The organism is Corynebacterium tuberculostearicum, from assembly GCF_022347385.1.
Taxonomy (GTDB): domain Bacteria; phylum Actinomycetota; class Actinomycetes; order Mycobacteriales; family Mycobacteriaceae; genus Corynebacterium; species Corynebacterium tuberculostearicum_M.
In genome coordinates, this window is record NZ_JAKRDT010000002.1 from 113,702 (window position 1) to 170,386 (window position 56,685).

Genomic DNA, 56,685 nt, shown 5'->3' on the forward strand with positions numbered 1-56,685 from the left:
TCAAAAACGGGGGGCCTATTGCAATCAGTTTTGAATCGGTTTTGAATGCATCTGAGAATATAGTGTTGAAGTCGAATTTGCTGTAATAATCAGGTTGTTGGTCTTCTAGCTTTCTCGGTGGATGACGGCGGATGTCAGAATTGTGGGGAAGCACGATTGGGTTCGTCGTGAAGAGCTGTGGGGACAACAGTGACCTTTCTGTGTTCGTTCGGGGACTCTCGAAAATCCTTGAAAAGGATTATTACTAGAATACGCCCTTGGTTATATAAGATCAGCAGGGTCTAACTAGTCCATCTCGTGTAAGAAGTTACCCTAGAAACATGTCGAATTCTCTTAACTCCGTCCACACCGTCGTAGTCCCCGCAGCTGGCATGGGCACCCGTTTCCTGCCTGCCACGAAGACAGTTCCAAAGGAACTTCTTCCGGTGGTTGACACGCCTGGTATCGAGATGATTGCTGAAGAAGCTGCTGCGGCGGGCGCGTCGAGGCTGGCGATTGTGACGTCGCCGAGCAAAGACGAGGTCATGCGCCATTTTGATGAGTTCCCTGAACTTGTTGAGATTTTGCGTGAACGCGGCAAGGACGAGCAGGCGGCGAAAGTGCAGCGCGCTGCCGAGATTATTCATCCAGTCGCAGTGACCCAGGAGAAGCCTTTAGGGCTAGGACACGCTGTAGGTTTGGCCGAGTCTGTTCTGGATGATGATGAAGACTGCTTTGCGGTCATGCTCCCTGACGACGTTATTGAACCCACTGCCGCGATGAGTGAGATGATTCGGGTGCGCAAAGAGCACGGCGGGTCGGTGCTCTTGGCAGTGGAAGTGGACCCTGCGCACGTATCAAGTTATGGCGTGTTCGATATCGAGCACACCGAAGATGACCGGGTTAAGAAAGTCGTGGGTATGGTGGAGAAGCCTGCGGTCGAGGACGCGCCGTCGAATTTGGTCGCTACAGGACGCTATCTGCTGGATCGCGCCATTTTTGATGCATTGCGCAGGATTGAGCCTGGCAAGGGTGGGGAGCTGCAGCTTACTGACGCCATCGATCTCCTCATTTCGGAGGGGCATCCCGTCCACGTCGTGGTTCATGATGGCATCCGCCATGATCTAGGCAATCCTGCTGGCTTCATTCCAGCTAGTGTCGAGTTTGGCCTTCGCCACCCGAAGTACGGCCCAGCATTGTTTGAGGATTTGGAAGCATTGCTAGAGAAGTACCGACCGGAACTGGGATAATATTTTGCTGATGCCAGGTGGATTTCTGTTTGGAATTTCGCGGGCAAAACAAAGCTAGTCTCAAGATGTAATGGTGGAAGAGCGCTGAACAGCGCAGAAGGAATGACGTGCGTATGGCTCGCCGAGCGGTCAAAAACCTGGACTTTCAAGAGTTCTCGTCGGTAGATGAGTTTCGGCGACTCTGGGAGCCTAGGCCCAGCGGTGCAATATCGATTGAAGATAAGCTTCCTATTCACCTTCATTGGACAAACAAGCAGGCTGGAAACACAATAATTTGTTTTAGTGCTGCTTCCTCGAAGGTTCGAGAGGTTCCATTCTGGACCGGTCGCGGGCTGACCTCGTCCCTCGACGCAAACGTCCTTTTAGTATCGGATCCTTCCATGATTCTTGACCGAACGCTTAGTCTGGGGTGGTATGCGGGAAGTCTTGAACAACCAGACTTGATTGAGACACTGACGGAGGTTTTCCGAGTCGTATCACAAGGTACTCGCCCTATATTCTTTGGCGCTTCTGCTGGTGGCTGGGCTGCCCTTAAATACGCTGCTCGTCTCGATGAGGCAGTTGCTGTGGCGGTTAACCCCCAGGTTGATATAGCGCGGTACATGTACTTTCCTTACTACCTGCGTAAAGCTTGGCATGCTGAAGAGGGGAGCGAACGCCTTCCGTTTGAGGGCAACGTGGCGCGCGATTATGCCAAGGGCAATGATTCGTTGGTTGTCTATGTGCAGAATGAGGGAGATTCTCATCATCTCAATGAGCATTTTGCGACCTTTAAAACTATGTGCGGCAATCCGGACAAGCTAATTGAACTGCTGCCGGACTTGGGGGCAGGGCACGTGGCTCCGGCTAGAGAATCACTGGTACAGATTTTGGAAACAACGATTGCATCGAAGTCCGCTAGTGAATTGCGGACCAATCTGGCAGGTGTGGAAATTAAATCAAGCGGCGTTAACAAGGAAATCAAAGTCAATCGGTCGGCTGCTCTTCCTGCTGACGTTATCGATGAACAGTATCCGGTTCTTTTCGAGCAGACGTATCAGCTTCCTCCATTAACCAGAGCGTGCTCAGTGGAGCTTAGCTCTTCGGTTGAGCTACCTGCGAAGACATTTGCGGTAGAAATCCATTTTGATGAGGCAGAGATGGATAAGCAGCTGGCGAAGAAGCTAGGACTAAGCTGGTCTGACGGGCTTCAGAGTGCCTTCGTTTATTCACAACCAGTATCCCCAACTCGCTGGAACCAGCATCAAGACTTCCAAATCCCAGAGTCAGCTACGCGAGTTCGCATTGTTCTCCGCAAATGGAGCTGGAATGGGGCAGCAGAGCAACCTCGTGTGATGCTGCGGCTCTGTTCCAAATCAGTAGCAACTGAGGTTTCATTGTAGGTGCACTCAGACACCACGAGCGACGGTGACATCTCTCCAGGAACGACGCTTCTTTGAGGAAACGACATTTAAATGCCGCGGAAACGGGGCCTTGAGGTGCGCAATAGAGGAGGCGCCAGGCGCTTTTGCTGCCTAGTCTTGGTTAACTATTTTCCAGAAGCGGTGGCAGCCTATGGGGAAGTGGTAAACGAGTGCACTTGGCGGGGGGGGAGGAGTATGCCGAGCGGGACCTCAGCACGTTGTTTCTTGTAGAAACTGATTTGCTGGGGCATTCGGCAAACCAAAGGTCCGCCAAGCTAAGCTTACGTGCATGACTCAAAAAAGCCTTCCATTTGCCAGTGGTTTTGTATTGTCCAACAAGGATTTTGGCTCTATCGCCCATTTTGAAAAGCGAGCTTTACCTAATGGTCTTTGGTGGTGGAGTGATAGCTTCGTGGACGAAGATCAAGCCTCTACTGAAAATGGAGATTTCTTGATCATTAGGGGGCACTGGGCTTCGGGCTCGGAGGGGGGAAAGGATGACCCTTCGGCACATCGCCTTTTGCGGCTGGCACAAGAGTCGATTGAAATGTTCGAAGACGAGCTCGACTATCTGTGCGGTCGTTATCTTATTGTTTTGCACCTTCACGGAAAAACCTGGATCTACAATGACGCAATTGGAAACAGGACGGTGTACTACTCGGCTGACCAACCAGTTGCGGCTTCCCACTTGCACCTTTTGAACCAAGTTTCCCCACACGAGTTACTTTCCAATTCTCTCAAGAATGCTCGTGTTGCTGAGTACCAATGGGCTGCGGATTTAACACCGTACAAGGAAGTACGACACTTGCTCCCCAACCACAAATTGAACTGGGGCGAGAGGGAAACTGTGCGCTTCTATCCGCGTGAAGCTAATCCCTTTTATGAGTGGGATTCGGAATCCAAGTTCGCCGAAATCGAGCGCGTTTGGCGTGTGGCACAGTCGCAGTACTTTGACCGCTATCCGCAGATTGCATTTTCAATTAGCGGCGGGGTCGATAGTCGGCTTGTCCTTGCAATGGCCAAGCCTTACTGGGACCGTATCGTGGGGTATACCTATGGTCTTGCAAAACGTGAGGAAGGCCTAGCACAACGAGGCTCTTTCTTCGGCCGCACGATGGAAAATGACGAGTCGATCGTGCGCCAGATGCTGTCATCCTGCGACTTGAAGGACCATGTTTATTTCGACATGGAGTCACTCGAAAAGGTGGATGACCAACTAGAAAAACTCCTGGAAAATAATACGGTGGGCTTCCACGGGAACCGCTTGGTTGCTTCGTATCGCAAGGTTTTTGAAGGGGCATGGCTGAACATCCGTGGAAACGCTATCGAGCTTTCTCGAACAGGGAATACGAACCTGTCGTTTGGCGCCCTAGTAGAAAAGTGCCAGGGTGACTTCCCGGTAGACGTTTCTTCGAGGCTAAAGGCTTTGGGCTTTGACTCGAATCTTTATGGATACGGCCGCGGTGCTCTTACCTACTGGGAATTCAGGCATGGCAAATGGCTCGGAGAGATTCATAATGAACTCGATGCAGCGTTTGATACGTGGGCTCCGGCAGGAATTCGCCGCGTTAGGGACTTAATGGCGGCATTCGACGAACAAGAAGTTCGGGGAGGTCTGGTCGTTAGGGACTTAATTGAAAGAAATGCCCCAGAGCTCAACCGGTACCCTGTTAATTCCCAGGAGACTCTTTATTCTGCATGGCGTGACTTAAAGAGGGAACAGCTCAACAATGGCTCGGGTCGCGCGCCTTTGTCAGCAGAGGTTGTAAACACTCAGGGTGATCATCTTTGCGATGTCGAAATCAAGAAGTCATTCAGGATGCCGCCGAATACATTGCAGGCAGGAAACCGGATGCGCGTCTTCTTGCACACTGTGAGGATGGACGGAACTCTTTGTTTCCGAGTCCACCAGCCGTACACAAACCCAGGCGCGAAGAACTACATGCAATTAGCAATCGTAGTTAATGGTAATTCGATGTTCGCGATTGACGGAGCGGAATACGGTGGTCCGATCAACTTCTCCATAGATAACCTGTGTCCAGGTGACAACGTGTACCTTGAGGAGACGTTCCAGAAGAATTTGCCCGGATCGGAATCATGGTCGCGAGCTACGCGGATGGGCGTGTCTGCGGTGAAGTTCTTCAAGCAAAAGCCGGCTGGGGAGCGGACCCTGCGCCATGACCTTCCGGCACAATAATTGACTTCGGTAATTCGGGCAGGGGGACAAGCGAGTCTGAACTCTGCGGTGGAAAGTACTGGTTTCACACTAGGTGCAGAGTGGGCCTATTCCCTTGTGACGGAGACGAATTGGAGAAGCCGCGCTTTTGATGGCGGGCGCTTGGCGGCTGCGACGTCGCCAAGCGCCCGCGCCTTGTATGCCGAGCCTTAACGAGCTCCCGCAGCGCGGCCAATGCTCTACCGAGGTTATGGAGTTCCGATTCACCGGCGTTGGTTTTCTCTACGGGCCAGAATCTCTCCGGGTGCAGGGCAGCAGGCTCGTGGAAGGGCAATGCCCCGGTGCGGATGAGGGTGGTGTTGCGGGAGGCTGTGCTAAGCGACGTGCGGCAGGCAGGCCACATCGTGCACCACTGCGCAGGCGAGTGGGTCGCGGACTGCGGCTCAAAAGTACTGGGGTGTTGTGAGCGGGGGAATGGGGCGTCGGCAAGCGAGGCTGTGGCAGAGGGCTCGATGGTGGGCAGAGCGAGGGCGGGGGCGTCTGCGCGGCGCGGATGCTGCCGAAGCTGGTCGCGTTAAAGGGAAGGAGCCAGAAGGTCGCAAGGCTACAAGCATCATAATGGGCGGTCTTATTCATTGTCGTAGGTTGGGGTGCTTGTACGTATCTATAAGTTGGTTTCGTCTCGCGCCTTAGCCCAGCAAACGCTGGTAGCGTTTAATTAGATACCGTAACTAGTATCCACGGGAGGTTATATCCATGGACACGGATATTCCCTATCTGCTCGCTTGTGCCGGGTCAGTGCTTGTCATGGTGCTCTACTGGACCTACTACATCAAGTGTGAGCGGGAGGAACCCAGATCGGAAGAGTGGTACGACTCAGGCGATGTAGACGGCGGAGCAATAGATGGCCCCCTTTTCGTTTATCCTTACGGCTCGCTCTTTTTTGGTGTAATGGGTATCGCAGGGTTGGTCGACAGTTTAAACCCTCCCGAATTTGTCTACGCGGTGCTGATGTATGCGGTCATAGCAGCTCTCATCCTCTTCTTCATTGCAATTACGGGTATGTTCGGGGTTCCGCTTCCGTGGCCTTTTGTTCCGAGGTGGGTCGTCGACATCCGCAAGGCAAAGCGTGCTCGAAGGCGTGAGCGCAGGCAAGCCAAAAAGAGGGAAAGGGAAGAACAGGCCTGATCCCTGTTTGGTAGACACCTCTGCTTCCTGCCGTGTTGGGTCGGGGAGAGGCAGTTTACCTCCATGCCTAGGGAGGCTTATTCGGATCAGGTCAAGCGCGACGTGGTCGCGATGTACGAGGACCATTCACATGTTTCGCTCAAGGCCGCAGTCAAGGAGTTGGGGACTGCCCTCGGTAGCCGAGGGGTTGGCTGGGAGGGCGTCGGCAAGCAAGGCGGGGCAGAGGACTCGCTGGTAAGCAGGGCGAAGGCGGGTGCGTCCGCGTGGCGCGAACGCTGTGGAAATTAGACACGCTAAAGGGAAGGAGCCGCCTAGTCGCAGGGCTACAAGCATTATAAAAGCCAAGTCTTTTATAATTTTCCTTGGCTGGGGTGCTTGTGTGCATCCATATTTCGCTTTCGTCTCAGTACTCTCCCCAGTGAACGCTGGTAGCGTTTAAATTACATACTGCAGCCGGCAGCTATAGGGGGCCATGTTCTATGGACTTGGATACTGGTGAACTGCTCTTTTATGCTGGGTCAGTGCTCGTTATGGTGCTCTTCTGGACCTACTACATTTTGGATGTGCGCAGGGATCCCAGATCGGAAGAGTGGTATGACGAACCCGCCTGGGAAGGCATGGAGAGGGATGGCGTCCTCTTCTTCTATCCTTACGGCTCGCTATTTTTCGGCGTTGGCGGTATCGCAGGGTTGGTCGAAAGTGTAAACCCTCCTGAGTTTGTAACAGCGGTGCTGAAGTTTTCGGTCATGGCAGCTCTTGTCATTGGAGGCATTGGATTTACTGGTGCGTTCGGGATCCCGCTTCCGTGGCCTTTTGTTCCGCGTTGGGTCGTCGACATTCGCAAGGCAAAGCGTGCTCGAAGGCGTGAGCGTAGAGAAGCTAGGAAGATGGGAGAGGAAGAGTAGGGCTGGCAGCTTTTCTGGGGTCTGGGGTTCGGTGGACTCTCGGCGATTGTACTGGAGTTTGTTCGGTCTGAGAGCAAAGTAGCGGAAGATGGTTTGGGACGTTTTGGGGGACTGCTTTGGTGATGTACCTCGACGAGGAGGCGGAGCCGTGAATTTGGGCCGCTGAAGAAGTGGTCGTCGTAGACAATGGGTTTGAGAATTCAGCTGCTGGAAAGCCCAAACCTCCTTTGCATAAGGTTCCAATAGCGCACGGTGATGTAAATCTAGGCTTTGCGCGACACGGGGCCGGGGCTAAGGGATAGAAGAGGATGCGGGCGAAATCTTAGATGTTGATGAGCACTATTCCGCGGTAATACTTCCGGATAGCGCTATTGCGCCCAACGTCGTCATGAGTGAGATGATTCGGGTGGGCCAGGAGCATGGCAGTTCGGTGTTGTTGGCGGTGGAGGTGGAGCCGTCGCAGGTGGCGAATCATAGCGTCTTTGATGTGCAGGCTACCGACGATTATCGGGTGAAGAAGGTTGTGGGCATGGTGGAAAAGCCCGCGGTTGAGGATGCACCGTCGAATTTGCTGGCTGCGGGGCGCTACCTTTTGGACCGCGCGATTTTCGGCGCTCTCCGCCGTATTACTCTCGGCAAGGGTGGGAAGCCGCAGTTTACCGACGCCATCGCTCTCCTCCTCTTCGAGGGGCACCCCGTCCACGTTGTGGTCCATGATGGCATTCGCCATGATCTCGGCAATCCCGCCGGCTTTATTCCCGCCAGCGTAGAGTTCGGCCTCCGCCACCCGAAGTAGGGTCCGGCTCTGTTCACCGACCTGGAGGCCCTGCTGGAGAAGTATCGGGGCCAGGTCGGTTAGGGGTTTGGGGAAGTCCCGACTACGAGGTGAAAAGCTATTCATGCAGAAACTCATCAGAGTGGGGAAAATGTATTAGGTACCGAAAATGTGAGCTCCAAATCACATATATGTAAATAGGTGGGAGAGCCACTCGAGGCTATAGTTGAAGTGTCAATTAAATACACTCTCATTTCTTGGGGAAAATTATGGCCTCCGGTAAGAAAATCGTAGGCGGCATCGCTGCTCTTGTTGTCGTCTCTTCTCTTCTCAGTCAATGCTCCGACGCCGATGAAACGAAGAGCACTGAAACTACTACAGTGCGAGAAACTGCAACGGTAACCACTACCGCTTCTGAAACTGTACAAAGCTCGACGTTAAATCAAGCACCGGAATCTACTGCGCCAGTTGAGTTTGAGGAGCCAACGCTAGATCCGCAAGTAAGTCCTGCCGAAGCGGAAGAAGAAGTAGTAGACGCGGACGTGGATGCCGATACGGATGCTGATGGTGGTGTGCACGGATTCGTTGCTCCTGCGCCCGTGATTCAACAGCAGTCAATCAATAATAGTGGTGGCGAATCGGCTGGTGGTGATGGTGGAGCAGCCAGCTATTACCCTAATTGTGCAGCCGCTCGCGCTGCAGGTGTGGCGCCGTTGTACGCTGGCCAACCAGGATATAGCTCGAATTTGGATCGAGATAGCGACGGCGTCGCCTGTGAATAGAGAAACCTAAAGTTGAGAGGATGCTCCCTGTACAGGAGCATCCTTTTAGGACTGGATTGACGCGAACCAAGACGAGCCAAACATGCCAAGGTCTTATATGGAAAATAGGTTTTCGTCCCGAACTTTTCTAAGTCGTTCGCTATTTCTTTTGGTAGGGGTTAGGGGGGAATTCGACCACTTCAACTATAAAGTGTTCGATGCGCCAGTAGAGAGTGAAGATCAATGCAACTGGGAATGAGAAGGCGGCCGTCGCCCATACCGTTAACAAGATTCCTTGCTCTCCTAGGTTCCTTACGACAGAAGGGGCTCTCGATGTTGAATTTGAGCCGAAGATTCGTGGTGCATAGGAATTGAAAATTTCCCGTTTAGCTGATGACCCTTCTGCGGCTTAGCTGCAAGCTGCGGGTGGAATCCTGCATTCTCTTGGTCTGCTTCTGAATTCTGGTATTCGCTACCCGCTTACGCCATCAATTCTTGCAAGGTCGGCTTTGGAGAACTCAGCATTGGTGATGTATTTGAATGAGGACGCAGATCCATGGATCAGGACTGTACGTGCAGTCAATGTTGTTGTTAACGGCTACGAAAAATCGGGTGGGAGGAATAATGAGTCACCCTACAGCGAAGCAACAGCAGATCACATAAAGATGAAACAGGCATTCGCTTCTCAGGGGTATGGGAAATCGCAGAAACTCTTGAACTACACAGATTTGGTAGCGGAATATTTCGACGGCTTCCAAGGCGGAGAAATGTACAGCCGGTTCAATCGGTCCGTGCATCATAATGTGGTGAGACAAATTGAGCTCGCACTAGCTCAAGACAGAGATGGGCGTCAGAATGCAGTTGAAACCTTTGAAATTGCTATTCGGGCTGCAATTGCGGTCGGTGCAGCGGCATTTAGCCTTCAAGAGTTTAGACACTGCAGCGGTGTCGATGTCGACCCGATCCATGCTTTAAGAGATGTCTTTGAGGATTGGACCTCTTATCTCGACCACCTGGGCAAAAAGGGATTTTTTGACTAGCTCCGTCAGCGCGCATGTAACTCGTCATGATGCTCCTATAGAGCTGCTATTGACTCTAAAGGGGATGGTAGGGCATAATCCTTAGCAGGAGCAGCCCTACATCATGTACAGCTGCTCGACCCTCACCGAGGCTACCGGCAGGTGAGGGTCATTTTATTGTGAATTTCGGTTCGGCTTCGGGAATGCTTGCTTCGGAGTTACCTTTAGAATTTCGCAATGCTCTTCCAAGTATTTTTGGTAAAGAGATGTGCTTTGCCCTCCGTGGGTAAAAGTGCGCCTGTATGTAAAAGCGACGAGGTCCGGTATCCAAAGGCAAGTTTCATCGGCAGGGCTAACCCATGCCAAACTGATTCCAGAGTGCAGTGACTTTTTCTTGCGCATGCGCTTGAGGGTATTTCTGTCTTTATCGTTATCTGACTGAGAGTGGCGTGCTTCGAAAATTATGCCTTTCAGAGAAGGCTCATTCTTGGTGAGTGCAGTAATGAGCAGTTCAAGGCAATCTTGACGAGCATGCTCAATATCCTGATTTCGTTGCAGTGGTCGAAGGCAGGCTATATATTGCAAATCCTCAAAGTCATCGCATAACTTGAGCATTTCTTCGACTTTTTTCCGGCCATCACAACTGCGCATCGATTCGGTCGTATGCCAATAGTTCGACTGTGCAGTCTCCTTGAGGAGGCTCCGAGTGTTACTAAGGTGTTCGAATTTGATGGCCGTGCCGACCAGGATATAGAAAGATTCTGAAAAGTCCTCCTCCGGTGCAACGTAGCTTTCGTCGATGAAGGCAATGATGTCATCAGGTTTTGAGCGTTGGAAAATACGTAATAGGGAAGGGTGAATCCGGTCTGGCAAAGGCCTCTCCAAATGAAAGATTGAATTATATGTTCGAATACTACTTAAGCATATGTATCAGGGCCAGACAATGTTTAGAGCTAATTTGTGTAACGGTTCCGAGCTCAATTATGCGACAGCCGCGCCATTCGGTTTCCGAGCGTGATTTTAAACGTTAGATCAATCTAATTTGTGGTGGATAGCGTCGCTCGCGTGTGTGAAAGGGATTCGCTCTTGCTCAATGCGCAGTCTGCCCTCGGTGAAGAGTAGACGGTAGGCCTCCTGCTCTTCGGTGGTGAGGTGAGTAAGCGTGGCCGAACCGTCGCCTGGGTCAGGGACAGCGAGGTGCCTAAACGCAGTTACGGTAGCAGTATCCATGAGTAGAGATGTGGTGTGGGGAAAGTGGGCGCGCACGGCGTTGAGGATGCTGAAGCCCGCGGCGTCGAGATCACCCCAGTAGGTGATTTCGGATTGGTAGAGCCAGTTGAGGGCGTGGAGCTGATGCGCTGCGGTGCCGGAACCCAAGACAGCAATGGTGGGCGGAGCGGCGTCCGAAAGCACAGGTAAAGCCAGAAAAGTTTGTTTATTTTCCACGATGAGCACTCGCGGTGGCCTGGTGGGGAAAAGGGATGCGGCGTGGGAGAGTGGAATCTCGAGGTCGGACACTGCCGGGACGTGGTTGAGATAGCGCAAGCGAATACGGGCGTCGCTGCGGCGCAGTCCTAGTTCCGAGATTCCAAAAGGAGAAAGCAGGGTTAGTAGCAGGCGCCGGTGGGATCCGATCCACTTGCCGTCAACGCCCTCTACTGGGACGGCGCGCTCCCACTCACCGGAGCCGGGATGGGTGAGTAACCAGTTCAAACACGGTTCCAAGCAGTGCAGGTCGTAGGTGCTTAAGTCCTTCCACTGCTTATAAGCACGGTGAACGGTGTGGGCGAAGTCAGGGCGCTCGGGGAAGATCGAGGCGATCTTCTGGGCTTTTTGAACCGCATGTGAGTATGTTGTGGCCATGCCTGCTGCAGAAGCGATGCGTTCTGCACCATCAATTACCACGCGTACAGGCACGGAATTGGCGCCCAGCCCAGTGCGCGACCAATTGCGGGTCTCATAGACAACCTCTTCTTGGTACGGCCAGCGTTGCCAGGCGCGGATGAATTCTTGCGTCGCAGGTACATCGCGTTTGGCAGTGGCTGCCGTCGGTGGATGTAGCGGCCAGTCCAGGCGGAGGGAATCCGGCGAAGATAGTGCCTCCGCAAAGTGGTTGCGCAGGTGCTTTGCCGCATGTGCTTGTAGGTCTTTAGGAATCCGCATTGGGGTCCTCCTGGGGATACGAGGCGGCGTCGATAAGCGAATAGCCTGTGCGTGCCTGGGGACGGCCATGAATGATGGGCTCGTCGTAGTTGACCACGATGGTGCCGTCGACGTAGGGCGATAATGTTTGAATCAGCTTGAATGGCGTTGCCAAAATCATGTGGAAACCAAACGATTCAAACACCGACATTGCCGTGCGGGTAAAGGCCGGATCTGCGCGATCAAAAGCTTCGTCCAAAATGATGGAACCATAAGTTGGAACATCCTGATCTGGCTCCGCCAATCGGAAACGCAGGGCCGCAGCCAGGCAGAAGAAAACTAGCTTTTGTGCCTGGCCACCAGAGAGGGAAGCAGAATCCTGATAAGTATTGGCGGTTGTTCCATCGGGGTAGCATTCGCGGCCGATGAAGCTTACGTGTTTTCGGGTATCAAGAACCAGGTTGCGCCAACGAATATCTTCCGGTTGGGTTGAACCCAAACGGCTGAGAATTTTATCCAAAGCATGGTAGCGCCGCAACGCCGCTTCCGGCTCATCTGCGCTGATCTCGGCCAGGCTATGCGAAGTCGCGGAATCTAGATCTCGCTGGAAATCCTGTACTACCTGGCCGCGAGCGTCTTTCACATCAATTCGCAAGATGCGGTCACCATTAAAGGGCGAGCGCTCCAACGACTTATTGATAAATTCCATACGTAGCTCGATATCGCTGCGAGCGTGGCGCAACGAAGAAGCAAGGTGAGACAGATTTTGCACCGTTGTTCCGTTGAGTAGTTCCAAGAACTGAGCACGGAAATCGGCAAGGCGATCGGCCCGAAGGAACTTCAACTTTTCAATGCCCTCACCGGCAAAGTTTGCCTGTGGCTGTAAATCCGCAGATTCCGCTGGCCACTGAGACAAGTATTTGTGGAGAACGGAGACAATCTTGGCATTTATCTCCTCGATGTTTCGTGCAGCCGCGCGGGATGTATCGTGCAGGCTGTTTTGTACTGCATCGCGCCGGGAATCGATGTCATCGATGGAAAGCTTGCGCCTTCCGTTGTGGAGGGCCTCTTTGACCTCCTTGGCAATAGCTTCGTCGGCGAAGGTCGGTACGGTGCCAATGTTCTGGCGACGCTGTGTGGAGCGCTGGAGATCGCCCTCAATGCTTCCAAGGTGCTTTTGAGATTGCTTAAGGCGGGCACGGGCTGCAGCTAGCCTATCCTTTGCTCGATTATGCGCGGCATGTAGGGCTTTCGCCTCGGGTGACGAGGCAAGAGAATCATATTGCCGTTGCAGATCTCGTTTGCGAGTTTCTGCAGATGCGGTATCAATATCCTGAAACTTAGTCTCTAACACCAGTTTCGCTTTATCGCGTTGAGTGCGCAGGATATCCATTTTTCGGTTTAAGTCTTGAACTAGCTTGGCGGTGGCACTGGCATGGGCTTTTGCTTTATCGAGTTGCGTGCGCAGCAGCTCAATCTTGGCGTCATTGGTAGAGCCCACCCGGTACCAGCTGGTGCCGGAAAAACGCCTGCGGTCGTCTTTAATAAAGCGGGTAGACCCATCTTTATCCTTAGGGCGGCTTTCTAAGCCATCGCGAGTAACAGCTGGGGTCTTAGTTACCTGTTCGAGCGCCGCGACTGAACTGACACATTCGTAGTTAAATCGGCGTGAAATATGATGGCGGACCCACGGTGCCATAGGGTGGTCTTGGAAATCCAGCTTGTGAATGAGTTGTTGTGGGCTACGCGCAGTTGCTGGTGCGGGTGCAAACTCAGGGATGGTGCGGTATTCGAGCCGGGTCCCCACGTTCCGAGAATTGACCCACTGATTAATCGCTTTCTGTGCGCTTTCCGGAACCAGCAGGGTAGCAGCAAACCCGTGAAGAAGCTTTTGGAGGACCGGCTCCCATTCCGTCTGTTGCGGACTAATATCCATGAGCTCACCAGCAAAGGGAAGTTCTGACTCGGCGTACCCCGTATCGTGAGCGAGCTGGGACCGTAGCTCTACCAATGCTCTATCTATATTGGTGTTTCGCGAACCGAAAGAAGCGAGTTCGCTTTTCAGAGTGGCAAACGTTGTCGCGGCGTCGCGAGCAGCTACTCCAGCCTCTTGCTGCTGATTGATGAGCTTGGCAGAGTCAGCTTCGAAGTCCGCGATGCGCAGCTTCGCATCAGCTTGAAGTTCCGCAAAGCCATGCGGATTGAACTCATAATTGTCGGTCCACCGGCCGGCGGCAGCGGCCAAGCGCCGGAATTCTTTGGAGCGGTGCTCGATTTCTTTTTCAGCAGTCTCCATTTTTGCGCTTAGGGCATCGAGCTCGCCGGCACTAAGTTGAGACACAGCCACTGATGCTAACCGCTCCGTCTCGTCGAGGTGTTTGACCTCGTCCTCGAGAGACTCGGCATCTGATTGAGCCTCAGCCAACTGCGCGTTTAGCGCTCTGATTTGATAGTCCAATTCCTCAGCCACCATGCGAGCTCGGACCGCTGGTAGCGCTTCACTCATGGCCTCGGCCTTGTGCTTGGCAGATTCTGCAACATCTCGCTGCGCATGCAGACGAGGAAGGGGAGCGAGTGTGTCAATCTGTGCTTTGACATCCTCCACCCGCAGGTAAGCTTGGCGGAGGTCCTCGAATTGCTCCACAGCTTCATCGGCTCGCTCGAAAGTAGAGGGCTTGTCCAGCATGTAGCCTCGGAAGAGTTGATCCAGGCTGGACAGGGACTTAGCGGATTGAGTGCGGTGTAGGAGCACCTGGCCTAGTTCGCTTTTGATCCCAAGGCGCTTACGAAAGCGATCTGCGAACGTACTATACGTCTGTGTGAAAGATGCCCCTGGTCCCTTATATAAAGCTTTAATCTTGCGGGTATCTAGGCTCCGCGTGAGCAGGGAACTCAGCTTATCGATGTCCTCGTCTCCCTGCACCACTCCGTACAGCTTCTTAACCTGGCTCACGGAATTTTCACCGCCATTGAGGCGGAAAATGGCGATGAGGGTATGTTGCTTTCCAGCTCCGTTATCGTAGGTCAGCGCCACAATTGAATTCGTTGCGCCCGTTCTCAGGTACTCGGGAGCAATCTCACCCGTCTGTGTATTTTCCTGTTGCCGCCATGCACCACGCACATAGGATACGAGATTGCGACCATCATGCCGCCCAAGGTCCTGTTGCGATGCCGCGTTAAATTTCAGATCTTTCTGCGGTACTAACACCGCCGACATTGCATCCAATAAGGTAGATTTGCCGGAACCGGATCCGCCGGTGATTAGGAAACCCTTTCTAGCTACGGGGACGGAAAAGTATCCGTGAAATGTGCCCCAGTTAATTAATTGGATGCGGCTTATCCGGTATTGGCCTGGGTAAATATTAGTCATTGGAATCATCCTCTTGGCCATTCCCTGTCTCCGCTAGGCGGGCGTACTCGTCCCGGATGGCGGTAACTGTGGCGGAATCGAAAAGCTGGCGCAATACGGGGGAAACCTCAAACCGGCCTTCAGTCTCAGTAGCGCTTAACAGTGAATATTCATTGCGGATGCGTTTGATTGCTGCATTGAAGCGATTATTGAATCCGGCCTCGTCTCGGTTATCAACCGCGCGGACGTACCCGATTCCCTCTCGCAGGTCTTCCACGTCCACGATTACACGTTCGCCAGGTAGCGCCAGCCCCAGTTCTTGGCGAAGGTTTAACAAGATGGCTGTGTCGATGTGCTTGAGCTTATCCGTGCGCAGCACCTGCGGAATAGCTAACGTTTCTTCTTCCACCATTCGGGTGAAGGCGAATCCTTCTGCTTCATCGATAACGAGCTCGAGAAATAACTCGTGCAGTCTAGCCCGCAGGTTTTCTTCGTCTGAAATAATCGCAGCCCACAAGACAGGTTCCTTCTGTGCTCGAATAAGTGGTCCTTTTAGCAGCTGTACCAACGCGCGGCGTGAGTTATACGTCAGCGTCCCTTTATCGCAATTCCAAAGCGGCGGTTCATGCTCGGAATCGACGCGGTGATTAAGTGCAGCGGTCACGATAGCTCCTCAATGGTGGTGCGGTCGAAATACATAGTGGGAATGAAGGCGGCGCGTGTTGCGCCGTTTTCTTCGGTCCAAAAGACCTTCTCCGTGGAATTTCTCAAGTCAGGCAGGGGGTGCTGATCCGCAATGTGCACCAAGCCCACTACACTAGCTAAGCCTTGCGTGGCAGGGTAGGCCTGCAATACTTGGCCAATGGTGCACGGGCCCGCCTTATCGACGGCCTTTCGAATCATCTCGTGCAACTCTTCAAAGTCAATCTCTGATTCGCGCACTAGCTCGAGTAATGCTTCTGCGTTTTCCTCGCCTGGCTGGAACGCCTCAGGTGATTCCTCTACTACCTCTCGACCTGGGTTGGCTAAGCGAATGCGTGAAACGGAGTGGATGGACATACCGATGCGCTGCAGCGGCGTCTCCATTCGGTGAAAGGCCTTGAGCTCAGAGTTCTGCGCAGCATCAATGGCCATACCGCGCGCCTCTCTTAGGAGCTCAATCATGCGCCTGTCTTCTGCGAACTGCTCTGAGGAAACGTAGTTGCGCAAGCTACGCGCCAAGCCAGTCATCGTCTGGTTGACATCGAAACTCGTGTCTTCCATATCGCGGAAAAGATTTCGCAGGTGCTGCCGCATTTCTGGCGCCAGCTCCTGGCCGGTATCGCTTTCTAAAACTTCTTTTATCCACTGGTCCAACCATGCACTGCGTTCCCTATCCATAAGGAGGGAATAGAATCCGCGGAAACTGCGTCCAGCCTCAGATTCAGCAATATGGTCCACGCCGGTGAAGATCTCTTCGAGCACATCGCCGCGGTATCCCTCTGGGTCTAATAACTGCCGGCGTAGTTGATGATTGAGGGCCTCAAGTTCGTGGCGCACTCGGGCGAAATCGCTCGGTACCGCCGTTGCCATATTAAGCACGTCTTGTACACGTTCTTCTGTCTCTGCTGAGGTTAAGGATTCGAACTGTCCTAAACGTGCCTTTTCAATTTCCTGGTCAATGCGGTTCCGTTCTGCCTCGAGACTGGCAACGCGACTGGCGATATCCTTATTCGTGTCCCTTGCTAACCGTTGTAGGGCCGAGCTAATGGATTCCACCCGTGATGCTGTGACGGCAGATACCGGTGACTCCCACCGCTCGATGGCCTCTAGAGCAGAAAGTGCGTCTTCGCTTGGTTCCAACGTTTCGCCGTGTGAACTTTTACCTGATTTTCTCACCAACCATCCTGCTTTTACCCAGTCAGTGCAATAACTCTGGGGCGTACGGGGCATGGCAAAATCGTTGGCAATAACCTCAAAATCAGTGACCATCAACTCGTATACCTCCGCCGCTGGCCGTGCTCGGGTACCGCGGGGGAAGTACTCTGCGATCAGCGCCAAAATTACCGGCGCGTTATCAGCCGCAAGCAGTCGTACCGCCGCAGAATTGTGCATTAACCGTCGCAGTGAGAGGGCCCTAGCTTCAACAGACATGACTCGATTTTGACAGCTGTGGCGGACATGTGCAGTGGTGTCTGGTTCATTTATTCGATCTTTGGGTTTTCGAGTAGGGGTGTAAAGAGGATCCGTGCGCGACATGTGGCAGAATTCGCCGTGCCGGTGACAGGTCATTTAGCCCGTCCGAACCGTCGACGATGTGGACAACTCCAATGAAGTACCGGGAATTGGATTTTTCACCGACGCCAAAGACGGAGCAGAGTCAGGGTATTGCGTGATGTAGGATTCGCCTGATTTTCGTTTGTAAAAGATGATGAAACCAGTCATACTTCCGCTTTCTCAAAGTGCGGATTAATTTATCTAAGCAAGCCCAATGATTTTGAATTTCCCGCAGATAGTGTCGGCTGTATTCAAGACTCCGTTATTTCAAGGTTGGCAGTAAATTGTGAAAAGAAACCCCTCACCACAGCAATGCTGTAGCGAGGGGCTAGAGGCTAGACGCCAGGATTAGTCCTGTGCAACACCAACGTTGACCTCGATGTTGCCGCGGGTGCTTTGGAGTAAGGGCACATCTGGTGGGCGGCGTCGGCAAGCTCCTGTGCCTTGTCGTCCCCAATGCTTGGATTGGTGACCTCGAGATTGACGCAGAGGTAGAAGCCCTCACTGCAGCTGCCTACGTCCTTTGGTTGGTCATAGTGAAATCTGGATCGGAATTCTTGACTATTACGCGCTCGCCTCGGTCTGCTCCGATGGAGAGTGCTTTGGCGGGAGCACTGCGGGTTCGTTGCCTAACAGGGGCGAAGGCCGCGCTTGGCGATGTCCCCGCCTCAATCGTCTCCTGTGCCGGAGCCACCGTTATGGCTGCCCTCGATACGGCCTGTCCCTCCATGGACTCGTTGAAGGAAAAGCGGGTCCTAGTCGTGGGCATAGGCATGCTCGGTCTCCTTGCAGTGGAGGCCGCTTTGCGCGCGGGCGCTGCCGTCACCGCGACGGATCCCAACTCTCATCGGCGCAGGTACGCTGCTCAGCTGGGTGCCTGCATCTCCGGTTTTAGTGACTTCGATCCCGCTTTAGATATTGTTGAGAACTTCGACGTCGCGCTGGAATTCTCCAGCTCGCCCAAGGTGTTATCACCTGTTTGAAGCCTCTCGACATTAATGGCGTGGCCGTACTCGCCGGTTCCGTTGCGGACAGCCCTGCTATCGACTTGGACCCCGAATGGATTGTCCGCGGCTGGCGCACTGTTACCGGCGTGCATAACTACGAGCCGCATCACCTTGAGCAGGCCGTCGACTTACTTGCCGGCTCCCGCATTGACTGGCAATCTGTCACCGATGGCCCTATCACCCTCTCCCAAGTTCCCGAGGCATTTCACCGTTCGGCAGGGGAGGGGATGCGGAGGGTGGTTGACCTTAGCGAGTCATAAATCGCAGGAGAGCAGCGCCTTAGCTTTGTAGGCAACGTATTTCTTCCGCGACGCTAGCTCCGCCGATTTCGTCCACTGTGCTTGGGAATCCGCCGCGAAGCGCGGCGTGGCACTCGCCCTCTATGCCACCTGAACCTGAATAGCCACGTTTCTCGCTGGGGAGAGTACTAGGAAGAATTAGCGGGGCTAAGATATGGACAGAGAAACCCTATTTATTAAAAATCGACGATTTTATAAAATAGCCATCCACTCTGGGGATCTTATTGCTAAAAACCCGCGTTTTTATCAATAAGGATCCGCAGCGGTGACTACAGGAGTGGAATGCACAGCAGCGCGAAGGGGCACGGCGTGTTGGGTACCAGTTGTTAAGGATTAGATGTACTACGACTGCTAGGTTGGCCCCCTTCTCATTATCAGCATTGAGAACTCGACAAGAAGGGCAGTATCTCTAACTACGAGTGTTGCTATTCAATGTCTAGAAACTCACGGGCTTCTTCCGTGAGTGCAAAAGAGAGCGGCTTGTGTGACCGCTCTTCCAAGAGCCCTTCCTTAACTAGACGTTTCGTATCGGCACGGACGGTTTGCTTACTTTTATCCAAGTAGGTCGCTAGAGTGTCGAGATCGAGTCCTAAGAGAGGGCCAAAAAGCGCGGCTTGTCCCATTATGAAGAGGATATTAAGTCGGCGATCCTCTTTGGAAGTTCCAGGCCCATTTCGCAGTTCTTGAATTCGGCCTTCGAGTTTCTCGAGGGCGAACTTTTTTCGCTCAAGCGAGTTTAATAGAGATTCTTGCGCCGAGCTCAACATCTCTAGGAGCGCAATGACAAAAAACGTTGCTTCGCCACGATTGAGAGGCTCTTCGGTGACCGTGAAGGACTTGTAGTATTTTTGCCGGTCTTTCGAGAGCTCTCGAGAAAGAGACATCGCGGTGGGTACAGAAAGTATTTCTCGCAGCTTCAAGCCCATGAGAAACCGGCCGAGACGGCCATTGCCATCATAAAATGGATGCGTGTGCTCGAACATAAAATGCCCTGCTAGGGCATTAATGAGGCCGTTTGAAGTAGACGCTTGACACGCCAGGAACTGTTGGAGCCTGGTTCGAATATCTTGCTCGTTGTGAGCCTCGGACGTGAATTGGGTGCTGCCGCCAAAGATGTGGACAACGCCATTTCGAAACAGCTCACCGTCGATACCATTCTCAGCATCGATTTCTCCTTTGAGGAGAGAATCGTAGAGCGCGCGAATATCTTCAAGCTGAGTGGGAAAGCTGACCTCACTTCCATCGAGTCCGGTAAGCGAAGAATATAGCGCTGACATTTCCTCGAAGCGCTTGGTGGAAGTAGAATCCGCCTTGGATAAAGCTTCCGCGATTTCTTTCTTTGTGGAATGAACGCCTTCAATCTCGTTCGAAGATTGAATTTCTTCAATCAAGAGTTGAAAAATGTAGTGGCGCGTCGCAGCTTTAGGTAACAGGGACCATAACCGGGAAATAATAACTTCTCGGCGCCATACCTGTTCACACAAGGAGTGGAGCCGAGTGGTAACAACAACAAAGAGGTCTTTTCCGCGCACCTGATAGTCCCAACGGATTGTACTCGGACTCTGCAGCCTAAGAGCGTGAGCCTCGTCGACGGAGGATTGTCCGTGTGAAGACTGATGGAAAATAGACTTTAAAGAGTGATAAGAGTGTGCCATCGAGGTTCCTTCTATTTGTTAAAAACGCGCCTTTTTATAATTTAGCTCCACCCTACGGCGGGCTTATTGATGAAACGGCGCGTTTTTATCAATAAAGTTCTGGACTGGCCGCCGCGCCGAGCCGTCTTCCAGAGCAGAAGACCAATCTGAGAGGTTGCGCAAGGCATAAAAAGACCCACGCGGCGCTGAAAGTAGCGCGGCGTGGGCCTGGGGGGGGGGGAGAGGACTAGGAATTAGTCCTGTGCAACACCAACGTTGACTTCGATGTTGCCGCGGGTGGCCTTGGAGTAAGGGCACATCTGGTGGGCGGCGTCGGCAAGCTCCTGTGCCTTGTCGTCCTCAACGCCTGGGATGGTGACCTCGAGGTCCACGCCGAGGTAGAAGCCCTCGTCGTTCTTGCCCAGGGAAACGCGGGCACCGACGGTGGAGTTCTCCACGTCAACGCCCTTGTCCTTGGCCACTGCCTTCAGCGCGGAGTGGTAGCAAGCGGCGTAACCGGCAGCGAAGAGCTGCTCCGGGTTAGCGCCCTCACCGCTGCCGCCCATCTCCTTTGGGGCGGTCATGGTGAAGTCCAGATCGGAATCCTTGACTACAGAGCGGCCGTCGCGGCCCGCGCCGGTGGAGAGTGCTTCGGTGGTGTAAACGGCGTCCATGATGACTCCTTTTCTATTGGGTCTTTGTACGTCCGCCGATTGTACGCAAGAACGCTAGTCTTCGACGACGCTGACGGTGACCTCGATATTGCCGCGGGTGGCGTTGGAGTAGGGGCAGACCTGGTGGGCGGCGTCGGCAAGCTGCTGCGCAGTGGCGCGGTCCTGGGCGGGGATGGATACCTCCAGCTCTACTGCCAGCTGGAAGCCTTCGCCCTGCTTATCGATGCCCACTCGTGCCCCCACGGCCGAATCTCCCAGCTCGACCTTCTGGCTGCGCGCCACGGCCTGCAGCGCGGAGTGGAAGCACGCGGCATAGCCGGCGGCAAAGAGCTGCTCCGGGTTAGCACCCTCGCCGCTGCCGCCCATCTCCTTGGGGATGGCCAGGGCAAAGTCCAGGTCCGAGCCCTTAACGGCGGCGTGGCCGTTGCGGCCTGCTCCGGTGGCGAGGGCCTCGGCGGTGTACATGGCGTCCATGATTGCTCCTTTCAGTAGGTGCTCGAAACGGTTTTGATTGTACACAATTAAATCGGATGCAATGTTTTGCTGACGTCTATACTTTTGGCCATGAATGACGCGCCCACTGATCGCCTCGCCCTGGATAGTCAGCTGTGCTTTGCGCTCTACCGCGCCAATAGGGCAGTGGTGCGCTCCTACCGCCCGCTGTTGGCGGAGCTCGGCCTGACCTATCCGCAGTACCTGGTCATGTTGGCGCTGTGGGAGGCAGATGAGCCGGTGCCGCTGAAATTCATCGACTCCCGCCTGGGCCTGGATAGTGGCACGCTCACGCCGCTGCTCAAGCGCTTGGAAAAGCAGGGCTATGTGGAGCGTTGGCGCGACCCGGACGATGAACGGCGCACCCTCGCTGCCCTGACTGCCGACGGCGCCTCCCTCCGCACCCGTGCCGAATGCATCCCCGAAGCCATGGCCAAGGCCTATAAGGAGGTAGGCCTCGACCTTGCCGAGTTCAAGGAATCGCTGGACATCCTAGCCGGAGTGCCTGTGGACGTGGAGCTGCCGTGGCCTTCTGAAGGATGACTTTGTGGGTTAAAGTGTGGCCTTCATATAGCAGATGAGGACGGCTATACTGGCTTAAGAATTTTGGCTCTTTACACGTAAAAATTGTTTCGCACTATGAGAGGAGGGGTCATGGCTACAGCAATAGACGTCGCGCAGGTTATCTACAACAAACTGGGGTGGGTCGATGCGTGGAAGCTGGAGAAGCTTACGTATTACTGCCAAGCGTGGAGCCTGGGCTGGTACGGGCGACCTCTTGTCTCGAATGAATTTCAGGCGTGGAAGGACGGTCCGGTTGAACCCGACCTCTATCGCGAGAATAAATATCAACGCTCCGAGAAATCCTCCACGGTGTTACCGGGAGCTGATGTAGAGGCTATAGGGGAGGAAGCCGAAAAGATCATCGATGCTGTGATTGCCTTTTATGGTGATAAGACATCCAACGAACTGATTGAACTTACGCACTCGGAACGTCCATGGATTGTCGCTCGTGGTCAGATGGGCCCCGAGGCGAATGCTAACGAGCCGATTTCGCAGCTGGAAATGAAAAAATACTATGCCTTGCAGGAAGCACGTGGAGCTGAGGGGCCGACGCGGCCTATGCTTTCGGTGCAGCATCTTTCCGGCAGTGACCTGCAGCAGCGCTTGCAAGCTTCAGTAGAACGCTGGAAGGGCGCTCTTGAGATTCTTGCAACCCGATGAATGAGTACTGCCTTCCGGTGGAAGACGTGATTCGACTGAACCGTCAACTCTTCTTTAGTTCGTGGTGGCCACGCGCTTGGTCCACACGCTCCTATCCGCGGTTTCAAACGAGGCACTCACCGTTCTATCGCCGGGCTTTTCGCAGGTGAGCACACGCTGGTCGCTGCCCATGCGGCAATCCAGGTTATAGGACTGCTTGGTCACCGGGCTGCTGGCGGTGATATCTGCGTGGTATACCGCCGTCACCGTGGGATCTTTCGAACGCATGGTGTAGCTAGCCTGCATCGCGGCGTCGAAGACCGCGGCGGCGAATTCGCAGGAGGTCAGGTCGCCGGCGTCGATGGAATCGCCAGACGAGGATGTGCCGCAGTAGCCGCCAATCTGGCCCGCGTTGATGTTGTGGTTGCCGCCGGCCGGCGGTGCGGGCTGCTCCGGTTCGGCCTGTTTGGTGACTGTCTCGGTGCGGCGTTGTTTCGTTTCCTTTTCCGGGCTGGATTCTTTTTCGGCTTTGCCCGCAGCGGAGCTATTGTCCTGTGCGGTGGAGAAGGCCGGCTCATTCGCCGGCGCGGAGTTGTTATCGGAATCGGAGCCGGAGCCGCAGGCGCTTACGGTGAGGCCAGCGGCGAGAAGGATGGACGCTAAGGGGAATAAGGAAGGGCGCTGCATAGGGGATACTGTAGCGCCCTTTGGGGTGTGGCGCGGGGCTAGTGGTCTACGCGGGTGGGTGGAACCGGCGCGCCCTCAGGTGGTAGCACCTTGGGATACTTCTTGGCGGTGCCGGAAGAAGTGGCAGCCGCGGTTGCGCCCTCGGTGGTACCGGCGGTGCTAGTAGGGGAAGGACGGTGCGGGGAGGGGTCCCAGTGGGCGTCGACAAGCGTGCGCTGGCATACCCAGCCCAAGGCCAAGATGGCCAGCGCGATAAGGGCAATGAAGAAAAGCCCCAGAGCGCCATCGGCGTGGATGGACCAACCCAGCAGCAGGCCGAGCCAGCCAAAGTCAGCATCGCCGAAAGTGGTATTCGCCGAGCCGAAGGAGCCCAGGACGCTGAGGAGGAATGCCGGCAGGAAGGTAATGATGAGGCCGTTGACAAAGGCGCCGAGTGCCGCGCCGCGGCGTCCACCGGTGGCATTGCCGTAGACGCCGGCCGCGCCGCCGGTAAAGAAGTGTGGCACGAGGCCCGGCAGAATCAGGGCCACGCCAAAGGCTGGGTTGAGCCAGGTGGAAAGCACGGCAAGGCCCACCAGTCCGCCCACGAAGGAAGAGATGAAGCCGATGAGGACTGCATTCTGGGCATAGGGGAAGACGATGGGCGCATCCAGTGCGGGAATCGCGCCGGGCACGACCTTGGCCGCAATGCCCTGGAACGCGGGCACGAGCTCGCCCAAAATGGTGCGTACGCCAAAGAGGATAACGGCCACAGCCACGCCGAACTGGAGGCCTTGGGTGACGGACTGCATCAAGAAATTGCCCACATTGGTGGCACCATCAGGGAAGGCGGTAAAGGCTTCCTCCGAACCGGCGCGGGCAATGAATAGCACGGCGAGCACAACGTACATCAGCGCCATGGAGAGCGCGGTTGCCACCATAGAATCGCGCAAAAAGCGCAGGCCTTCCGGTAGCTTTAGGTCTTCAGTAGAGGGCGACATCTTCTTTCCCTTGCCGCCCACCAGCTTGCCGACGCCGCCCGCAGCCAAGTACCCCATAGTGCCGAAGTGTCCGATGGCAACGGAGTCATCGCCGGTAATCCGGCGGGTAAACGGGTGCGCGATAGCCGGCAGCGAGACCATGAGAATGCCGAGCAGGGCCGCGCCAAAGGCGATGACGATCCAGGACGAGTACCCGGCAGGGGCGAGCACCATAGTGAGAAGCGTGGCCATGAATAGGACGTGGTGGCCGGTGAGGAATACGTAGCTCATGGGCGTGAAGCGGGCGAGGAGTAGGGAGACCACAAAGCCGAGGATCATAATCCAGGCGACCTGGCTGCCGAACTGGTCTTGGGCAATGCCTACGATTGCCTCATTGGTGGGAACCACGCCTTGCGCGCCGGTAGCGCCCGTAATCATGGCGCCGAGCGGCTCCAGCGAATCGGTGACGAGACCGGCGCCGGCACCGATGAGCAAGAACCCAAGCGTGGCCTTGATGGCGCCGCCAATGGTTTTGCCGGTGCCGCGCCCCATCGCGGCCAAGCCGACCGCGGTGATGATGCCGATGAGGAATGCCGGTACGGAGAGGATCTCATTGACAAGGAAGTTTGCTATAGCAAGAAGAAAATCCATGAGGATGCTCCTTAGATGTCATAGAGCTCGCGCAGAGCCCCATCGATTTCAGACATAGAGGTGAAGTCTTGAATGACGTAGACGGGAACGCCGACGTCGCCAAGCGTTGCTGCGATTTCGCCGGAGGTGAGCAGGAAATCCGCCTCGCTCGCACGACCCTTGGCGGAGATGGTGTCGGTAGCTTCCACGGTCAGGTATGGCCCCCAGCCCCATTCATCGAGCACCTGCTCCAGGGTATTTTTAAGGAACAAAGATGTGCCCAGGCCGTTGCCGCATACCGTGAGGATCTTGCCTTTGGAGGCGATGGAATCCGCGGATTTTTGTTTCGCAGGGCGGGCTGCCAGTTCGGTCGGTGCTGCGGAAGACGCGCGCTTCTTACTCGAAGCCGCTGCTTTGAGAACCGCACGGAGCTCCTCTTCAGAGTCCACGCGATTGAGCTCATCTCGCTTTGTAGCTAGCAACTTTGCTAGCTGCTTCATGGCCTGTAAATGCTCGGAGTCATTGCGCGCGGCAAAAGCTACGACTAGGTCTACGGGATCATTGGACTCGTGGCCGAATTTCACCGGCTTATTCAGCCGTGCCCATGACAGCGAGGTTTCCTTTACCGACTCCGAAGGGCGTGCGTGCGCGAAGGCAAAGCCTGGGGCCACAACAATGTAGGGGCCCGTCTCTTCCACAGAGCGCACCATTGCTTCTGTGTAGTCTGCGGTGATCGTGCCTGCATCTTCGAGCAACGATCCTGCAAGCCGGATAGTTTCTCGCCAGTCCTTGGCGGCGCCGTGCAGCTCTACCGCGCCGGGCACCAGGAGGGAATCTAGTGTCGCCATATGTATCTCCCATCACAGAAATAGTGACATCGGGGTTAATGTCACTAACGATTCTATTCCGTGGAGAAACCGGAGGTAAAAGCAGGGGTAACGTTTGCATAGGGGAAGGAGTGGAACAGTCCTAGGGTGCTCCATTGGACTGTGGAAACTGCTGAGTTTGCTGCAGAGTAACGGCCATGTGTGGCCAGACAGAGCCGGGGCTCGAAAATGGCTCGATTTCACTTCGGGCTTTGTATTTCAGCGGGCTTCGCTTTCTGCAGTAGCTAGAACGGGAGAGTGACTCGCGTTGTGTACGGGGAGTTAATTGAGCTCGAAAGTCTGGCGGCCGATTTCGTCTTGGCTGAAGGACTTAGAGGCGACAAGGTCCACAGGCGTGGTTAAATCATCGAGCTCGTAGGATATTGTTCCGGCGACAGTTCCTCCCTTTTTAATCTGTTCAAGCTGAGTATCGGAAGTTTCAGGATCAAGATAGGAACCGAGATCTAGCTCGTTTACCTTATTCGGATCATTGTCTTGGATGGCGGTGAAGTACACGACGAAGTCGGTGGTGGTTAGGGTCTCATCCGTTTTATTCGTTACGTCATAGTGAAAGACGAGAAGTGGCTTTTCACCTAATTCGTTGCCGGGCTCACCAGGTTTAACAACACGGTGGTCGGTAATTTCGAACTTGGCGGCTGGAACATCCAGGACTCCGTCTTTAAAGGATTGGCTAAAATCTGTACTCTTTAGCTCTTTTACGGTTGTCGGATCATCCTTCACCTTTTTCATGTGTGTGGTGAATTCCTTATCTTCAATCGCGACCTGGAAAGTTAAGGTGTCGTCTTCGATAGAGAAATCTTTCTTATCGGACAAAGCGGCCATCCACTCCGAGGCGGTGGCAACGGTATCGCGGTTTGAGCTAACGGTCTCACCGGAGGCAGCGGCTTGAGCGTCAAAGGTGCCAATCCAGTAGATCATGCGATTTTCGCCGTTGCCCATGACCCATTCGATGGTGATGACGTCATCGGTGATGCTGGCCTCCATCCAGCCATCTTCAGAAGCGCTGTCCTCTTGCTTCCACGTTCCATTTACGGACTTCGCATCGGCCTGAGCATCGGACGTGGAATTAATGGAGCCGTCTTCCTTTGGTTTGTCGCTGCTGCTATCTGAGCAGGAAGTAAGTGTGAGTGCAGAGACGACAATGAGAGAAGAGAGTAGTTTGCGCATAAATAATTTCTACCCTCAGGGGGTAGGAAGCGTACAAATACTCAATAGCGAAGGGGGCAAATTGGTCTTTGGCCACTCTTTGACTAATCTTTTGAGGGCAGATAATCGCCCAAGTGGGCGGGAAATCTGCGTGGGGCTATAGCTCAGTCGGTTAGAGCTACGGACTCATAATCCGTTGGTCGCGGGTTCGAGCCCCGCTGGCCCCACGGTGAGGAGGAGGCGTCGGCAAGCAATGCCGGCGCCTTCTGTGGTGCCTGGCTGCGCATATGGGTGTGCTAATTGCGCGGTGGCGGGCGGTGAAGTCTAATAACCATATGGTTGAAGTAGATCCGCTCATTGAATCTCTCTACCGCTGGTCCGATATCAGCGGCGTGCTGCTGATGGGAATCATCGGCGGCACTATGGCGCGCAAGCGCGGCTATGACATCATCGGCTTTTTCTTCATCGCGATGTTCTCTTCCCTGGGCGGCGGCATGGTGCGCGACGTCCTCATTAACCGCGGCACCGTGGCGGCCATGAGCCAGCCGGAGTACCTCTACCTGGCCTTTGCTGGTGCGCTCATTGCCCGCTTTGTCTACTTCAAGGGCAAGACCTGGGATTATCTGCAAGCGCATGGCGACGCCGTCGTGTCCGGCCTCTGGGCCGCCACCGGCGCAGTTAAGGCAATTACCTATGGGCTGCCGCTTATCCCGTGCATCATGATGGGCGTGTTTACCGCCACCGGCGGATCCATGATTCGTGACATCGTCATGGGGCGCGAGCCTAGCGTCTTTGGCGATAACCAGCCGACGGTCATCCCAGCCGTGGCCTGCGCAATCATCGTCTTGGTGGGCCACCACTATGACATGATGGCCGTGGGCATGATCATCGGACCGCTGGTCTCCATCTTCTTGGCGCTGCTGGGCATTTGGGCCGGCTGGCGCGTGCCGGCCTACCAGGAATGGGCGCCACTTAATGACACCGCGGCGCAGGTAAAGGTGCTGGCCAAGAAGGCCGAGAATAAGAGCCGTGCGGTGGGGCGTCGCCTAGAGCCGCACCGCGTGCGCTCCTGGCGCCATCGTCAGATGGAGGCCGCGCTGCAGCGCCGCATTGAGAAGGAAGTGCGCTCCGGCAAGCGGCGCAAGGAAGCGGCCGCGGAGGCCAGCGAGTTTATGGAGTCGTTTGAATCGGACGTCGATCAGCTCAGCGCCCAGGCCACCGAGTCCGAGAACATCGACTTCGGCGTGGACCTTATCGGTGACTCCTACGAGGCGGAAGAGCAGGCCTCCCACGAAGAATCCCAGCGCCTGCTGGATACCATCTTGGAAGATGACAAGCTTACCGATGAGCTCATTGACCGCCTCATGAAGCGTTATAACTCCCGCGACTAGGGCTGTGGGTTTGGGTGCGGCGGCCTAGTTCGCGGAGGCCTAGCGGGAAACGGTCTAGCGCCCCACCGCGCCGCAGACCTGCGGATCCGTGATGTAGCCCTGTTCGCAGCCATATTGGGTCTGGATTTCTCCGGAGCTCTTATTCCGGTTGCCATTGGCGTCATTGCCATAGCCGCACAGGTAGGCCGGGCAATCCGCGCTCGGGCCGCCGTTATTGGCTTGGCCCTGCTGTGGTGCCTGTTGCTGTGGCGCCGGCTGGACCGGTGGCTGGTTATTGGATTCCTTGCACAGTCCGGCAAACTCCACCCAGGTGCCGTCCGCGCACTGGTACCCCGCGGTATTGGCCTGCTGCTGGTTATTCGTCGCCGGCTCCGGAGTCTGCGTGCGTGGCTCGCGCTCCTGCGGAGTTTCGGTCGTGGTTTCTTCCGTGGTCGATTCCTCGGTGCTTGTTTCGGTGGTGCTGGTCTCGGAGGCAGTCTCCGTCACGGTTTCCTTCACCGTGGAGATGGTGGTGGCGGTGTCGTCGCTGCCGCCGCAGCCAGTGGTAAAGAGGGCAAGGGAAAAGAAGGGGATAAGGAATGATTTCTTCATGCCCCACAGAGTAGCCAAGCCCGGCCGAGCCCGCAGGAGTTTGCGCAGGGCATAGGGGGTGCGCGTCGGAAGGAGCGGGGTTTGCATGGTTGCTGGCAGTCAACTGGCATCTAGTTTTCAGGCACGCGGCTTAATCTAGAGGCATGAATCTGAAGTATTACTTCTACGAGCTGTGGAGCCTCTTTGTTGACCACGGCTTACCGCTTATCGCGCTATTGCTGATAGGCATTTTGATCCCGCGCATCGGCAGGCTGGCCATCCGCATCATGGAGCGCGGCCTCGATGAAGACGAAGAAGCCACCAAGGCGCGCCTGGCACTGACCGGAGCGCTGGTCTACATCGTGCAGGCAGCAGCGTACTTCCTCATCATTTGGGCCGCGTTGACCAATCTCGGCGTGCCCGCGGTAGGTGCGGCAGTGCCGGCGACGATAGTCTCGGCCGCCGTGGGCTTTGGCGCCCAGTCCATCATTGCGGACTTTCTCTCTGGCTTCTTCATCCTTTCGGAAAAGCAATTTGGCGTGGGCGACTATGTCAGCTTCGATGGCGTGACTGACGTGGAAGGCACCGTGGTGATGCTGACCCTGCGCACTACCAAGGTGCGCACACCCACCGGCGAGCTGGTCACCGTGCCCAATAGCTCGGCCGGCGCGGTCACCAACTACTCCCAGGAGTGGTCGCGCGCCGTGGTCAACTTTGATGTGCCGGTGCAAGAAGGCGAGACCCTGCCAGAAATCACGCGCCGGGTGCGCACGATTTCCGAGCAGGCCATCCAGGAACCGTCCATCGCCGTAGACGTCAATGGCGGGCTCGAGGTGCTGCCGGCCACCCAGCTGGTTGCCCCGCAGGCGGCCGGACAGTCGTGGCACGTGACCTACCGCGTGTTGGTTACCGTAACCCCCGCCCGCCAGTGGGCGGTGGAGCGCGCCATTCGCTCCGCGCTGCTTTCCGAGTTCTGGGATCACTACAACGTGACCGACTTGGACGAAATCCAGCGCCCGATTCTTCCGGTGGGCGACAATGCCGCGGCCCAAGAATCCGTCAAGGATGCCTCCGCGGCAGGGGAGGGCTCGCGCCCCGATTCCCGGCCAGAACACCAGTCACCCGAGGCGGATGGCCCGAAAAGCGATGGCCCCGGAAAGCCCGCGCTGCCGGATGATGACGAAAAAGAGCCTGAGCCCACCCAAGGCATCTGGCGCGCGCTGGAGACCAATACCAAGTTCCAGAAGATCGCCACCATTGGCGGCCGGGTCCGCGCCTCTACCACGGGCCTCATCCTGGCTCTGCTCGTCGTCGGCGCCTTGGCCCTGGCCTCAAGCAACCCCGAAAATGCTGATGCGGGCTTGCTTTCGCCCGAGCATTGGCGCGATAGCGGCGCGGAGGCCTCCTCCTCGCAGCTTACCGACGCCCCCTCCACCAACCCCACCCCCGAAACCACCGAAACCGGCACGCAGTCCGAGCCGACGGAAGACAGCGCTGCTCCCACGGAGACCGCCAACCCGCAAGGTTCTAATGGCACTGGCACGACTGATACGCCTGCCGGCGGCGGTAGTCAGGGAGCGGGCGCCACGGGCAATACCTCGCCCGCCCCGAGTGCCGCCAACGGCGGGACCGATTCCGGCAACGGGGCCGGCACTGCGCCCACTGCCGGAAGCGACGCTGGCGATGGCACCCAAGCGTCCGGAACCGCCGGCAGCACCGGCCAAGAGATCCCGGCAGAGCCGCGCTAGTAAGGCTTCTACAGTGAGCCGGTCCGTCCAGCGCTCATTATTTGGCGAGGTAAAGCTGGCATACACGCTGGTGTCGTTATCCTTTTGACAGTGGTGAAATAGTGCGGAACGGCTGCGCGTTGCACTGGGCATGACTTCACTCTTCGAACCACTGGAACTTGGCCGATTCAAGCTAGATAACCGCGTCACCATGGCGGCACTGACCCGCCAGCGTGCAGGCGAAAGCGGTGTACCTACCGAGCTGCACCAGAAGTACTACTCGCAGCGTGCCACGGCCGGTCTGGTGGTTACGGAGGGAACCTTCCCGGCGTGGACCAACCGCGCATTCCCGGGCCAGGCGGGCATTGCGACCGACGAGCAGACAGAAGGCTGGCGCGCCGTCGCAGACCGCGTGCACGAGGAAGGCGGCACCCTGTTCATGCAGATCATGCATGGCGGCCGCACGAGCCACCCGGACCTGATTGACGGTGCGAACCCGGAGGCGCCGAGCGCCTTTGATTGGGGCGGAACCGTGCGTGGCTTCGCTGGCAAGATGGACGCGCCGGTGCCGCGCGAGCTGAAGAAGGAAGAGCTGCCGCGCATCGTGGATGAATTCCGCCAGGGCGCGCGCCGGGCTATTGATGCTGGTGTCGACGGCGTGGAGATCCACGGCGCCAACGGCTACCTGCTGCATGAGTTCATGGCGCCGTCTGCCAATAAGCGCGAAGATGAATTCGGCGGCAGCCCGGAAAATCGCTGGCGCCTGCCAGAGATGGTCATTCGCGCTGTGGTGGAGGAAATCGGTGCCGACCGCGTAGGCGTGCGTTTCTCCCCGGCACACAACGTGCAGGGCGTCATCGAAGACGACCAGGAAGACATGCTGGCCACCTACGGCGGGCTTCTCGACGCCCTGGCACCGCTGAACCTGGCCTATGTATCCCTGCTGCACGGCGAGCCGGACAGCGAGCTCATCGCCACGCTGGCGCAGAAGGCACGTGCGAACGGCGTGACCAAGGTGCTGATGAATGATGGTTTCCCCACGATTACCTCCAAGGAGGATGCCCAGCGCGAAATCGAGCTGGATTACGTGGATGCCGCAGTGGTGGGCCGCCAGCTCATCGCTAATCCGGACCTGGTGCGCCGCTGGCGCGAGGGCCTCGAGCTTAACGAGCCGGACCAGGATACGTTCTACCTGGGCGGCGAGCGCGGCTACATCGACTATGAGTATGCCGCGGACTAGGGAAGAATCCGCGGCACCAAAGGGGGCCCGAAAGGCGGGCGAGTGATAGGTAGTGAAATTCCCCAGAGAGGGTCTTTCACTATCTCTATCGAAGGTGTACTACTTGTTCGTTAACACCGAGTACCTGTCATGTGACAGAACTTACAACTATTCGCTGTAGCCCTCGCCCGGGCGCCAGGTCATGGTCACGGCCTCGCGCACCGGGGACTTGGCGGTGAGCAGGTTATCTACGCGCAACCAGTGCATTTCCGCCGAATCCGGGCGCACGGTGACAAAGCTGTAGCCGTGGTGGTCCAAATCCACGTGGCGGGTGTGCGGGTTGGCGCCCATCAAGTAGCGCTCGGCCAGCTTGGACAGCTCATTGCCCTCCGGCAGCTTCAACTGCTCGTTCACGTTGGGCGCAGACACGGAGGCGCAGACCATCTCGGCGCCGAAGATGCGGCCATCCTTGCTGATATTGTGCGCCCACTCGGAGTGGATATCGCCGGTGACAAAGAGGGTGTGGGAGTCGTGCTTTGAGAGGGCGTCGATAAGCAAGCGGCGCTCCGCCGAGTAACCATCCCACTGGTCGCCGTTGACCGGAATGCCGGTGATATTGGAAGACAGCGAGGAAGAAACCGGTTTGGTCTTGTCATCTTGTTGCAGGGTAGCCAGGTTCATGGGGGAGAACATGACGGAATTGCCCAGCATATTCCACTTGGCAGAAGAGGTCTCAATCTTATTGAGCAGCCAGTTGTACTGCTCAGAGCCGAGCATCGTGCGGCCTTCGGCGGCCATCTTGCGCGGGCCAAAGCGCACCTGCTCATCGCGGTAGGTGCGCAGGTCCATCATGGTCAGCTCCACCAGATCACCGAAGGTCAGGCTGCGGTAGAGGTGGCCCTGCTCGGACGGGTTGGTCGCGCGCACCGGCATCCACTCAAAGTAGGCCTGCATCGCGGCCTTGCGGCGGTCCAGGAAGGCTCCTTCCTCGCCTTCGGTGTGGTTCTCGGCGCCCTCGCGCCAGTTATCGTTGGCTACCTCGTGGTCATCCCACACCACAACCCACGGCAGCGCGGCGTGTGCGGCCTGCAGGTTCTCATCGGTGCGGTAGCGGCCGAGGCGGATGCGGTAATCCTCCAGCGAGATAATCTCGTGCGCCGGGTGGTGCAGGCGCACCGGGCCATAGCCGGCGTATTCGCGCTGCGGATACTCGTAGATATAGTCGCCCAAGAAAATCATGTAATCCAGCTGGTCCGCGCGGCCGCGCTGGGCAATATCGCCATAGGCATTGAAGAAGCCGGACTCCCAGTTGGCGCAGCTAGCCACGCCAAAGGTGAGCTCCTCCGGGGAGGCGCTCAGCGCCGGGGCGGTCTTGGTGCGGCCGACGGGCGAGTACTTTTCCTGTGCCTTAAAACGGAAGAAGTACACGGTCTCCGGCTCTAGGCCATGCGGATCCACGTGCACGGTGTGATCCTGGCCGGCGTCGGTGGTCACTTCGCCCCGCTTGACGACGTCCCCAAACCCCTCATCCTTGGCAATTTCCCACTCCACCCGGGTGGCCTCGCCTAGTCCGGATCCCGGCATGGCATCGGCATCCGGGGTCACGCGGGTCCACAAGATGACCGAATCCGGAATCGGGTCACCCGAGGCCACACCGTGGAGGAAGGGTCGCTCGCCCAGCTTGGGCTCCACCATGTGCTGCTCCACGCGCGGCGAGAGGCTGCTTTGGGCGTTGGCGGCTGCACCGGACAGAGCGATGGCGGCACCGGTGGTACCGGTGGATTGCAGGAAGCGGCGGCGGTTAACTGCGCTGCCCGTGTTCTTAGAATTATTAGACATGGTTGAAAGTTTTCTCATGTCTAGTGGGTGTGCAACCGTTTCCTGTCCGATTCCATAAAATGTTCTTGTTGTTTTAACCGATGGTTTACTTGGGCGGCCTCCTGTGGGACTGACGCGTCTGGCGGTTGGGCGGTTTCGAGGGGGCTTTCGCCGGCTTCGGTGGCTTAGGTCCAGTTTGATCGGGCTGATTTGAGGCCTTTAGGGCTGAATTGAGGGGTCCATTCGCTCAGATCAGCCCGATCACCTTGGACCTAAGGTATGCGGACCCAGTAGACCTAAGGAATGTGGGATTCGTGAACCCAAGGCGTACGCGGGCCCAGTAGGCCTAAGGGGCGACCGGCTCACAAAGGCGCGCCCACAGCGGTCCAGTGCTTCCGAATGAGGCTCAGTAGGCTGGTGAGTATGAGTGAATTTAGCCAAATTAGCCAGTGGCCCGCGGATACGGTGGCCGGAGCCTTGCTGCACCGCGGCGAGGTGCAAGAAACGGTGGGGGATACCGCCCGCGAGTTTCCGGTGGCATCGGTAACCAAGCTGGTCGCAGCCTACGGCGTGATGCTGGCCGTGGAAGAAGGCGCCGTGGAGCTAGAGCAGCCCGCCGGCCCGGAGGGCTCCACGCTCGAGCACCTCCTTGCGCACGCCTCTGGCATTTCCTTTGATTCCCGGGAGCCACAGAAGCCGGTGGGTGAGCGCCGCATCTATTCCTCGGCCGGTTATGAGTGGGCCGCGGATACCGTGGCTGAAGCTACGGGCATGGATTTTGCCGAGTACCTGCGCGAAGGCATTTTGGCTCCGTTGGGCATGAACTCCACCCGGCTTGAAGGCTCGGCCGGGCACGGTTTGGTTTCCACAGTGGAGGACCTCGCAGCCTTTGCTGCGGAAGTTCATGACCCGCAACTCCTGCACCCCTCCACCGTGACCGATATGCGCCGCGTACACTTCGGCGGCCTGCGCGGCATCGTTCCGGGCTATGGTAGCTTCAAAGACTGCACCTGGGGTCTAGGCTTTGAAATCCACGGCGATAAGGATCACTGGATGGGCGCTCTGCCTGCCGACGCCGTCGGCCACTTCGGCATGTCCGGCACCTACCTCTGGGTCGCCGGCGACTATGCCATGGTCGCGCTCACAAACCGCGACTTTGGCGAATGGTGCAAGCCCCTCTGGCACGATACGAATACCGCCATCTGGAACTCTTTGTAATTTGCCCGCTTTGGCGGAGCGAGCGCCTTCCACTGGGGGAAGTGGTGTGGTGGAAGGCTCCCCCGTGGGGCGGGGAGAAGTCGGGGAATTTTGTGCGAAATGGGGCCATCCTGCGTGGGAAACCGGGGCGAGCATACGGGCGGCGGTTGCGTGTGGGCCTAGTTGCGCGTTCCTGCGCGTGAGCAGGGCTTCTGTTGCCTGCCGTCAAGGAGGGCAAGAATTTTCCCAGCAAACTCCAAATTTCACATTTGTAACATTGGTTTCACCTGCAACTTTGGCCCCAGTCTGTACCTAGGGTTGAGGTTTAGCGAATGGGGGTTGAAGTGAAAGTTGAGGGTTGTAGGGAGGGGTGTGACGCAGGAAAACTGTGAGCAGACGCATCAGACAGTTCGTTGGGGAAGACGAAGCTCGTCTTGCATCGCGCCGGGCCGGCAGGCCTCGTGCGGTGGTGATCTATGTCGAGGGAGAATCGGCTATGAATACGTGCGTTAACCCTGCGCCGGTTGAACAGCCGGCCTCCACCTCCACGTGGCCCTCCGTCAACGGCGGCGCCACCGTGGTCACCGGTGTGCTGAAGATTTCCGGGATGCCGCGCAAGCTGCGCTCGGAGATTGAACACGCCATGGATCGGTGCATCCGTACCGAGTCGGAATTTATCATTCCGGGCGATGACCCACTGACCGCTCAGTGGTGCACTCGTTGGTTCCGGGATGGGCTTTCCGTAGCGGCGCTTGCCCAAGGCGGCAGCGCCTGCGCCAACGCGGGCAGCGGTATCGGCTGCCACCAGGTGCTTACTGGCACCCGCGAGGAGCTGGACGCGCTTGATTGCGTCGTGCGCTACCTCGCGCAGCGCCACGGCTTTAGTGCTGCCGTGCGCCTGCCGTAGAAGGCACGAAAGGGGTTGGACCAGCTGTTGCTGGCCAACCCCTTTTTTCTGCCGCCGGGTGGTGCGCTCGGCTATGGACTATTCCGCCTCTGCGAAAGGATCCAGGATCTTGTCTGGCAGCTCTGCCACGGACTTCAGCACGGCTGACGGGCGGTACGGGTAGCGAGAAATCTCGTGGTCATCGGAAATGCCGGAGCGCACCAGCACCGTGCGCATACCGGCTTCAAGGCCCGCCTTCACGTCTGTATCCATGCGGTCACCAATCATAACCGTGTGTTCCGAGTGGGCGCCGATAGTATTCAGCGCAGAACGCATCATGACCGGATTTGGCTTGCCCACGTAATAAGGCTCGCGGTTGGTGGCGGCGGTAATGAGCGCAGCTACGGCGCCGGTAGCTGGAAGTACGCCCGTGGGGGCGGGGCCGGTGACATCCGGGTTGGTGGCAATAAAACGCGCACCATCGCGGATGAGGTTAATGGCGGTGGTAATCGCCTCAAAGGAGTAAGTGCGGGTCTCGCCAAGTACAACGAAGTCCGGGTCATCGTTGGTGAGGATCCAGCCCGCCTCGTGCATGGCGGTGGTCAGGCCGGATTCGCCCACTACGTAGGCCTTGCTGGAGCTTACCTGGCTGGAAAGAAAGTTCGCGGTAGCGGTAGCGGAGGTCCAGATGCGCTCTGCAGGGATATCCAGGCCGGTATTACGCAGGCGTGCAGATAGGTCCCGCGGGGTAGACATGGAGTTATTGGTGAGCACCATGTACTCGATGTCATTGTCTTTGAGTGCCTGGATAAATTTATCGGCACCAGGGATCATCTCACCTTCTTTGATGAGCACGCCGTCCATGTCTGATAGATAAGAAATCATTGGTGATCCTCCACATACTCGGCGATATCGCCGATGGTTTCGCTGTTGAGCATCGTCTCCTCAGAAAAGCGGACCTGGAAGGCCTCTTCCGCGCGCACGGTGAGCTCCACCAGATCGAGCGACTCCACGCCGATATCCTTCAGGCGGGTCTCGCGGTCCAAGTCTTCCTCGATCCCGGTGACCTTACGGATGAGTGCGATGAGCTGGCCGAGAGTATCTCGCTCCGGCTCCTTGTCCGGCGCACTCGCATTGAACTTTGCCTGCAATTGGGCACTGAGGTCGTTTGCCATGCCCACCAGTCTAGTATTGATCCCGTTATGGCATTGAGAAAACGTTCTTCCGTTGTGGCGCGTAGTTGGCTCAAGCGCCTGCGCCCCTCGCACCGCGCCGAGCTAGAAAAGCTCTATGGCGGATTGCATGATCCCTCTACCGAGCCTGGCCTTACCCACATCAGCGCGTCCGGCACCGTGGACCACGATGGCCTAGACATCGCCTGGTACGAAGTTGGCCAAGAGGACGCCCCGGTGACGGTGGTCTTCATCCACGGCTATTGCCTGTCCGCAGAGGCCTATTATGACCAGGCCAATTACCTGCGCGGCCGCAACGCGCGCGCACTGTTGGTGGACCTGCGTGGGCATGGGCAGTCCTCCACGGTCGCCCCAGAAGAGTGCACCGTTGACGCGGCTGCCGACGACGTCCTGGCCGTGATCCGCGAGCGTGCTCCCCGCGGCAACTTGGTCATCGTGGGCCATTCCCTGGGCGGCATGGTTGCCTTAAACCTCATCCGCCGTGCGCCGGCCGAGGTGTATGAGCGCATCAAGGGCGCGTTGCTGATTTCTACCTCTATGCGCCGCTTTGCGGCCAAGGGCGTGGCCCAGATTTTGCAGTCCAAGTCTCTGCACGCGCTCTACCGCCTGTGCCTGCGCCTGCCTGGCCGCGTCGATAGTGCCCGCTTTGAAGTTGCCCGCTTTATTGCCCCACTTTTTGCCGTGACCCTAGCCGGCTTTCCCCAGATGGAGAAGCTGCAGTTCCACGTTGCCATGCTTCTCGATACCCCCTTGGCCTCCTATTCCGGCTTCTTCGATGACCTTTTGGATCACGCCGAGTATGGTGCCGCAGAACGGCTGGCAAAACTCCATGGTGAGGTAGTGGTGGGCACCGCCGATATCGTCACCCCGCGGTCGCAATCCGAAGTGCTCTGTGAGAATTGGCCCGCCGCGAGCTTGCAGACAGTGGAAGGCTCCGGACACATGGTGATCCTCGAAGACCCTGAGGCCATCTCCGCGGCCCTCGGCCGCGTCCTCGACGCGATATAGGCAGGCTGCTCGAGCGAGCCTCTCGAGGCATGCAAAAGGCGCCGCGGCGGGAAGCCGGCGGCGCCTTTTTAGCGCGTGGCGCGGGGTCTAGCCCGCACCAATGCGGGGGTTAGTCCTCGATGTGGGTGGTAGCGGTCGGATCATCCAGCTTGAGATCCTTGGCTGCCTTCTCCACTACGGAGCGCTCAATCTTGCCCTCGCGAGCCAGGCCATCGAGTACGGCGACGACGATGGACTCGGCATCGATGTTGAAGTAGCGGCGTGCGCCCTCGCGAGTATCGGAGAAGCCGAAGCCATCCGCACCCAAGGTGATGTAGGTACCTGGGACGTACGGGCGGATCTGCTCCTGCAGCTCGGTGGTGAAGTCAGAGACGCCAACGAACGGACCCTCGTAGCCCTTGAGCTGGGAGGTAGCAAATGCCTCGGTCGGCTCCTCGCCCTTGCGCAGGGCCTCCTTGTTGCGGCGGGCACCGTCGCGGGCCAGCTCGTTCCAGGAGGTGACGGAGAAGATGGAGGCCTTGACATCGAAGTCGTCGGCAAGCAGCTGCTGTGCACGCAGCGCCTCGTGCACGCCCACGCCGGAAGCCAAGATATTGGCAGCAATGGAGCCGCCCTCAGCGGTGTTGAAGTGGTAGATGCCCTTGTGCAGGCCCTCCACGTCCAAGTCCTCCGGCTCGGCCGGCTGGTGTACCGGCTCGTTGTAGACGGTGAGGTAGTACATGACGGCCTCGTTGTCCTCGCCGTACATGCGCTCAATACCGCGGGAGACCAGGTGCGCAACCTCGTAGCCGAAGGCCGGGTCATAAGAAACCACGGCCGGGTTGGTAGCGGCCAGGACAGGGGAGTGGCCGTCCATGTGCTGCAGGCCCTCACCGGTCAGGGTGGTGCGGCCGGCGGTAGCGCCGATAATGAAGCCGCGGCCCATCTGGTCACCGGCCGCCCAGAAGGCATCGCCGGTGCGCTGGAAGCCGAACATCGAGTAGAAGATGTACAGCGGAATCATGGCCTCGCCCTGGGTGGCGTAGGACGTAGCTGCCGCGGTGAAGGAGGCAGCGGCGCCAGCCTCAGAAATGCCCTCGTGCATGATCTGACCGTCGGTAGCCTCGCGGTAGGAGAGCATCAGGTCATGGTCAACCGGCACGTAGTTCTGGCCGCGTGGGTTCCAGATCTTCATGGTGGGGAACCAGGAGTCCATACCAAAGGTGCGGGCCTCGTCCGGAATGATCGGCACGACGCGCTTGCCCAGCTCCTTGTTGCGCATGATCTCCTTGAAGGTGCGCACCAAGGCCATGGTGGTAGCTACTTCCTGCTTGCCGGAACCCTTACGCACGGAGCGCAGCTTATCCAGCGCAGGTGCCTCAAGCGGGGTGAAGTCCTCACGGCGCTCCGGCAGGAAGCCGCCGAGCTCTTTACGACGCTCCAGCATGTACTTGATCTCCGGGGAATCCTTGCCCGGGTGGTAGTACGGCGGCAGGTACGGATCCTTCTCCAGCTCCGCATCGGAGAACGGAATCTCCTGCTTATCGCGGAAGCGCTTCAGATCATCCAGGGTCAGCTTCTTCATCTGGTGGGTAGCGTTGCGGCCCTCGAAGTTGTGGCCCAGGCCGTAGCCCTTAATGGTGTGCGCCAGGATGACGGTTGGCTTGCCGGTGCCCTTGTTCTCCAGCGCGCGAGCGTAGGCGGCGTAGACCTTGCGGTAATCGTGGCCGCCGCGGCGCAGTGCCCAAATCTCATCATCGGACATGTCCTCTACCAGCTTGGCCGTGCGCTCATCGCGGCCGAAGAAGTGCTCGCGCACATAGGCGCCGTCGTTGGCCTTGAAGGTCTGGTAGTCACCATCGGAGGTGGTGTTCATGACGTTGACTAGGGCACCCTCGGTGTCCTTTTCTAGCAGCTTATCCCAGCCGCGGCCCCAAATAACCTTGATGACCTCCCAGCCGGCGCCGCGGAAGAAGGACTCCAGCTCCTGGATGATCTGGGTATTGCCGCGAACCGGGCCGTCGAGGCGCTGCAGGTTGCAGTTGACCACGAAGGTGAGGTTATCCAGCTCGTAGAGGGATGCGATCTGCAGCAGACCGCGGGATTCTGGCTCGTCCATCTCGCCATCGCCCAAGAAGGCCCAGACGTGCTGGTTGGAGGTGTCCTTGATGCCGCGGGTCTCCAGGTACTTATTAAAGCGTGCCTGGTAGATAGCGTTAATCGGGCCCAAGCCCATGGACACGGTGGGGAATTCCCAGAACCATGGCATCAGGCGCGGGTGCGGGTAGGACGGCAGGCCCTCGCCCTCACCGCGGGAGACCTCTTGGCGGAAGCTATCCAGATCCTTTTCGGTCAGGCGGCCTTCCATGTATGCGCGCGCATACATGCCTGGGGAAGCGTGGCCCTGGAAGAAGACCTGGTCGCCGCCCGAAGGATCGTCCTTGCCCTTGAAGAAGTGGTTCAGGCCGACCTCATACAGCGGGGCAGCGCCTGCGTAGGTGGAGATGTGGCCGCCCACACCAATGCCCGGGCGCTGTGCGCGGTGCACCATGATGGCTGCGTTCCAGCGGATCCAGCGGCGGTAGCGCTTTTCCAGCTCCTCATCACCCGGGAATTCCGGCTCCATGGTGGTGGGGATGGTGTTGACGAAGTCCGTAGACGTCAACGATGGCATCTCAACACGCTTCGCAGTGGCGCGCTCGAGCAGGCGCAGCATCAGGTAGCGGGCGCGCTCCGGAGCGGAGTGGTCCAGCAGACCATCGAGGGAGTCCATCCACTCGCGGGTCTCTTCTGGATCATTATCGTGAAGATACGATGCAACGCCGTCGCGGATGAGGGGGAAGTTGGAGTCGCCCTGGTGGGCGTCCTTCTCGGCCATTTAAACCTCCTATTTAAGGGTCTGCACAGTTTGCTTACTAGGATACGCGCTCACAGATCCACAGTCGTTGTGAAGTCCGACTTAAGGGGACGTGCGGTACGTTACATCGCCATAACCAGTATCTTTGTAAATTTCGGTGGGGTAAAAGAGGGTAGTTTGCTAACTCTGTGGAGCCAGCTGCGCTGGCGGCAGGGCCTGCAAAATGGGGGAATTGCGGCCCTTAGGCGGGTAAAAGGGGCCGGTGGGCGTTAAAATACTTCTATTAAGCCGCGAGTTACCCGCAGGATGCGGGCGATACGCGGACCAGACATTCACTAAATTAGGAAGGAAATGCATAGTGGCTGACGCTGCAGTCAAGCTCGGAATCAAGGAAGGGCAGATCGCCCTGGAGCTTGGTTGGGACGAGGATTGCGATACCGCAATCTCTGAATCGATCGAGGCCGTGCTCGGCGACGACTTCTTGGAAGAAGAAAATGACGAGCTGTGCGATGTAGTCCTTCTTTGGTGGCGCGAAGAAGATGGCGACCTTGTGGATGGACTGGTGGATGCGAGCCGCCCGCTGGCCGATAACGGCGCAGTCTGGCTGCTTACTCCGGGCGCCGGCAAGCCGGGAACCGTAGAGCCTGGGCTCATCTCTGAGTCCGCTCAGCTGGCAGGCCTGGTGCAGACCAAGGCGGAGCGCCTAGGCGAGTGGCAAGGCTCGTGCTTGGTGCAGCGCGGCTACACCAAGAAGTAGGGCTTTACCTGCCGATTTGTGTTGCTTTAGCAACCTGCGCTACTGTTTCTAACAGCGCAAGAGCGCATGCGGCTTTAGCTCAGCTGGAAGAGCAATTGGTTTACACCCAATAGGTCGGGGGTTCGATCCCCTCAGGCCGCACAAGGTCAGAGCCCCTTTTCGAGAAATCGGAAAGGGGCTCTTTCGCGTTTCCACGACAACGCCACGACAGGGTTAAGGGTCAAGATGTGTGTCTAGCTCGGCGCATCGGTGGGGAAGACGATGACTGGGGCAAGATACCGACTGCGGCTCGTTAATCATCAGTAGGTCTGGTTTCTCTGATGTACATGTATGGCCTAGGGAGAGGCCAAGGGGCAAGTGTTTGCAGCTCGGCTCCTTCGCGCCACATGATGAGAGCAGTTTTACTGGTCAGACTAAACAACCTGTGAATATTTGAGGGCAATTTGCCTATAGTCGTGGCCATGAAAGCAAAAGTGGAATCTCACGAGCGGAAATATACTTTTGATACCGTTCCGACGCGCCCGACCGTATTCTTAGATGAAAGTACTCGTCCCGATTCGCCCACTACCTCGAAACTGTGCGGAACACCGTATCTCCCAGAACATTCGCCGTATCCCAGTTTCGACGGTGACCCTTTGCTGTTTATCGCCCAGTTCAATTTCGCTGAGCTCCCTCCGCTGCCTGGGTTTCCTACGGCAGGACTACTACAACTTTTCCTGCCGGACGATGGTGACTGGGGAGCGCATTATTTGAAGCAGGTTGTCGAGGAAGGAAGCCAAGGCCCAACCCCATTTGCTCGTTACATTGCTGATCTCACTGCGCCCCATATAGGCGAGGTTCCGGAAGAAGTTATTGACGAGGGAGACCACCCAGCTGAGAATCCTTCAGTGGCCACTGTCCTTGATGGCAATCTGGGGGAAGTAAGCGTCACACCTACAGCTCACGAATATTCCCGCAACGCCTTCTGGGATGACGATCTTCGCACGATACTTCGCCGCGGGGAAGATTTCGTAGAGGTACACACATATTCATGGTGGATCATCATCCGGCGAGTTATTCGTGGAAAAACTTCAATTAAGCAGATCAATCTCTCTGGGCCAACAATGGGTAGTCAAAAGGAACTATTCAAGGCGGAAGTAGCTCGGATAGAAGCCGAAGGATTTATCGTCGACCCTCAGACCGAGGATTACGTGGAACCTACGGTCTTTAAAGATGCCGTGAAAAAGTCGCGTCTAGGCGGCTATGCAACGCTGTGGAACCCCAGCCGCATCCCGACCGACGATGAGCACATTGTGTTAGCCACGGTAGAAGAAGGTGACGGTTCTTTCGTGTGGGGAGATTGCGGAGTCGGAAACTTCTATATCCATCCTGACGACCTTGCCGCACGTGATTTTAGTCGAGTCATCTTCGAATGGGACTGCGGCTAATACGACGGCAAGAAGGCTGAGATACTAACTAGTTTGTACTTTTCATAGCTGCTGTCCTGGGCCAACTTGTGGCCACGTTACTCGTGAAAGGGAGGGGGTAGCGCCCGCTACCGTGGCTGTTCCTTGGGGCCTAGGCGGATGCTCAGGCAACGCGGGCTAGGCGGCCTAGGCAGAGAGTGGCTAGTAGCGCTCGCGGCGGCGCTTGTTCAGCTTGGCGTAGTGATCTGGTTTGGAGTCGCCGTAGCGCGAGCGATTGCGGCGGCTGGCGGCATGCGAGGAGGACGCGGCGGGAACGGCCGTGGCGGTATCGGTGGCGTCGTCAGCGGCCGCGTGGGCGTCGCGTCGGGAGGTCGCGGGGGACGGGGTTTCTACAGGTGCGGAGTCTGCAGCGGAGGCGTCCTCGGGCTCGGATGGGGTTGAGGCATCGGCATCGAGGGCGGCGAGGGCTTCTTCCTCCTCGCGTAGGCGGCGGCGCTCACGGATTTCGGACCACACGAAGTAGCCCAAGCCCAGCGGGGCCATGATGCCGAAGGCAATCCACTGGTAGCCGTAGGAGAGATGGTTGCCGCGGTCGAGCTGCGGGATCGGCATGGCGTTGAGCACGCCGGGCTGGTCGGCGGAGAGTTGGATGTAGTCGTGCGCCAAGGGGGCGTCGATAAGAGTGGCAATCTGCTCCGTATGGATGGAGTAGACCTGCTGGTAGCCCTCCTGCTTAATGGGGGCGGACTGGTGCTCGGCCTCGTCGGCGCGGATCATGCCGGTAAGCGTGGTCTCGCCCGAGGGAGCATCAGGGATATCCGGCACTGCGTTGGCCTCGCCGGCCTTGACCCAGCCGCGGTTAACTAGGATGGTCAGGCCGGAATCGGTGCGGAAGGGAACCAGGGATTGGTAGGACGGGCCGGAATCGACCGGGCGCAGGCGCAGCAGCACCTCATCCTGCGGCAGATAATGGCCGTGCAGGGTGGCGCGGGACCATTCATCGTCCTTGATAGCGCCGTTGCCATCCACGAGGTCTTCCACCGGCTTAGGGTCGGCCTCATAGGCGTGGGTGATGAGCTCGTTGCGTTCCACAATGTCATCGTCTTTGCCCAGCTGCCACGGGGCAAGGACGGTAAAAGCGAGGTAGGAAAAGGCCACGACGAACAGCAGCAGTAGAACCCAACCTGGCTTAAGGAACGTCTTTAGCATGGGGCCTAGTTTAGTCGTGGTTAGCGCGAATCCAATCCAGCAGGCCAGGCACGGCGGCCTCGATATTCTTGCGCGTGGTTTCAAAATCCGCAGTGGAACCGTAATACGGGTCTGCCACGTCCGCGTCCTCCGGGGAGTTGGGGTCGAAGCTGCGCATCAAGCGAATCTTGGCTGGGTCGATGCCGTGTTCAATGAGGGCTTCGCGGTGGCCCTTGTCCATGGCAATGAAGAGATCGGCATCCATGTGCTCGGCGCCTAGCTTGGCCGCGCGGTGGGAACCGCCATCGTGGCCGCCGCGGCGCAGCTCGGCAATCGCACGCTCGTCCGCGCCCTGGCCCACATGCCAGCCGCCTAGGCCGCAGGAATCTACGGTGGCGACGAGGTCTAGCATGTCCTTTTCCATTTCATCGCGCACGATGATTTCTGCCATGGGGGAGCGGCAGATATTGCCGGTGCAGACAAAGACGAGGTAAAGGCCGGAGCGGGTATCGGATTCGGTCATGCGGAAAACCCCTTCGCGCGAATAGTACTGTGGTGCGGAAGATAGGATATAGCAGTACTAACTATTCCATGAAACGAGCATAAAGGAGCACCTCTATGTCCGCTGTGAGCGTGGGCGATGTCCGCCGCGTACTCGATGAGGCCTACCCGCCGCACCTGGCGGAAAAGTGGGACGCCGTGGGGCTTATCTGCGGCGATCCGGCCGCGGAGGTAAAGCGGGTAGCTTTCGCTTTGGACTGCACCCAGGCAGTGGCCGAGCGCGCGGTGGAGCTCGGTGCGGACATGCTCGTGGTCCACCACCCGTTGCTGCTGCGCGGGGTGGAATCCGTGGCGGCCGATACGCCCAAGGGCAAGGTCGTACACACCCTGGTCAGCAATGGCGTTGCCCTCTTTGCGGCCCATACCAACGCGGATAAGGCGCGGCCGGGCGTAAACGACAAGCTCGCGGAGCTGGTAGGCATCAACCCCGGCCGGCCCATCGTGCCGGAGCCGCAGGGCGTGGATAAGTGGGGTGTGCACGTGCCGGTCGCTGCGGCCGAGGAGGTAAAGCAGGCGCTTTTCGACGCCGGCGCGGGCCACATCGGCGCCTACTCTCACTGCTCCTTCGATATCGCCGGCACGGGCCAATTCCAGCCGGAGGAGGGCGCTGACCCCACCGAGGGTGAGATTGGCGCGCTGCACCGCGGCGAGGAAATCCGCGTCGAGTTCGTCGCCCCGGCCGCACTTCGCTCCTCCTTGCTGAAGGCCCTGCACACCGCCCACCCTTATGAGGTGCCGGCCTATGACATCACGGAAACCGCCGGCCACCAAGACCTGGACAAGGCGCTCGGCCTGGGGCGTGTGGGAGAGCTGCCGCAGGAGATGACCCTGCGCGAGTTCACCCAGCAGGTGGCTAATGCCTTGCCGGAGACCGCCTGGGGCATCCGCGCCGCCGGCGATCCGGACCAGAAGGTGCGCACGGTGGCCGTGTCTTCTGGTTCGGGAGATTCTTTCCTCTCCGCGGCCGCGAAGCTAGGCGTGGACGTGTACGTTACCTCGGATCTGCGCCACCACCCGGTGGATGAGCACCTGCGCGCCGGCGGCCCCGCCGTTATCGATACCGCCCACTGGGCCAGCGAATTTCCGTGGACGGCCCAGGCGCGCGATATCGTAGAGAATGCTTTAGAACTGGATACGGAAATTATTAGCCTGCGCACCGACCCGTGGACTATCTCTGCGCACCCAAAGGAGTCATAAGTGAAACTATCGCAAGAACTACAGCCGGTACTGCTGGAGCTGGCCAACCTGGAACGCTCGCAGGGCCATGGCGCTGAGAAGGAAATCCCGGAACAAGCCGAATATGACAAGGCCAAGGAGGAGCACAAGCGCCTGCTCGATGCCTCCGGTTCTGCGCAGATGGCCGTCGACGACATGGAGACTGAAATCCTGCGCATCCAAGCCGATGAGCGCAAGCTGCGCCAGCGCGAGCGCGATGATAAGCGCCAGCTCGGCGCCGCAGTAGACCCAGAAACCCGCAAGGATCTAGAGCACGATCTCTACGCCGCCAAGTCCCGCATCGCTGACCTCATGAGCGAGCTGCAGGAGGCGCATAACGAGGTGCACGCGCTGCGTTCCAACCTGGACGTCCACGGCGCGCGCGTTTCTGATTCCGAGCGCAAGCTGGAAAAGCTGCGCCGTGCGGCCGAGGCGGCTAAGGAAGCGGCCGCCAATCAAGAAGATCCGGCCGTGCGCATCGGCGAGCTGCGCGATCAGCTGCCCGCTGGAGTGCTCAGCGAGTACGATACCCAGCGCGAGGAAAATGGCGTAGGTGCCGCCCAGTTCAAGGCCAATCGCGCCTGCGGCGGCTGCTTCATTGTCTTGCCGCCGGCCGAGCAAAACGCCGTGCGCAATGCCCCGGCCGATGAGCTGCCGCAGTGCGGCGATTGCGGCTCCTACCTGGTGCGCCTGGTCTAATGAAGGTCATCATCTACGCCGATGGCGGCTCCCGCGGCAACCCCGGAGTAGCCGGTTCCGGCACCGTTATCTATGACGGCAGCGGGCAGCGCATCCTGCGCGAAATTGTCTACGTGGTAGGCACCAAGTCCACCAATAACGTCGCAGAGTACAACGGCCTGCTGCGCGGCCTTGAAGCCGCCACCGAAATGGGCGCTACCGAGGTGGAATTCCACATGGATTCCAAGCTGGTGGTGGAACAAATCAACGGCCGCTGGAAGATCAAGCACCCCGATATGCAGAAGCTGGCCCTGCGCGCCCGCGAATATATCAACGGTTTTTCTACTTTCAGCCTGGACTGGGTGCCGCGCGCTAAGAATAAAGTGGCAGACGCCCTGTCCAATGACGCCATGGATGCCGCTGCCGCCGGGCACCCGGAAGGCATCGTTGCCGGCGAAGAAGCCGCCGAGCCAGCGCCAGCCGCGGAGCAGGACACCACCGCGCCGCACCCCACCGATTGGCTGGGGGACCGCGGACCTACCACCCGCTTTATCTTGCTGCGCCACGGGCAGACGGAGATGTCGGCCGCCAAGCAATACTCCGGCCGCGCCAATCCGGGCCTTACCGAGCTTGGCCAAAAGCAGGCGCTCGCCGCCGCGCAGGCGCTTGCCGACGCCGACTTTGACGCCATCGTCTGCTCACCCCTGCGCCGCTGCCAAGAGACCGCGGCGGCCGTGGCCAATGGCCGCGATATCGAGGTAGAGACGGTCGACGGCCTCATCGAGGTGGACTTCGGTGCGTGGGAAGGAAAAACCGCGGCCGAGGCCCACCAGCGCGACCCGGAACTCCACGAGGAATGGCTGCACGATGCGAGCGTCGCCTGTCCGGGCGGCGAATCGCTGCAAGCGGTCAACCGCCGCGTGCGCACCACCCGCAAGGAGCTCCAAGAGCGCTTCGCAGGAAAGACCGTGCTGGTGGTCAGCCACGTCAATCCAATTAAGTCCTTCATTCGCCAAGCACTCGATGCCGGCCCAGCCACCTTTGGGCATCTCTTCTTAGACCTGGCTGCCATTTCGCGAGTGGAATTCTGGGACGGCGGCTCTATGGTGCACGGATTTAACGATGTGGGCCACCTGGCGGGCCTGCGCTAGAATAAGGAACGCGAATGAGCCGGCCGGGTGATCGCGTCGCTTCAAACGGGCAGCCACGTGCTGCCGCGTGGGCGCCGAGGAAAGTCCGGACTCCACAGAGCACGGTGGTTGCTAACGGCAACCCGGGGAAACCCGCGGGCAAGTGCAACAGAAAGTAGACCGCCTTGTACCTCCACTTGGTTTCGGCCACGTTGGAGCCACAAGGTAAGGGTGAAACGGTGCGTTAAGAGCGCACCAGCACCGTCAGTGATGGCGGTGGCTGGGTAAACCCCACCGGGAGCAAGGCATCACGGCCCCGCCACGTTGCGGGGCCCGATCAGGCGTTTTAAGGCTGCTCGCTCGAGCCTGAAGGTAGCTGCTGGAACCAACTGGCAACGGTTGGTCTAGATGGATGTTCACCGCGCGGTACTTCTCAGGGAGTGCCGCGGTTAGACAGAATCCGGCTTATAGGCCGACTCATTCGCCCTACTACGTTTATGGTGGTGGGCATGAAGCTCTACGCCGCCCCACTCGATTTCCGCGCCATTGCCACAGACTTTTCGGTAGCCACCGATTTTCCGGCCGAGGTCACCGCCCAGGCCGCCCGCGCGCAGGACCGATACGCTGACTCGCGCCGCGACGCCCGCGAAATTCCCTTTGTGACCCTGGATCCCGCCGGCTCCATGGACTTGGATCAGGCGGTCTACATCGAAGAACGCGAGGGCGGATACCGCGTCTTTTATGCCATCGCGGACGTTGCCGCTTTCATTGAGCCCGGCAGCGAGCTGGAGCGCGAATCCTTCCGTCGCGGCCAGACCATCTATCTTCCCGATGAGCCCGCGCGCCTGCACCCGCCGGAGCTTTCCGAGGACCAAGCCTCGCTGCTGCCTGGCACCGATAAGCCGGCCGTATTGTGGACCTTTGACTTGGATGGCAACGGCGAGGTGGAGTCCTTCCACGTCGAGCGCGCACTCATCTACTCCCAGGCCCGCCTGGATTATGAAGGCGCGCATGCGGACCTCGCGGCCGACACGCTCCACCCATCCATCGCGCTGCTGCCGGTGGTCGGCCGGCTGCGCCAGGAATCTTCCCTGCGCCGAGAGGCCATTTCCTTGCGCCTGCCCTCCCAGCGGGTGGTGGAAAACGAGGACGGCACTTTCGAGCTCATCATCGAGCCGCGCTATGAGGTCATGGACTATAACTCCGAAATTTCCCTGTTGGCCGGCATGTGCGCTGGGCGCCTTATGCAGGAAGCTGGCGTGGGCTTCTTGCGCACCCTGCCCGCGGCCGAGCCGGAGCATGAGCGCCAATTTCGCGCCGAGGCGCAGGCCCTAGGCTTTGCGCTTGGCGACGCCCCCATACCCCAATTCCTGCTCACCGTCGACGCCGATTCCCCGCGCGGCATGGCCGTCATGCGCGAAGCCCAAAGCCTTTTGCGCGGAGCCGACTATGCCTGGCTAGGCGAGCAGGAGGCGCAGGTACACGCCGGTATCGGTGGCTACTATGCCCACGTCACCGCGCCGCTGCGGCGCCTTTCCGATAGGTTCGCCACGGAGGTATGCCTCGCCCTGTGCGGCGGTTATGAGGTTCCCGAGTGGGTAACAGGCAGCGCCACGGAGGTCATCGGGGCGATGCGTTCGACCTCGCAGCTCGCCTCCCAAGTGGATAAGGCCTGCCTGAACCTGACGGAGGCGACTGTGCTGCGACCTTGGCTCGGTACCAATTTCTCAGCCACTGTGGTCCGCGGCGATCCGAAGCGGGACAAGGCGCGGATTTTCGTACCGGAGCCACCCGTCTTCGCCCACTCCGTGGGCGCACCGGAAACCGGCAGTGAAACCACTGTCTCACTGGTGACGGCGGATACCGATTCACGCGAGGTTCTTTTTGCCTGGCCAGCCGACTAGCCGGCAAGGATCCTAGCCTTCGCCGCGGGCGGCCTCGCCTGGCTGCAGCTCGACGACGAGCAGTCCGTCTTCAGCCAAGTCAGCTGCAAAATTGTGCGCGCTTTTCGCCGGAACATAAGCGATGACCGCGTTCGAGGTCCCGGCATGCGCCGAGCGACCCGCAACGGCACCGCGAACCGTGACCAATTCGGCGAGTTTTTCTGCCGAATCCAAGCCGTAGATATTTGCCAAAGAAGACTGTGACTGCAACAGGATAGGGAAGAGCTCCGCGCCGCGGTGCGAGCGCAGGCAGCGCGCAAACTTTTCTACGCGCTCAGTTTCTTCCTCATAAAAGGCCATCCACTCCGTGGCGGCGCTGATGCTCGGGCGGCCTTCCTCGCCGTAGACTTTGTGCACGGCCTTCAGCCAGTCGAGGACGCGCTGTTGGGCGTCGGGAAGCAAGCGCAGCGAATCGGTGCCGAAGGAGTGGCAGGCATCATCGATAAAGCGCTGGCGCTGGCGGATATTGGCGATGGCCTTTTCTTCCTGTGCGGAAAAATCTTCCGGCACTGCCACCGCAAAGGCGGACATCTCGCGGCCCACCACATGTGGGGCGTGGGTGACAGAACCATCGGCGTAGTCCATGATGCACACGCCCTCACCCGTGCTGCGCAGCGCAGCGCTGTGGCGTGCGCGCAGTGGCGGCCGCGCTGCGAAGGTAGAAACGGCCTGGGTGCAGACATCCGCCACCCGGGCCCTCAACGGTGCATCGAGGTCCGCATCTGCACCCATGAGCGCTAGCGCCACCGCGACGTCCGCAGCGGCATCCGCACCCAAACCCGAACCTTCCGGAATATCGGAGGCGATGGTGATATCCGCACCGGCCGTCTCCCGGGAGAGCAACTGACGATTAATCATCGTGTGGACAATGCCGCCCACGCGGGCCGCCAACCCACCTTGTGGTGCCGGCGGAATAACCGGCTGGCCTTCCGCATCCGTGGTGGGCTGTTGCGCCGTTGCCAGTTCTGCAAGCGCCTGCAGGCTAATCGAGTCATGGGCAGGCTCGCCCTGAGCTGGGTGGAAATGGACGGCCACCACGCCATCGGTGCGAGGGCTTACCGACGCTGCAGCGCGCAACTTTCCCACACACATGGCGACAATGCCGCCGAAGTGATCAATATGTTCACCAATGAGGGACCACGTTGCCGGCGCGCTGGCGGTATGCGTTGGAGCGCTGCCTGTGAGTTCGGTATGTGCTCGGGCGGCGCGCTCGGCTACGGGCTCTGCAGGCGTTGACCACAGTGGCATGGGTGCTAAAGCTCCTTTTCCAGGTTCTGGGACCAGTAGTCTTCGTTGCCCCACACACGCGGCGGTGCGTTTAAAGCAACGAACGCCCGCCACCTATGTGCGCGGTGGCGGGGAATACGACATGGATTCGTATAAAAGAATTGTGCTGCCCCACATTCTAGCGGGCATCAATGGGACAGCGTGGGTAGTGTGGGCACAAACCATATCAGCGGCAGCACTTAGCCGGTGCCGCTGATGCAACGACTGAGAGGATAGTTTCATGAGCGATGCAGACCAGAAGTGGTTCTTTGATCCCACCACTAAGGAAGTCAGCCAAGGCAAGACCTCTGGCTGGGAAAATCGGATGGGCCCGTATGACACCCGCGAAGAGGCAGAAAACGCCATCGAAATCGCCCAAGCCCGCAATGATGCGGCAGATGCCGCAGACGAAGAAGATGACTGGAAGTAACTAACTCCCAGCCATCTCTTTTAAAGCCGTGTTTCCCGGCACCTACCCGGGAAGCGCGGCTACTTTAGTTTCTTGCGCAGCGGCTTAAACGCGGCCTTGATGTCTTTGAAAGACTCTGCGTAATCATCAAGAGCCTTTAGACCAATGGTTCGCTCGCGCTGGTAGAGCAGGCCATAGCCAAAGGTATTCTCCCCACGGCGGCGAGCGGACTCTGCCAACTCGAGCAGCTTATCGCGCGAGGTCACGGAATCCTGGAAGTCACCGAGCACCGACTGCATCTGCTTGCAGGCCTTGTAGAGTCGCTTGGTCTTGAGGTTGGTGGCAGAACCAGCTGCTTCAGCTGCATAGCGCAGCTTCTTTGCTGCCTTGCGCATATCGTGGAAATAATCCTCGCGCTCGTGCAGGGACAGTTCCTGGTTATCCCAGTTCTCCACGGCCTTTTTATGGCGCTTGACCAGCTTGTTATAGGCCTTTTCAAGGTGCTGCGCCATCACGGTATCCATGTCGGCGGACTTGTCCTTGGACTTCTTTTTCTCCGGCTTCTTTGCGGCCTTGTCTGCAGCAGGTGCGCTGTCCTCGCTGGATTCGGCAGGAGTAGCGGCGTCCTCTTCCGCAGAGGACTGCTCCTCCGGCTGCTCCGCCTCACTTGCTGCCGGGGCGGAATCCTGTTGCTTATCGGCCGTTGGCGGGTCTGCAAGCAGGCGATCGAGAGACTCCAGCAGCTCGAGGTAACGCTCGGAATCAAGAGCTGCGATCACGCGGCGGTGCGCACGGCGGTAGGCGTTGCCCATATCGTGCGCAATGTGCTCGCGGGTGGAGTCATCCAAGGTGTCAGAATCTTCGGACTCCAGCAGCTTCTGCCAGCGTTCTTCCACAACTTCCGCATCGCGAGCAACGCCCAAGATGCCGGCAAGCTCCTTGAGATCGGCTTCAATCTTGTCGATTTCTGGGCCGACAACGATGCCATGGAAGGTTTGCAGGTGGCTGCGCAGTTCGCGGGTGGCGACACGCATCTGGTGAACCGAATCCCACTCATCGCGGCGCACGCGAGGGTCATAATCAACTAGCTTGTCGCGGTTGGCTTGCAGAGCGGTGATGACGGCCGCGGCAGGGGAGTCTGGGTCCACATCCGGCGATACCAGGGCTGGAGGCAGCGGGGCATTGGCGTAAGAATCGCCCAAAGCAGATTTCAGCTTGGATGGGGAGGAAGAAACGCGCGCACCGGCACCGATAAGCAAGGAAGTGGCACGGCGAATGAATTGCGTACCTTCCTCAGTGCCAGGAAGCTCACCGGCGAGCTCTACTTCCCATTCGCGCCACGACTGCTGCTGGCCACCTGGAAGGAAGGAAAAGGCGGTGACGTGGTCATCGCAGAATTCTGCTACCGGCTTATTGTCGGCATCCGCTAGGACCATCTCGGTGCGCTTGTTGTCTACCTGCGCAATCGGGGTGAGTTCGTTGTGGCGGATAATGGAGCGAACCTGGTGGAGAAGCTCCTCCGGTACTTCGTAGCGGCCATCGACAGGTTCACCCAGCTCGGCATGGATTTCGGTGCGGCCAGCCTCGCTAGGAATCTTGATATGCCAGCCATCATCATTGCCACCGGTACGGCGGCGGAGGGTGACCTTTGCGTGGGTGAGGCGGAGGTCTTCGGTGTCGTAGTAGATGGCAGAAAGCGCGTGGTGGCGCGTGTCTGCAACGTGGTCAACTCCCTCGAGGCGGGTCAGTTCAGGGAGCTGAGTGGACTCGGCTACGGAGAATTTCGCTTCAACTTCGAGAAAAGACTGTGTAGACATTCACGTACCTTTTACTTTCTAGACCAAATAAATCTCACCGGTGATCTTACCCGTTAAGCATTCGCTGCGGTGCCACTCCTCGCCCCCGTTCGCTAGCAGGGAACGGGAAGGAAGAATGGCCTTGAGCAGGGCAGAATTACTGCGTGATTTCGGGGACCGGACCGATTCCGGAAGAATCGCCGCCTAAGTGAGATCTATCGGCAGCGGCAATGCCATCGTTGATGCCGTGCATGCTGTTCATGGAAAGCGACATTTCCGTCAGGTTGGGGAAGAGACGATTGCGGGTATCGATGGCATGATCGGTGCGCGCCTGCAGTGCCGGAAGGGTTTGGGTGGCTACAGTCTCTGCATGGTGTGAGCAGTACTGCGACTCCCGCAGGTTATCTGCGATGCCATCCTCATTTGCTTGAGTGAGCAATTCACCAATGCGGGCGGCATAAGAGAGCCGGAAACTACGGCGATAGGCGGCGGTAGAGCCCGTAGCGCGGGCAATTTCTGCGCCGTCACCATTGCGCATGAACCAATCGCATTGACGGTTAAGAGAGGCGAAGAGGTCGGCGCAATGGGCGGCGTCGGCAGGAGCGCCAATCACGCAGGCCAAGCCCTTGTCATGAATAAGGAGAGTAGTGCATCCATTGGCGTCAGAGATAGTGCTTAAGAGGGAAGCCTGGTGCTTGATATACGGCGGGTGGATGTGCACGCGGCGGGAAATAAGATCAGGTAGCTCGGAGGTAAGGAGATCCTCGATGCGATACTTCTGCTGCAGGGACTGTGCCTTAGAGATGAGGACCTCGGCCTCATCCTCAAAGCTGGTAGATTCCGCTTTTCGCAAAAGGCCTAGCACCTTTTCGCGGATTTTGCGTTGCTTATCGCTAAGCCCATCCTCCCGCAAGGATTCGCCGGAGGCTAGAAGCTCCGTATCGCGCAGCCTTGGCAAGTGGATGAGCTCTTTAATAATGGCGCGCAGCTTATCGCGCGGAATGAAATTCTCCTGCGGAGGGGCCATCTGGAGCCATGCTTTGCGCAGCGCAGGGGAGGTAATTCGTGCCGGTACATGGGGGCTCGCACGGTAAATAATGGGGTAGGCGTGCGGACCTAAGACGTGTTCTAGGTCCGCCGGCGCCCAACCTTGTTGTGCGGCGGTGATGAGGCGTTCGATTACGTGAGCAGAAAGGTCATCGCAGTGGGTGGTCATAAAGATTCGTCCTTTAAGAAGTGTACGTATGTTCGCTTGCCCACTTAGCAAAGCATGCGCTGACGCTGGCTCCTGCCAGGAAAGCCCCCGCTAGCCACCCCCTGGATACTCTTGCGACCTGCACATTTCGCCCTAGAAAAACTGTCGCATGAACTGCACATCCCTCGGGGGAGAGCCGGTAAGGTCTAAAGCATGAATAGCCAACACGAATTTGTCTTGCGCACCGTTGAGGAACGCGATATCCGCTTTATCCGCCTGTGGTTTACGGATATTCTGGGCGCCCTCAAATCCGTGGTCATGAGCCCGTCCGAGCTGGAATCGGCCTTTGAAGAAGGTGTTGGCTTTGATGGTTCTTCCGTAGAGGGCTTTTCTCGCATCTCTGAGTCTGACACCATTGCCCTGCCAGATCCCTCCACCTTTCAGATTCTGCCCTTTGATATGGATGAGCCGGACCTGCAATCGGCCCGCATGTTTTGCGATATCGCACAGCCAGACGGCCAGCCCTCCATGGTGGACCCGCGCCATATCCTGCGCCGCCAGGTCACCGAGGCCGCCAACGATGGATTTACCTGTATGGCTTCGCCAGAAATCGAGTTCTATCTCCTCGAGCGCGGCCGCGAACTCACCGACTTGGTGCCCACGGATAACGGCGGTTACTTCGACCAAGCAACGCACGATACCGCCCCGCTTTTCCGCAGGAAGGCAATGCTAGCGCTGGAATCGCTGGGAATTGCCACGGAGTTTAGCCACCACGAAACCGCGCCGGGCCAGCAAGAAATTGATCTGCGCCATGCGGACGTGCTCACCATGGCCGATAACATCATGACCTTCCGGCACGTGATCAAGCAGGTGGCCACCAACTCCAACGTGCGCGCCACCTTCATGCCTAAGCCCTTCGAACATTTACCGGGCTCAGGCATGCACACCCACTTGAGCCTTTTTGAAGGCCAATCCAATGCTTTCCACGATCCGGATGATGAATTCTCTTTGTCCCAGACCGGCCGCCAGTTCATCGCCGGCATCTTGGAGCACTCCACGGAGATGTCCGCGATTGTGAATCAGTGGACCAATTCTTATAAGCGCCTAATGTTCGGCAACGAGGCGCCGGGCGCAGCCACCTGGGGAGTATCGAATCGCTCCGCGCTGGTCCGCGTTCCCACCTACCGGCTTACCAAGGAAGAATCGCGCCGGGTAGAAATCCGCTCCATTGATGCCTCGATGAACCCCTACCTGGGATATGCGGTGCTATTGGCAGCAGGCCTGCGAGGCATCCGCGAGGGCTACGAGCTCGATGATCCGGCCGAGGACGATGTCCACCAGCTCACCCGCCGCGAGCGCCGCGCGATGGGCTATAAGGATCTACCCACCAGCCTGGATCAGGCCTTGCGCGAGTTTGAAAAATCCGAGTTCATGGCAGAAGTCTTGGGCGAGCACGTCTTTGAGTTCTTCCTGCGCTCCAAGTGGGATGAGTGGCATCACTATCAGAGCCAAATCACCACCTTTGAGCTGCGCAATAACCTGAACTTCTAGGAGAAAAATGCGTCCTGCTGCTGTGCCTTCACCGGCCACACTAGGTCTTACCCGCCCGCATGCTGCGCAGGATATTGAGCAGCTGGGGTGGAAGAATCCGGAATCAGCCGATCTGTTGTGGACCCTCGCTGCCGTGGGCGACCCAGACCTGGCTCTCAATAATCTGATCCGCATCTATGAACAAGCCCCAGAGCTCGATGATGCCGTGCGTTCCAATGAAACTTTGCGCGTGCGCCTCTTCGCACTACTGGGGGCCTCGACCGCCTTCGGCGATCACCTCGCGGCGCACCCTGAACTGTGGCGAGAACTAGAAAAACCCCTTCCGCAGTCTGAAGAGATGCTGCAAAGCTTGCTCGGTGCCGTCGATGCCGAGCCCGCGGACTTTGCGGAGGACATTGACCGTCCCGATCCGGCGCGCAAAGACTTGAGCGCGCCGGGCACCTACCGCGCCGGCGAGGGGGAGCATAAGCAGGCGCTGCGCACGACGTACCGCACTTTGATGATGCGCATTGCCGCCTGCGATGTGGCGGGTACCTTCCATTCACGCAAGGGCCAGACCAAGCTGCAGCCGGAGGTAGGATTTCGCCAGATTACGGCGCTGACCACCGCGCTTGCCGACGCCGCCTTGACCGCCTCCCTTGCCTGTGCCGTGCGCACCATTTACGGCGATGCCCCGTTGGATGCACAGCTGGCTGTCATGGCGATGGGCAAATGTGGCGCAGGAGAGCTGAACTATATTTCCGATGTGGACGTCATCTTCGTCGGCAGCGAGGCAACCCCTAGGGCCACGCGGCTGGCGGCGGAGTTTAATCGCATTGGATCCACCACCTTTTTCGAGGTGGATGCGAACCTGCGCCCCGAGGGAAAGTCGGGCGCATTGGTGCGCACTTTGGAATCTCACGTGGCCTACTACAAACGGTGGGC

The 56,685-nt window shown here is 57.9% G+C and carries 50 protein-coding genes, 2 tRNA genes, 1 other RNA gene and 1 pseudogene (2 of these 54 only partly in view); 31 read left to right on the plus strand and 23 right to left on the minus strand.

Annotated features, from left to right (window positions below; all coding sequences use genetic code 11):
- A protein-coding gene (locus MHK00_RS01705; RefSeq protein WP_250410163.1) for a hypothetical protein crosses the window boundary here: on the minus strand, window positions 1-154 show its start. Its footprint begins 968 nt before the window's first position; 154 of the gene's 1,122 nt are visible here — the first part of the coding sequence; the start codon lies at window positions 152-154; its stop codon lies beyond the left edge, outside the window.
- Window positions 155-320: 166 nt separating this feature from the next.
- Here MHK00_RS01705 and MHK00_RS01710 point away from each other — a divergent pair, with 166 nt between their 5' ends.
- The 9 genes and pseudogenes from MHK00_RS01710 (at window position 321) to MHK00_RS01750 (ending at window position 9,477) form a co-directional block, all read left to right on the plus strand.
- Complete coding sequence (locus MHK00_RS01710; protein ID WP_250410164.1) at window positions 321-1,229, plus strand: UTP--glucose-1-phosphate uridylyltransferase; 909 nt, start codon at window positions 321-323, stop codon at window positions 1,227-1,229.
- A 380-nt stretch (window positions 1,230-1,609) separates the two neighbouring features.
- Window positions 1,610-2,611 (plus strand): alpha/beta fold hydrolase, encoded by a 1,002-nt coding sequence (locus MHK00_RS01715; protein WP_250410165.1) that lies wholly within the window; start codon window positions 1,610-1,612, stop codon window positions 2,609-2,611.
- Window positions 2,612-2,921: 310 nt separating this feature from the next.
- Entirely contained in the window at window positions 2,922-4,829 is a 1,908-nt protein-coding gene (locus MHK00_RS01720) for a hypothetical protein (protein ID WP_250410166.1), read from the plus strand.
- Between the two features lie 735 nt (window positions 4,830-5,564).
- Window positions 5,565-5,996, plus strand: a complete 432-nt coding sequence (locus tag MHK00_RS01725; protein WP_250410167.1) for a hypothetical protein — start codon at window positions 5,565-5,567, stop codon at window positions 5,994-5,996.
- 63 nt (window positions 5,997-6,059) lie between these two features.
- Entirely contained in the window at window positions 6,060-6,284 is a 225-nt protein-coding gene (locus MHK00_RS01730; RefSeq protein WP_250410226.1) for a hypothetical protein, read from the plus strand.
- Window positions 6,285-6,475: 191 nt separating this feature from the next.
- The gene (locus MHK00_RS01735) at window positions 6,476-6,901 is read left to right on the plus strand and encodes a hypothetical protein (RefSeq protein ID WP_250410168.1); all 426 of its coding nucleotides are present in this window, start codon (window positions 6,476-6,478) and stop codon (window positions 6,899-6,901) included.
- 310 nt (window positions 6,902-7,211) lie between these two features.
- Window positions 7,212-7,760 (plus strand): annotated as a pseudogene (locus tag MHK00_RS01740) (sugar phosphate nucleotidyltransferase); the annotation flags it as partial.
- Between the two features lie 185 nt (window positions 7,761-7,945).
- A complete protein-coding gene (locus MHK00_RS01745) occupies window positions 7,946-8,458 on the plus strand; it encodes an excalibur calcium-binding domain-containing protein (protein WP_250410169.1) in 513 nt (170 codons plus the stop codon).
- A 506-nt stretch (window positions 8,459-8,964) separates the two neighbouring features.
- Entirely contained in the window at window positions 8,965-9,477 is a 513-nt protein-coding gene (locus tag MHK00_RS01750; RefSeq protein WP_250410170.1) for a hypothetical protein, read from the plus strand.
- 153 nt (window positions 9,478-9,630) lie between these two features.
- Here the strand turns inward: MHK00_RS01750 and MHK00_RS01755 are convergent, their stop codons facing one another.
- From MHK00_RS01755 to MHK00_RS01775, 5 genes are all read right to left on the minus strand, one after another.
- Complete coding sequence (locus MHK00_RS01755) at window positions 9,631-10,329, minus strand: hypothetical protein (RefSeq protein WP_250410171.1); 699 nt, start codon at window positions 10,327-10,329, stop codon at window positions 9,631-9,633.
- Between the two features lie 159 nt (window positions 10,330-10,488).
- Window positions 10,489-11,619 (minus strand): DUF3322 domain-containing protein, encoded by a 1,131-nt coding sequence (locus MHK00_RS01760; RefSeq protein ID WP_250410172.1) that lies wholly within the window; start codon window positions 11,617-11,619, stop codon window positions 10,489-10,491.
- Complete coding sequence (locus tag MHK00_RS01765; RefSeq protein ID WP_250410173.1) at window positions 11,606-14,968, minus strand: ATP-binding protein; 3,363 nt, start codon at window positions 14,966-14,968, stop codon at window positions 11,606-11,608. The genes MHK00_RS01760 and MHK00_RS01765 overlap by 14 nt, the downstream gene beginning before the upstream one ends.
- Window positions 14,961-15,611 carry a DUF4194 domain-containing protein gene (locus MHK00_RS01770; protein ID WP_179386787.1) on the minus strand — a complete coding sequence of 217 codons (651 nt, stop codon included), beginning with the start codon at window positions 15,609-15,611 and terminating at the stop codon, window positions 14,961-14,963. The genes MHK00_RS01765 and MHK00_RS01770 overlap by 8 nt, the downstream gene beginning before the upstream one ends.
- Window positions 15,608-17,218, minus strand: coding sequence for a DUF3375 domain-containing protein (locus tag MHK00_RS01775; RefSeq protein WP_366512253.1), 1,611 nt, complete (start codon window positions 17,216-17,218; stop codon window positions 15,608-15,610). Before MHK00_RS01775 ends, MHK00_RS01770 begins: the two co-directional genes overlap by 4 nt.
- 401 nt (window positions 17,219-17,619) lie before the next feature.
- On the opposite strand from MHK00_RS01775, the gene MHK00_RS11930 reads away from it, so the two are divergent.
- Both MHK00_RS11930 and MHK00_RS01790 read left to right on the plus strand, forming a co-directional pair.
- On the plus strand, window positions 17,620-18,186 hold the full coding sequence (locus MHK00_RS11930) for an MDR/zinc-dependent alcohol dehydrogenase-like family protein (RefSeq protein WP_294166126.1): 567 nt from the start codon (window positions 17,620-17,622) through the stop codon (window positions 18,184-18,186).
- Window positions 18,183-18,470, plus strand: coding sequence for a hypothetical protein (locus tag MHK00_RS01790; RefSeq protein ID WP_250410174.1), 288 nt, complete (start codon window positions 18,183-18,185; stop codon window positions 18,468-18,470). Before MHK00_RS11930 ends, MHK00_RS01790 begins: the two co-directional genes overlap by 4 nt.
- A gap of 464 nt (window positions 18,471-18,934) precedes the next feature.
- On the opposite strand, the gene MHK00_RS01795 is transcribed toward MHK00_RS01790, so the two are convergent.
- From MHK00_RS01795 to MHK00_RS01805, 3 genes are all read right to left on the minus strand, one after another.
- Window positions 18,935-19,900: a Fic family protein gene (locus tag MHK00_RS01795; protein ID WP_179386785.1), complete on the minus strand. Its 966-nt coding sequence runs from the start codon at window positions 19,898-19,900 to the stop codon at window positions 18,935-18,937.
- Window positions 19,901-20,397: 497 nt separating this feature from the next.
- Entirely contained in the window at window positions 20,398-20,817 is a 420-nt protein-coding gene (locus tag MHK00_RS01800; RefSeq protein WP_005328206.1) for an organic hydroperoxide resistance protein, read from the minus strand.
- 54 nt (window positions 20,818-20,871) lie between these two features.
- Window positions 20,872-21,291, minus strand: coding sequence for an organic hydroperoxide resistance protein (locus tag MHK00_RS01805; RefSeq protein WP_250410175.1), 420 nt, complete (start codon window positions 21,289-21,291; stop codon window positions 20,872-20,874).
- A gap of 90 nt (window positions 21,292-21,381) precedes the next feature.
- Between MHK00_RS01805 and MHK00_RS01810 the strand changes: the two genes are divergently transcribed.
- Window positions 21,382-21,852: a MarR family winged helix-turn-helix transcriptional regulator gene (locus tag MHK00_RS01810; protein ID WP_250410176.1), complete on the plus strand. Its 471-nt coding sequence runs from the start codon at window positions 21,382-21,384 to the stop codon at window positions 21,850-21,852.
- Between the two features lie 111 nt (window positions 21,853-21,963).
- Entirely contained in the window at window positions 21,964-22,533 is a 570-nt protein-coding gene (locus MHK00_RS01815) for a Panacea domain-containing protein (protein WP_250410177.1), read from the plus strand.
- Window positions 22,534-22,587: 54 nt separating this feature from the next.
- Here the strand turns inward: MHK00_RS01815 and MHK00_RS01820 are convergent, their stop codons facing one another.
- From MHK00_RS01820 to MHK00_RS01835, 4 genes are all read right to left on the minus strand, one after another.
- The gene (locus MHK00_RS01820) at window positions 22,588-23,199 is read right to left on the minus strand and encodes a hypothetical protein (protein WP_250410178.1); all 612 of its coding nucleotides are present in this window, start codon (window positions 23,197-23,199) and stop codon (window positions 22,588-22,590) included.
- A 38-nt stretch (window positions 23,200-23,237) separates the two neighbouring features.
- The gene (gene ulaA / locus MHK00_RS01825; protein ID WP_250410179.1) at window positions 23,238-24,809 is read right to left on the minus strand and encodes a PTS ascorbate transporter subunit IIC; all 1,572 of its coding nucleotides are present in this window, start codon (window positions 24,807-24,809) and stop codon (window positions 23,238-23,240) included.
- An 11-nt stretch (window positions 24,810-24,820) separates the two neighbouring features.
- Complete coding sequence (locus MHK00_RS01830; protein WP_005324350.1) at window positions 24,821-25,636, minus strand: PTS sugar transporter subunit IIAB; 816 nt, start codon at window positions 25,634-25,636, stop codon at window positions 24,821-24,823.
- 300 nt (window positions 25,637-25,936) lie between these two features.
- On the minus strand, window positions 25,937-26,842 hold the full coding sequence (locus tag MHK00_RS01835) for a DUF5067 domain-containing protein (RefSeq protein WP_005324352.1): 906 nt from the start codon (window positions 26,840-26,842) through the stop codon (window positions 25,937-25,939).
- Between the two features lie 132 nt (window positions 26,843-26,974).
- Between MHK00_RS01835 and MHK00_RS01840 the strand changes: the two genes are divergently transcribed.
- Window positions 26,975-27,048 (plus strand) — tRNA-Ile (locus MHK00_RS01840).
- A gap of 108 nt (window positions 27,049-27,156) precedes the next feature.
- Window positions 27,157-28,212: a trimeric intracellular cation channel family protein gene (locus tag MHK00_RS01845; RefSeq protein WP_250410180.1), complete on the plus strand. Its 1,056-nt coding sequence runs from the start codon at window positions 27,157-27,159 to the stop codon at window positions 28,210-28,212.
- Between the two features lie 54 nt (window positions 28,213-28,266).
- Here MHK00_RS01845 and MHK00_RS01850 read toward each other — a convergent pair whose 3' ends face one another.
- Window positions 28,267-28,803 (minus strand): hypothetical protein, encoded by a 537-nt coding sequence (locus MHK00_RS01850; RefSeq protein ID WP_250410181.1) that lies wholly within the window; start codon window positions 28,801-28,803, stop codon window positions 28,267-28,269.
- 143 nt (window positions 28,804-28,946) lie between these two features.
- Here MHK00_RS01850 and MHK00_RS01855 point away from each other — a divergent pair, with 143 nt between their 5' ends.
- Window positions 28,947-30,530: a mechanosensitive ion channel family protein gene (locus MHK00_RS01855; protein WP_250410182.1), complete on the plus strand. Its 1,584-nt coding sequence runs from the start codon at window positions 28,947-28,949 to the stop codon at window positions 30,528-30,530.
- Window positions 30,531-30,660: 130 nt separating this feature from the next.
- Window positions 30,661-31,749 (plus strand): alkene reductase, encoded by a 1,089-nt coding sequence (locus MHK00_RS01860; RefSeq protein WP_250410183.1) that lies wholly within the window; start codon window positions 30,661-30,663, stop codon window positions 31,747-31,749.
- 147 nt (window positions 31,750-31,896) lie between these two features.
- On the opposite strand, the gene MHK00_RS01865 is transcribed toward MHK00_RS01860, so the two are convergent.
- Window positions 31,897-33,567 carry an alkaline phosphatase D family protein gene (locus tag MHK00_RS01865; protein WP_250410184.1) on the minus strand — a complete coding sequence of 557 codons (1,671 nt, stop codon included), beginning with the start codon at window positions 33,565-33,567 and terminating at the stop codon, window positions 31,897-31,899.
- Window positions 33,568-33,969: 402 nt separating this feature from the next.
- Here MHK00_RS01865 and MHK00_RS01870 point away from each other — a divergent pair, with 402 nt between their 5' ends.
- Entirely contained in the window at window positions 33,970-34,764 is a 795-nt protein-coding gene (locus MHK00_RS01870; RefSeq protein WP_250410185.1) for a serine hydrolase domain-containing protein, read from the plus strand.
- A 475-nt stretch (window positions 34,765-35,239) separates the two neighbouring features.
- Entirely contained in the window at window positions 35,240-35,650 is a 411-nt protein-coding gene (locus tag MHK00_RS01875) for a hypothetical protein (protein WP_200435398.1), read from the plus strand.
- A 78-nt stretch (window positions 35,651-35,728) separates the two neighbouring features.
- Here the strand turns inward: MHK00_RS01875 and MHK00_RS01880 are convergent, their stop codons facing one another.
- Both MHK00_RS01880 and MHK00_RS01885 read right to left on the minus strand, forming a co-directional pair.
- Window positions 35,729-36,514 (minus strand): HAD-IIA family hydrolase, encoded by a 786-nt coding sequence (locus MHK00_RS01880; protein ID WP_200435399.1) that lies wholly within the window; start codon window positions 36,512-36,514, stop codon window positions 35,729-35,731.
- Window positions 36,511-36,804, minus strand: a complete 294-nt coding sequence (locus MHK00_RS01885; protein ID WP_250410186.1) for an acyl carrier protein — start codon at window positions 36,802-36,804, stop codon at window positions 36,511-36,513. Before MHK00_RS01885 ends, MHK00_RS01880 begins: the two co-directional genes overlap by 4 nt.
- 27 nt (window positions 36,805-36,831) lie before the next feature.
- Between MHK00_RS01885 and MHK00_RS01890 the strand changes: the two genes are divergently transcribed.
- The gene (locus MHK00_RS01890) at window positions 36,832-37,830 is read left to right on the plus strand and encodes an alpha/beta fold hydrolase (RefSeq protein WP_200435401.1); all 999 of its coding nucleotides are present in this window, start codon (window positions 36,832-36,834) and stop codon (window positions 37,828-37,830) included.
- Window positions 37,831-37,939: 109 nt separating this feature from the next.
- On the opposite strand, the gene aceE is transcribed toward MHK00_RS01890, so the two are convergent.
- Window positions 37,940-40,687, minus strand: coding sequence for a pyruvate dehydrogenase (acetyl-transferring), homodimeric type (aceE, locus tag MHK00_RS01895; RefSeq protein ID WP_250410187.1), 2,748 nt, complete (start codon window positions 40,685-40,687; stop codon window positions 37,940-37,942).
- Between the two features lie 337 nt (window positions 40,688-41,024).
- Here aceE and MHK00_RS01900 point away from each other — a divergent pair, with 337 nt between their 5' ends.
- The 3 genes from MHK00_RS01900 to MHK00_RS01910 all read left to right on the plus strand — a co-directional run bounded on the left by MHK00_RS01900 (window position 41,025) and on the right by MHK00_RS01910 (window position 42,850).
- The gene (locus tag MHK00_RS01900; RefSeq protein ID WP_005324380.1) at window positions 41,025-41,423 is read left to right on the plus strand and encodes a DUF3052 domain-containing protein; all 399 of its coding nucleotides are present in this window, start codon (window positions 41,025-41,027) and stop codon (window positions 41,421-41,423) included.
- Window positions 41,424-41,491: 68 nt separating this feature from the next.
- Window positions 41,492-41,564: transfer RNA gene (locus tag MHK00_RS01905), tRNA-Val, on the plus strand.
- Between the two features lie 320 nt (window positions 41,565-41,884).
- Window positions 41,885-42,850: a DUF1963 domain-containing protein gene (locus tag MHK00_RS01910; RefSeq protein ID WP_250410188.1), complete on the plus strand. Its 966-nt coding sequence runs from the start codon at window positions 41,885-41,887 to the stop codon at window positions 42,848-42,850.
- A gap of 180 nt (window positions 42,851-43,030) precedes the next feature.
- Here MHK00_RS01910 and MHK00_RS01915 read toward each other — a convergent pair whose 3' ends face one another.
- Both MHK00_RS01915 and MHK00_RS01920 read right to left on the minus strand, forming a co-directional pair.
- Window positions 43,031-44,038 carry an SURF1 family cytochrome oxidase biogenesis protein gene (locus MHK00_RS01915; protein WP_250410189.1) on the minus strand — a complete coding sequence of 336 codons (1,008 nt, stop codon included), beginning with the start codon at window positions 44,036-44,038 and terminating at the stop codon, window positions 43,031-43,033.
- A 10-nt stretch (window positions 44,039-44,048) separates the two neighbouring features.
- Window positions 44,049-44,540, minus strand: a complete 492-nt coding sequence (locus MHK00_RS01920; RefSeq protein ID WP_179386764.1) for a low molecular weight protein-tyrosine-phosphatase — start codon at window positions 44,538-44,540, stop codon at window positions 44,049-44,051.
- A 95-nt stretch (window positions 44,541-44,635) separates the two neighbouring features.
- Between MHK00_RS01920 and MHK00_RS01925 the strand changes: the two genes are divergently transcribed.
- The 5 genes from MHK00_RS01925 to MHK00_RS01945 all read left to right on the plus strand — a co-directional run bounded on the left by MHK00_RS01925 (window position 44,636) and on the right by MHK00_RS01945 (window position 49,505).
- Window positions 44,636-45,775: a Nif3-like dinuclear metal center hexameric protein gene (locus tag MHK00_RS01925; protein WP_250410190.1), complete on the plus strand. Its 1,140-nt coding sequence runs from the start codon at window positions 44,636-44,638 to the stop codon at window positions 45,773-45,775.
- Complete coding sequence (locus MHK00_RS01930; RefSeq protein WP_005324390.1) at window positions 45,776-46,492, plus strand: zinc ribbon domain-containing protein; 717 nt, start codon at window positions 45,776-45,778, stop codon at window positions 46,490-46,492.
- Window positions 46,492-47,622: a bifunctional RNase H/acid phosphatase gene (locus tag MHK00_RS01935; RefSeq protein WP_250410191.1), complete on the plus strand. Its 1,131-nt coding sequence runs from the start codon at window positions 46,492-46,494 to the stop codon at window positions 47,620-47,622. The genes MHK00_RS01930 and MHK00_RS01935 overlap by 1 nt, the downstream gene beginning before the upstream one ends.
- Before the next feature lie 15 nt (window positions 47,623-47,637).
- Window positions 47,638-48,085, plus strand: an RNA gene (rnpB, locus tag MHK00_RS01940) — RNase P RNA component class A.
- Window positions 48,086-48,110: 25 nt separating this feature from the next.
- Entirely contained in the window at window positions 48,111-49,505 is a 1,395-nt protein-coding gene (locus MHK00_RS01945) for an RNB domain-containing ribonuclease (RefSeq protein WP_250410192.1), read from the plus strand.
- A gap of 12 nt (window positions 49,506-49,517) precedes the next feature.
- On the opposite strand, the gene MHK00_RS01950 is transcribed toward MHK00_RS01945, so the two are convergent.
- Window positions 49,518-50,792: a galactokinase family protein gene (locus tag MHK00_RS01950; RefSeq protein ID WP_250410193.1), complete on the minus strand. Its 1,275-nt coding sequence runs from the start codon at window positions 50,790-50,792 to the stop codon at window positions 49,518-49,520.
- Window positions 50,793-51,051: 259 nt separating this feature from the next.
- On the opposite strand from MHK00_RS01950, the gene MHK00_RS01955 reads away from it, so the two are divergent.
- Window positions 51,052-51,240 (plus strand): hypothetical protein, encoded by a 189-nt coding sequence (locus MHK00_RS01955; protein WP_250410194.1) that lies wholly within the window; start codon window positions 51,052-51,054, stop codon window positions 51,238-51,240.
- Between the two features lie 59 nt (window positions 51,241-51,299).
- On the opposite strand, the gene MHK00_RS01960 is transcribed toward MHK00_RS01955, so the two are convergent.
- Entirely contained in the window at window positions 51,300-53,036 is a 1,737-nt protein-coding gene (locus tag MHK00_RS01960; protein WP_250410195.1) for a CYTH and CHAD domain-containing protein, read from the minus strand.
- A 136-nt stretch (window positions 53,037-53,172) separates the two neighbouring features.
- Complete coding sequence (locus tag MHK00_RS01965; RefSeq protein WP_250410196.1) at window positions 53,173-54,231, minus strand: DUF2786 domain-containing protein; 1,059 nt, start codon at window positions 54,229-54,231, stop codon at window positions 53,173-53,175.
- Window positions 54,232-54,423: 192 nt separating this feature from the next.
- Here MHK00_RS01965 and MHK00_RS01970 point away from each other — a divergent pair, with 192 nt between their 5' ends.
- On the plus strand, window positions 54,424-55,761 hold the full coding sequence (locus tag MHK00_RS01970; protein WP_005324400.1) for a glutamine synthetase family protein: 1,338 nt from the start codon (window positions 54,424-54,426) through the stop codon (window positions 55,759-55,761).
- A gap of 7 nt (window positions 55,762-55,768) precedes the next feature.
- On the plus strand, window positions 55,769-56,685 hold the 5' portion of the coding sequence (locus tag MHK00_RS01975) for a bifunctional [glutamine synthetase] adenylyltransferase/[glutamine synthetase]-adenylyl-L-tyrosine phosphorylase (RefSeq protein ID WP_250410197.1). 2,155 nt of this gene lie beyond the right edge of the window; the window shows 917 of its 3,072 coding nt (coding positions 1-917); it begins with the start codon at window positions 55,769-55,771; its stop codon lies off the right edge, out of view.

What these genes read in the sequence shown, in the direction of transcription:
- MHK00_RS01735 (WP_250410168.1), top strand. Translation starts at nt 6,476, where the DNA reads ATGGACTTGGATACTGGTGAACTGCTCTTTTATGCTGGGTCAGTGCTC.
- MHK00_RS01955 (WP_250410194.1), top strand. Translation starts at nt 51,052, where the DNA reads ATGAGCGATGCAGACCAGAAGTGGTTCTTTGATCCCACCACTAAGGAA.
- MHK00_RS01910 (WP_250410188.1), top strand. Translation starts at nt 41,885, where the DNA reads ATGAAAGCAAAAGTGGAATCTCACGAGCGGAAATATACTTTTGATACC.
- MHK00_RS01850 (WP_250410181.1), bottom strand. Translation starts at nt 28,803, where the DNA reads ATGAAGAAATCATTCCTTATCCCCTTCTTTTCCCTTGCCCTCTTTACC.
- MHK00_RS01760 (WP_250410172.1), bottom strand. Translation starts at nt 11,619, where the DNA reads ATGCGGATTCCTAAAGACCTACAAGCACATGCGGCAAAGCACCTGCGC.
- MHK00_RS01800 (WP_005328206.1), bottom strand. Translation starts at nt 20,817, where the DNA reads ATGGACGCCGTTTACACCACCGAAGCACTCTCCACCGGCGCGGGCCGC.
- MHK00_RS01890 (WP_200435401.1), top strand. Translation starts at nt 36,832, where the DNA reads ATGGCATTGAGAAAACGTTCTTCCGTTGTGGCGCGTAGTTGGCTCAAG.
- MHK00_RS01775 (WP_366512253.1), bottom strand. Translation starts at nt 17,218, where the DNA reads ATGACCTGTCACCGGCACGGCGAATTCTGCCACATGTCGCGCACGGAT.
- MHK00_RS01875 (WP_200435398.1), top strand. Translation starts at nt 35,240, where the DNA reads ATGAATACGTGCGTTAACCCTGCGCCGGTTGAACAGCCGGCCTCCACC.
- aceE (WP_250410187.1), bottom strand. Translation starts at nt 40,687, where the DNA reads ATGGCCGAGAAGGACGCCCACCAGGGCGACTCCAACTTCCCCCTCATC.
- MHK00_RS01730 (WP_250410226.1), top strand. Translation starts at nt 6,060, where the DNA reads ATGCCTAGGGAGGCTTATTCGGATCAGGTCAAGCGCGACGTGGTCGCG.
- MHK00_RS01835 (WP_005324352.1), bottom strand. Translation starts at nt 26,842, where the DNA reads ATGCGCAAACTACTCTCTTCTCTCATTGTCGTCTCTGCACTCACACTT.
- MHK00_RS01965 (WP_250410196.1), bottom strand. Translation starts at nt 54,231, where the DNA reads ATGACCACCCACTGCGATGACCTTTCTGCTCACGTAATCGAACGCCTC.
- MHK00_RS01845 (WP_250410180.1), top strand. Translation starts at nt 27,157, where the DNA reads ATGGTTGAAGTAGATCCGCTCATTGAATCTCTCTACCGCTGGTCCGAT.
- MHK00_RS01950 (WP_250410193.1), bottom strand. Translation starts at nt 50,792, where the DNA reads ATGCCACTGTGGTCAACGCCTGCAGAGCCCGTAGCCGAGCGCGCCGCC.
- MHK00_RS01725 (WP_250410167.1), top strand. Translation starts at nt 5,565, where the DNA reads ATGGACACGGATATTCCCTATCTGCTCGCTTGTGCCGGGTCAGTGCTT.
- MHK00_RS01720 (WP_250410166.1), top strand. Translation starts at nt 2,922, where the DNA reads ATGACTCAAAAAAGCCTTCCATTTGCCAGTGGTTTTGTATTGTCCAAC.
- MHK00_RS01860 (WP_250410183.1), top strand. Translation starts at nt 30,661, where the DNA reads ATGACTTCACTCTTCGAACCACTGGAACTTGGCCGATTCAAGCTAGAT.
- ulaA (WP_250410179.1), bottom strand. Translation starts at nt 24,809, where the DNA reads ATGGATTTTCTTCTTGCTATAGCAAACTTCCTTGTCAATGAGATCCTC.
- MHK00_RS01805 (WP_250410175.1), bottom strand. Translation starts at nt 21,291, where the DNA reads ATGGACGCCATGTACACCGCCGAGGCCCTCGCCACCGGAGCAGGCCGC.
- MHK00_RS01920 (WP_179386764.1), bottom strand. Translation starts at nt 44,540, where the DNA reads ATGACCGAATCCGATACCCGCTCCGGCCTTTACCTCGTCTTTGTCTGC.
- MHK00_RS01715 (WP_250410165.1), top strand. Translation starts at nt 1,610, where the DNA reads ATGATTCTTGACCGAACGCTTAGTCTGGGGTGGTATGCGGGAAGTCTT.
- MHK00_RS01855 (WP_250410182.1), top strand. Translation starts at nt 28,947, where the DNA reads ATGAATCTGAAGTATTACTTCTACGAGCTGTGGAGCCTCTTTGTTGAC.
- MHK00_RS01865 (WP_250410184.1), bottom strand. Translation starts at nt 33,567, where the DNA reads ATGTCTAATAATTCTAAGAACACGGGCAGCGCAGTTAACCGCCGCCGC.
- MHK00_RS01815 (WP_250410177.1), top strand. Translation starts at nt 21,964, where the DNA reads ATGGCTACAGCAATAGACGTCGCGCAGGTTATCTACAACAAACTGGGG.
- MHK00_RS01960 (WP_250410195.1), bottom strand. Translation starts at nt 53,036, where the DNA reads ATGTCTACACAGTCTTTTCTCGAAGTTGAAGCGAAATTCTCCGTAGCC.
- MHK00_RS01830 (WP_005324350.1), bottom strand. Translation starts at nt 25,636, where the DNA reads ATGGCGACACTAGATTCCCTCCTGGTGCCCGGCGCGGTAGAGCTGCAC.
- MHK00_RS01925 (WP_250410190.1), top strand. Translation starts at nt 44,636, where the DNA reads ATGTCCGCTGTGAGCGTGGGCGATGTCCGCCGCGTACTCGATGAGGCC.
- MHK00_RS01970 (WP_005324400.1), top strand. Translation starts at nt 54,424, where the DNA reads ATGAATAGCCAACACGAATTTGTCTTGCGCACCGTTGAGGAACGCGAT.
- MHK00_RS01765 (WP_250410173.1), bottom strand. Translation starts at nt 14,968, where the DNA reads ATGACTAATATTTACCCAGGCCAATACCGGATAAGCCGCATCCAATTA.
- MHK00_RS01945 (WP_250410192.1), top strand. Translation starts at nt 48,111, where the DNA reads ATGAAGCTCTACGCCGCCCCACTCGATTTCCGCGCCATTGCCACAGAC.
- MHK00_RS01885 (WP_250410186.1), bottom strand. Translation starts at nt 36,804, where the DNA reads ATGGCAAACGACCTCAGTGCCCAATTGCAGGCAAAGTTCAATGCGAGT.
- MHK00_RS01880 (WP_200435399.1), bottom strand. Translation starts at nt 36,514, where the DNA reads ATGATTTCTTATCTATCAGACATGGACGGCGTGCTCATCAAAGAAGGT.
- MHK00_RS01745 (WP_250410169.1), top strand. Translation starts at nt 7,946, where the DNA reads ATGGCCTCCGGTAAGAAAATCGTAGGCGGCATCGCTGCTCTTGTTGTC.
- MHK00_RS01915 (WP_250410189.1), bottom strand. Translation starts at nt 44,038, where the DNA reads ATGCTAAAGACGTTCCTTAAGCCAGGTTGGGTTCTACTGCTGCTGTTC.
- MHK00_RS01870 (WP_250410185.1), top strand. Translation starts at nt 33,970, where the DNA reads ATGAGTGAATTTAGCCAAATTAGCCAGTGGCCCGCGGATACGGTGGCC.
- MHK00_RS01820 (WP_250410178.1), bottom strand. Translation starts at nt 23,199, where the DNA reads ATGCAGCGCCCTTCCTTATTCCCCTTAGCGTCCATCCTTCTCGCCGCT.
- MHK00_RS01935 (WP_250410191.1), top strand. Translation starts at nt 46,492, where the DNA reads ATGAAGGTCATCATCTACGCCGATGGCGGCTCCCGCGGCAACCCCGGA.
- MHK00_RS01810 (WP_250410176.1), top strand. Translation starts at nt 21,382, where the DNA reads ATGAATGACGCGCCCACTGATCGCCTCGCCCTGGATAGTCAGCTGTGC.
- MHK00_RS01710 (WP_250410164.1), top strand. Translation starts at nt 321, where the DNA reads ATGTCGAATTCTCTTAACTCCGTCCACACCGTCGTAGTCCCCGCAGCT.